This is a genomic window from Rhizobacter sp. LjRoot28 (assembly GCF_964253025.1).
Taxonomy (GTDB): domain Bacteria; phylum Pseudomonadota; class Gammaproteobacteria; order Burkholderiales; family Burkholderiaceae_C; genus Rhizobacter.
In genome coordinates this window covers 4031748-4088016 of record NZ_CAXUQC020000001.1, presented here as the reverse complement: position 1 = coordinate 4088016, position 56269 = coordinate 4031748, and the positions used below count along the sequence as shown (strand labels likewise).

Below are 56269 nucleotides of genomic sequence, written 5' to 3'. Positions count from 1 at the left end.
CCTCGAGGCCGGCGGCGCGCGCCTGCGCGGCGGCCGCCTCCAGCGACTGCTGGGGCGTGGCGATCATGTGGACGGCGTGGCCGTCGAAGCAGGCATCGCCCGGCTTCGGCGTCTCGAAGGCCCCCGAGGTGAGGCCCTCGCGCGCTGCGTCCGGCACTTCGATGCCGTAACGAGCGAGGATGGCCAGCGCGTCGGCGCAGGTCGTGGGATCGGGTACCGTCGGGCCGCTGGCGATCACTTCCGGCGCGTCGCCGGGCACGTCGCTGATGAGGAGGGTCACCACCCGCGCCGGCGCGCACAGTGCGGCCAGGCGTCCGCCCTTGATGGCCGAGAGGTGCTTGCGCACGCAGTTCATCTCGTCGATCGCCGCGCCGCTCTTGAGCAACGCCTTGTTGATCGACTGCTTGTCCTCCAGCGTGAGGCCGGGCGCGGGCAGCGACAGCAGGGCCGAGCCGCCGCCGGAGATGAGGCACAGCACCAGGTCGTCGGCGGTGAGCCCCTGGGTCAGCGCGATGATGCGCTGGGCTGCGTCGCGGCCCGCGGCATCCGGCACCGGATGGGCCGCCTCGACGACCTCGATGCGCCCCGGTCTTGCCTTGTAGGCCGGTGGCACGTGTTCGTAGCGTGTGACCACGAGGCCGGAGAGCGGTGCGTCCTGTGGCCACAGCGCATCCACCGCCTCCGCCATGGCGCCACCGGCCTTGCCGGCGCCAAGCACCAGCGTCCGGCCGCGGGGCGGCTTGGGCAGATGGGCCGCGGTGATGTCGGCGGGCAGGGCGCGTGACACGGCGGTGTCGTACAGGGCCCGCAGGAAGGCGCGTGGGTCTTGGGTCGGAGACGGCGTTTTCATGCGCGTGATTCTCCGTGTCCTTGCGCTTCTCGAACAGCGTTTTCGGTACGCTCTGCACTCGGGCATGTGGCTTGCCAGTCGCCGCCCGACCGCCTTGCACCACCACGCCTCGACATGACCTCTCGTTTCGCGCCCGTCCGATCGCTTCCTGTTCCATGCCCGGTCATCGCGCCGCGGGCCGGGGCGTCGGTCGCGTGCCCGGCCAAGGGGCACTGAGGTGCTGGACGCGCAGCGGCTCACCCTCGACCCCGCCGAGTCCCGCGACGCCTCCGCCTGCGCGTTGCGCTGCGCACTCGGCAACGGCGTCGTGTTCATGCTGTCGGTGCCGCCGGAGCAGGCGGTGCTGCATCCGGGCCCGCAACGCGCGGCCGCCTACGTGACGGGCCGCCAGCTCCTCGCCCTGCCCCAGTCGCTGGGCCTGAGTTGGCGGCACGATGGGGAAACAGACTGGTTTGCACCGTCGATGGCCGATGGTGTCGAGGTGACGCAGCGGCTGCTGATGGCCGATGGCGCGCTGGTGCGCGAGGCGGTCGTGGAAGATGCGCAGGGACGCCGCACGGCCTGGTCGGAAACCCGCTTCGTCAGCCTCGTGCATGCCAACCTCGTGATGCTGCGATGGGAAGTCACGCCGCTCAACTGGTCCGGCCCGATCCTGCTCCGTTCGCAGGTCGCGCTCGGCATGCTCGGCGAGGCGCCGGGGCACTGGGCGCACGGCCTGCCCTTGCCGCAGGTCAGCGACGTGATGACACCGGATGGTCTGGCCGTGAAGGTGACCTGCCCGGACACTGGGGCCCGCTGGCGCCTGCAGGTGCAGCTGAAGACCTCGGGTGCCCCCAGTCGCCAGGCCGGGCGGTCGCACGACAGCGAGGCCACCTACCAGCAACGCCATGTCGACCTGGAAGCGGGCGCCACGATGGTGGCCGACCTCACGCTGTCGATCACCGAGGAGACGCCCGACGCCGAGCCCGCTGCGGCGGCACCGGGCCCGGCCTTCGATCAGGAGTTGCAGCGCCAGCGTGCGGGATGGAGCAGCCTGTGGGCGCGGGTGCAGGTGTCGTTGCCCAACGATGCGGACCTCGAGCGGGCGCTGCGCTTTCATGCCTTCCAGCTCATGCAGTCCGTCTCGCCGCTCTCCGTGGGGCGCGGTGGCGGCCTGCCTCCCTGGGCGGCACGAGCGAAAGCAGGCCACCGCGCCTGGCAAGAGGCCCTGGTGCTTCCCTTCTTCAGCCTGCGCCTGCCGGCACTGGCGCGCGACCTGCTCGGGCACTGGCACGGACAACTCTCGGCAACGACCGATGTCGCCGCCGCCGCTCCGGCCCGCAGCGCAGCGGCCCTCGCCGCGTGGCGGCACCACCGGGCTGCACACGACATGGCCTTGCTCGCGGGGCCCGGCGGCGCGTTGATCGTCGGGGCGGCCCGCTGCTGGATGGCCCGCGCCACGGGCGGCGGCCTGGTCCGCGCCGGCTGCCTGAGGCACGCCGCCGGGCTGCCCGCCCACATGGACGACGCCCACTGGCAGCGCCTGGCCGAGCGACTGCAGATCGAGCCCGATGAACCCGAGCGCTGGATGGAGGCGAGTCGCTGTCTCGACATCGTGTCGGCCGACCCCGGCGTGCTGCCGGCTTCGCCCGACGCTGAAGTCGACATGCTCACGCTGCTGCACCTGCTCGGGCCGGTGGAAGCGAGCGACCTGCTGCGGCATGCCAGCGTCGCTGCACCGGCCGACTGGTATGAGCGGACCGTGCGGCACCACACCGGCCGGGCAAGCGAGGGCGACCTGGCCTCCCAGGCCATTGCCGCGGGCACCTGGGCCGCCGTGGACGCGGAGGCGTCCTGGGCGCGGTTTGCCACCGCGTTGCAAGCCCCGGCCGAAGCACCCGATCGCGGCCTGCCGCTGTGCGGCATGGCTGCCACCTGGGACGTGCTGCAACGACACTACCTCGGTGTGGAGCCCGACCTCCATGCCTTGCGCCTGCACCCGTGCCCGCCGGCGGCGCTCGACGACGTCGCCCTGCGCGTGCACCTGGCCGGGCGCTGGGCCGTCGTCGGCCTCGATGGCCGCGACATCTTCGTCCATGCCGAGACCGGCGGGCCGCCCCTCACCGTCGAGTTCGGGGGACGGCGGCATGAGGTGGCCGACGGCGCCACCTGGTCGGCGCGCTGCCGCTGAGCAGCGCGGTCCGGGCCAGCGCGCAACGCCTGGCCGCGCCGATCTCGCGCCGCTGCGCAGCTCAGTGGCTGCCGGCCGCATCCGGCTTGTCGCCGCTCTCGGGAGCGAACGACGGATCGTCCTTGGCCTTGCGCTCGGACGCCGCGGTGCCCGACTTTCCCTGACTCTTGTCCTGCACGCCGACGTCTGTGGACTGGCTGTCCGTGCCGACATGCCGACGCTGGTTGCTCTCGCTGCCCTGCCGCTGGGGATCGGGATGTGCCATGGGGTGCTCCTTGAAGTCATGAACCGGGACGGCTGCGTCACCGCCCGGGGTGAGAGCGGCAAGCGCCATGCCGTCGAGGCCGCCGAGCCGGTGCAGCGGCCGAGCGACCGGTGCGGGTGACGGCGTCGATCTCGGGGCGACGGGGGCGCGCCGAGAAGGAGCGGCCTGTGTGGTGGCCACCCGAAATGAAAAAAGCCCCGAGCAGTTGCCTGCGCGGGGCTTTTCAACGATCTGGTGGCCAAGGGCGGAATCGAACCACCGACACGCGGATTTTCAATCCGCTGCTCTACCAACTGAGCTACTTGGCCGTGAGCCTGAGAGTATAGCCTGAAATCAGAGGCCGCTGCTGCGTTTGTTGCGAGACAGATCGACGCCGAGTTGCTTGAGCTTGCGGTAGAGGTGCGTGCGCTCCAGGCCGGTCTTCTCGGCCACGCGGGTCATGCTGCCGTTTTCCTTGGTGAGGTGGAATTCGAAGTAGCTCTTCTCGAAGGCATCGCGCGCCTCGCGCAGGGGGCGATCCAGCTCGAACAGCTGCTCGCTTTGCGGCCCGAGGGGCATCGGGGCCATCGGCATGGAGCCGGACGTCACGAGTGCCGATTCCAGCGTGAGCATGCCTTCGATGCGGTTGGCCGGCATGGCCGACAAGGGCGCGGCGGGCTGGGCGCGCGGCGCGGGCTTGGCCAGTGCCTGTTCGACGGCGCGCAGCAGCTTCTGCAGGGTGATCGGTTTCTCGAGGAAGGCGACGGCGCCCACCTTGGTGGCCTCGACGGCCGTGTCGATCGTGCCGTGGCCGGACATCATGATCACCGGCATGGTGAGCAGCGACGACGAGCCCCATTCCTTGAGCAGCGTGATGCCGTCGACGTCGGGCATCCAGATGTCGAGCAGGACCAGGTCCGGACGCACCCGTTCCCGGCAGGCGCGTGCTTGTGCGGCGTTCTCCGCGAGTTCGACGCTGTGACCCTCGTCGGTCAGGATCTCCGAAAGCAGGGCACGGATGCCCAGTTCGTCGTCTACAACAAGAATGGTGGCCATGGATCCTCGATGCGCCCGGCTTCAAGCGGTTGCAGGGACAGCAGGGGGGCTGTCTGCCGGCGCCAATTTTGAAAATGATATCGAAACTTGGGCACCGGCAATACCCTGCCCTTCGGCATCTCCGGCCGGCACGTTGGCCAGGCGGATCCGCGCGCCGTGTTCGTCGGCGATCTTCTTCACCACGGCCAAGCCCAGGCCCGTGCCTTTGCTCTTGGTCGTGACGTAGGGCTCGAACGCCCGCTTCAGCACTTTCTCCGGGAAACCCGGGCCATTGTCGACGACCTGCAGGCGCACCGCGCGGAGCTCGCCTTGTTCATTGCGGGCCACGTCGGTGCGCACGCGCACATGGCCGTCCGGCTGATCATGGACCGCGTCGAGCGCGTTCTGAACGAGGTTGTGGATCACCTGGCGCAGCTGCGTGGTGTCGCCGACGATGGCCGGCAGGCCGCCGCCCAGTTCGGCCTTGAGTCGACCGGCGTCCTGCGGCGTGGCGTACAGGCCGAGCACCTCGGTGACCAGGGCGTTGAGGTCGAGCGCCTGCAGCCGCGCGGCCGGCAGGCGGGCGTAGTCGCGGAACTCGTTGACCAGCGTCTTCATGGCCTGGACCTGGTTGACGATGGTGCCGACCGAGCGCACGAGCATCGCCTGGTCGGTGCCCTCGAGCTTGGGCTCGAGCTTGTGCTGCAGTCGCTCGGCCGACAGCTGGATGGGCGTGAGCGGGTTCTTGATCTCGTGCGCCAGGCGCCGCGCCACCTCGCTCCAGGCCTCGGCGCGCTGGGCGGACACGACCTCGGTGATGTCGTCGAACACCATCAGGCGACCGGCGTGCGGCATCGAGGCGCCGCGCACGAGCAGGGTCACCCGGTCGCGCTCCATGCCGTTGACGGTGCCGGTCTGCAGGTCGAAGGCATCTTGCCAATGGTCGCGCTCGCCGGCCTCCGGGCTCGTGTGGTGCAGTTCGAAGCGCTGCTTGACCGCGGCAGCGAACTCCTGGAGGCCGGGCACATCGCCCAGGGGCCGACCTCGGTAGGCCGAGAGTGGCAGCCGCAGGATGCGCGTGGCGCCCGGGTTGACGGTGTCGATGCGGCCTTCGCGGTCGAACACGATGACGCCCGCCGTGAGGTTGTCCAGGATGGTCTGCAGGTTCGAACGGGCTGCCTCCAGTTGCGCGAGGCTCCGCTGCACCAGCGCGCGCGCGTCCGAGAGCTGGCCGGTCATGTCGGCGAAGGATCGGGTGAGGCCGCTGAGTTCGTCGGTCGCGGCGAGCACCTGCTTGGGCGTCAGGTCGCCGCGCGAGACCTGCCGCACGCCCTCGGCAAGCACCAGCAGCGGACGGGCCAGCTGGTTGCCCAGCGCCACCGCCAGCAGCAGGGCGCCGAACACGGCGAGGATGAGGGTCAGGGTCAGCGTGCCGATGTACATCCGGCGCAAGCCATCACGGGCCAGTGCCCGTGCCTGGTACTCGCGGTAGGCGGCCTGCACCGCCAGGGCGTTCGCCACCACGGCACTCGGCAGGAGTTGAGTCACCATCAGGAAGCGGTCCTGGGCGGTGAGCGAGAAGCTGCTGCTGGGCATGTAGGCCAGCGCGCGGATGCGCGGTTCCTCGCTGGAATCCGCGGCGTGTTCCTCGTCGAGGCCTTCGAGCTGGCCCACGACGCGGGAGCTCCGGGCCTGGCGCAACTGCGCCGTCGTCGGTCGTTCGGGTGCGAACCGGGCGGTGCGCCCGGAGGTGGCCAGGACCTGGCCGCCGGGCCCGAGCAGGGTGACCTCCTGGGCCGACAGCTGCTCCCGCAGGCGCTCGAGGGCCAGCGGCTGGATGCTCTGGTCAGTGTCACTCAGCCGCTCGGCGGCCAGCCGCGTCTTGGTGGCCAGGTCATTGACCTGCGTGTCGAGCGTGCCGCGACCGAGGCTGAGACCGGCTTCCAGCGCACCTTCGACCTTGAGGTCGAACCAGGTCTCGATGCTCCGCGCAACGAACTGGTATGACACCGTGTAGATGAGCACGCCGGGCAGCACGCCGACCATGGCGAAGACCGCGGCCAGGCGCAGCAGCAGGCGGCTGCCGAACTTGCCCCGGCGCACCCGTAGCGTGAGCCGCACGCCTGCGATCCCGATGACGAGCACGAGCAGACCGGCCACGACCACGTTGACCCAGAACAGCCAGACGTAGTGGTGCTCGTAGATGCCGCGGCTGTTGGTGGCCAGCGAGAGAAGGAAGACGAGCACCAGCCCGGTGCCGATGACGGCCACCAGGGAGATGATCCAGGCCCAGCGGGACGCTTTGCTCATGGTCGCAGCGGGTGCGGCGCGGGATGAGTCAATTGAGGCGGCGGACGCGATCGACATGCAGCGTCCAGTCGGCCTGGCCACCGATGCCGATCTGCATCGGCCGCGGCATCTGCGTGGTGTCGAGCTCGTACTTGAACTCGACATAGTGGCCGTCGCCGTCGAGCTGGGCGGCGTCGGCGATCTTCCAGTTCACCGAGCTGCTCAGCGCAGCCAGCGCATCCGGCACGTTGTCGAAGCTCTGGTTCAGCAGGCTGCCGAAGGTGACCCGGTACTTGCGGGTCAGCGGCTGATAGGCGAGGCGCCAGCTTCGGGTGGCGCTGGCCACCTCCTTGTCGCGCCAGTACCAGCGGTCGCGAAACACCACCGCTTCGGCCACGAAGACCAGCGGCACGCCTTTCTGCAAGGCGTCTTCCACTGGCCGGGGCAGTTCGAACCGGGCCGAGAACGTGAGCTGAAGGCCTTCCTCGCCGCGCGTCAGTTCGAAGGTGGTCAGATTCACGTCCTGGGCGCGCGCGCCGACGGGTGCCAGCAGGCCGGCCAGCAGCAGGGTCGCGGTCAGCGTCGCCACCACGACCGCCCGCAGCCCGGCCGGCGCGTGCAGGCCAGCCCGGCGGAACCATTGCAGGAAGAGGGGCCAGTCGATCCGGAGCACGCGTCGAGGAGAAGGCTAGGGTTGGGTCAGCAGGGCGTAGAAGAAGCCGTCGGGGGATGCGCGCGAACCGGTCGCGCCGTCCTGACCGCGATTGTCGGGCCGGGGCAGCAGGTGGCCGGGAGAAGGTCGGCGAGTCACAGGGCTGAGCGGCCCCTGGCGTTGCAAAAAAGCGTCGATTGCCGCTTCGCCCTCGGCCTTGAAGACCGAACAGGTGCAGTACAGCAGCCGGCCCCCGGGCGCCAGCAGCGGCCACAGGGCGTCGAGCAGCCCGGCCTGGGTGGCCGCCAGTGCGGCGATGTCGGTCGGCCGGCGCAGCCAGCGCACGTCCGGGTGGCGGCGCACGATGCCGGAGGCGCTGCAGGGGGCGTCGAGCAGGATCGCGTCGAAGGGCCGGCCGTCCCACCAGGTCGACGGCTGCCGGGCGTCGCCCGCCACAGTCCGGGCCGAGAGGCCCAGACGGGACACGGTGTCGTCCACCCGTTTCAGGCGCTCCGGCACGCTGTCGATCGCCAGCACATCGAGGTCGGCCAGCTCCAGCAGGTGGGCCGTCTTGCCGCCCGGAGCCGCGCAGGCATCCAGCACGTGGGCGCCTGGACGCAGGCCGTCGCCGATCAGCAAGGGCGCGGCGAGCTGGGCGGCGGCGTCCTGCACCGAGACGTCACCCTCATCGAAGCCGGGAAGCTCGTGCACCGGGCTCGGCCGCTCGAGCCGCACGGACCACGGCCCCACCACCTCCCCGGCCAGACCGGCTGCCTGAAGGCGGGCGACGTAGGCCTCGGGCGTGCTGCGCCGGGCGTTCACCCGCAGTGTCATGGGCGGGTGTTCGTTGGCCGCGGCGAGCACGTCGCGCCAGGCCTCCGGCCAGTCGGCGCGCAGCCGGTCGATCCACCAGGCGGGATGGTTGAAGGCCGCCACCGGATCGGACTCGACGGCGGCCACCACCTGCGCCATCTCGCGCAGGAACCGGCGCAGCACGGCGTTGACGAAGGGCGCACTTGCGCGCGCCGCCTGCTTGGTGGCTTCCACCGCCTGGTTCACCAGGGTGTGAGGCGCGTAGCGGGCGCCTGCGTCGTCACCGGGCCAGAGCAGGGCGATGGCGACGGTAAGCAGGGCGTCCACGAGGGGCGGTGGGGCCTTGGGCGCCAGGTGCCGGCGTGCCGCCTGGGCACCACCCAGGCGGCGTAGCACCTGAAAGGCCAGGGCCTGCGTGCCGGGGCGCGCCGGTGCGGGGCAGCGCGCCAGCACGTCGTTGAGTGATCGTCCGGCTCGCACCGCCTGCAGGGCCTCGGCGGTGTGGATGATCAAAGTCGAAAGGGGCAGGGAAGGCGTGTTCACCCGGGCAGTCTATCGGCGCCGGCCGGTGTCGGCCTCGGCACCAGACCCGCGGCGCACGCAAAGCGCGCGGGACGTTCACAATCCAGGACTCACAAGCCAAGGATCCAGCCATGCCCGGTGAGCCCACCGACCCCATCTTCCGCAGCGAGGCCGAACTGGCAAGCATGAGCGCCTCCGAGCGAATCCGCTACCGGCTGGTCGGCGCCAAGTGCCGCTACCACGCCAACGACAACATCGCCCGCTTCATCGAGCCCGGCGAGATCGAGCAACTGCAAGCCGAGGTCGAGGCGAAGATGCAGGGCGTGCTCGAGGCACTGGTGATCGACACGCAGAGCGATCACAACACCAACGAGACGGCGCGCCGGGTGGCCAAGATGTTCATCCATGAGGTGTTCCGCGGCCGGTACGTGCCCATGCCGCTCGTCACCGAGTTTCCCAACGTCGAGCGCCTCAACGAGCTGATGATCGTCGGGCCCGTCACCGTGCGCAGCGCCTGCTCGCACCACCTGTGCCCGATCATGGGCCGGGTCTGGATCGGCATCCTTCCGAACGAGCACTCCAACCTCATCGGCCTGTCGAAGTACGCCCGCATCTGCGACTGGATCATGAGCCGCCCGCAGATCCAGGAGGAGGCCGTCACCATGCTGGCCGCAGAACTGCAGGAGCGCGTGAAGCCCGACGGCCTGGCCATCGTCATGGAGGCGGATCACTTCTGCATGCACTGGCGCGGCGTGAAGGACAGCGAGTCGAAGATGATCAACAGCGTGATGCGGGGCGCCTTCCTGAAGGATGCCAACCTGCGGCGGGAATTCCTCTCGCTGATCGGCCAACGCCACTGAACGAAAGGACCACCATGCTCGTCCGCCTGATGTACGCGAGCCGGGCCACCGAATCCGTGGACCCGGACACGCTGCTCGCCATCCTGCGCAAGTCCAAGGCGCACAACCCCACCATCGGCGTGACGGGAGCGCTCTGCTTCTCGTCCGGCATCTTCCTGCAGGTGCTCGAAGGCGGCAGGGGCGCGGTGAGCCACCTCTACAACGCGATCGCCGCCGACCCGCGTCACCGTGACGTGGTGCTGCTGAGCTTCGAGGAGATCGACGAGCGGCGCTTCGCAGCCTGGTCCATGGGCCAGGTGAACCTGTCGCGGCTGAACCCGGCGCTGCTGATGAAGTACTCCGAGACCAGCACGCTCGACCCGTACGTCGTCTCCGGACGGGTGTCGCTGGCGCTGTTCGACGAACTGGTCGCGACCGCCTCGATCGTCGGACAGCCGTGAGCAGGTGTCGGCAGGGCGTTGCAGGCCTCAGCCTGCCGGCGGCTCGACGTAGTGGCGCGCCAGTTCAGGCGGCATCGGGCAGTCGAGGAGCAGGCCGGCCAGCCGCAGCGCGTCGGCTGCATCGGGCGCCAGCACGCGTGACGGCGACAGCGCCAGGGCGTGCATCAACCAGGCCCGCACGAGCACCGGCCGCAGCATCCAGGGCATTGCCTGCACCTCGGTGAGTGCATTCACCAGCCCGTCGGCATCCGGGGCAACGCAGGCGGGAAGGTGCGGTGGCGCAAGCCACGGCGACAGCACCGCCAGGTACCACTGCTGTCCGTCGGCGGCATCCGCCGTCGGCACCAGCCGGGACAGGAAGGCCGTGACACGGGCCGCTTCGCGCAGCGTGTGCAACGACAGGTCCGCCATGTCGTGGGCCCCGGCCGGCGTGGCGCCCGTCGCACCGCCCTCTCCGAGTCGATGCCGCATGGCCAGCCACTGCAGGCGATCGATGGGCCGCACCTGACCATCGGCGGACATCACGCGTCGCGCGGCCTCGACGAGCGACTGCCGGTCGCCGATCGGCGCCGCGGCCAGGCCTTGCAGCAGGCGTTCGAGCCAGGGCACCCGCGAGGCGCGCGTCAACCGCCCGACGGCGTCGTACACATGGCGTGCCGTGCTGAGGCCGCGCGTCTCGTCCTGCCAGGCGCGGCGCTCGCGCTGGCTGCCCGGCGTGAGCAGCAGCGCCAGCAAGGCGGCCCGCAGTTCGCCCGGGTTGTGCAAGGCGCCAAGCTGGACCGAAGCCTCACGTTCGCCGGCATCCAGGCTTGCCCGCGGCAGGTGATGGTCCGGCTCGGTCACGGCTGCCTCAGTTCGGGCGGGGGCCGCCCTCGGCGGGCGGCGGCAGCGCGGCCGCCTCGGGGAAGCCGAAGAGGCTCGACAGCACGCGCGTCGGGAACTGCTTCACCGCCGCGTTGTACTCGACCACTGCGTCATTGAACATCTGCCGCGCGAAGCCGAGCCGCCCTTCGGCGCCCAGCAGTTCGTCCCGTACCGCCTGGACGGACGGGCCGGCCCTGAGCGTCGCGTCGCCATCGATCAGTTGCTGCAAGCGGCGACAGGCATCCGACAGCACCTGCTCGGCCATGGCCAAGCTCACGGTGGGACCCGCGGCACCGGGGTGGGCCCTGGCGAGGTCGAGCGCGGCATGGGCCTGGTGGCGCGCGGCCACGGCGGCATCAAGCACATCGGCGTCCACGTCGGTGGCGTCCGGGCTGGCACGTGCGGCTTCGGCCAGCGCCGGGATCAGCTCGTGGCGGCGCCGGAGCTGGGCCTCCAGTTGACCGAAGGCCGTCCGCATCACATTGCGCAGCCCCACCAGGCGGTTGTAAGCGCCCACCGCCCAGAACAGCAGGATGGCCGCGCCGATGAGCAGGGTGGTCTGGGTGGAGCTCATGGTCCCAGCCCGAGCGGGTCGGTGTCGGCGAAGGCGGGTTCGTCGCGGCTGCGCCAGCCGCGGTAGCCGCGGCGACGCAGGGCGCAGGCGGGGCATTCGCCGCAGCCGTAGCCCCAGTCGTGCCGGTGGCTGCGGTCGCCGAGGTAGCAGGTGTGGGTGTGCTCGACGATCAGGTCGTTCAAGGCCTCGCCCCCGAGCGCGGCACTGAAGCCCCAGGTCTGCGCCTTGTCGAGCCACATGAGCGGCGTCTCGACCGTCATGCGGCTGTCCATGCCGAGGCTGATGGCCACCTGCAGGGCCTTGAGCGTGTTGTCGCGGCAGTCGGGGTAGCCGGAGAAGTCGGTCTCGCACATGCCGCCCACCAGCACGTCCAGGCCGCGGCGATAGGCCACCGCCGCGGCGAAGGTGAAGAACAGCAGGTTGCGGCCGGGAACGAAGGTGTTGGGCAGGCCGCCGCGGGTCATCTCGATCTCGCGCTCGGCGGTGAGGGCGGTGTCGGAGATCTGGCCCAGCAAGGCGAGGTCGAGCAGGTGGTCGGGACCGAGGCGGCTCGCCCAGCGAGGGAAGCCCGCCAGCAGGGCCGCGCGAACCTCCTTGCGACAGTCGAGCTCGACCGCGTGGCGTTGCCCGTAGTCGAAACCGATGGTCTCGACGTGCTCATGGTGCTCGAGCGCCCAGGCCAGACAGGCCGTGGAATCCTGGCCGCCGGAGAACAGCACCAGGGCCCGCCGCCCTGCCCTCATTGCCGCACTTCGCCCTGGCCGAGCACGATCCACTTCATGGACGTCAACCCTTCCAGACCCACGGGCCCTCGGGCGTGGAACTTGTCGGTGCTGATGCCGATCTCCGCGCCCAGCCCGTACTCGAAGCCATCGGCGAAGCGGGTGCTGGCATTCACCATCACGCTCGCGGAATCGACCTCGCGCAGGAAGCGCATCGCGCTCGGATGGTGTTCCGTCAGGATGGCATCCGTGTGGTGGGAGCCGTAGCGGTTGATGTGCGCGATGGCTTCGTCCAGCCCGGCGACCACCTTCACGCTGATCACGGGAGCAAGGTATTCCTCGGACCAGTCCTGCTCGGTCGCGGCGCTGACCCGCGCATGCGGCACCGGTGCCAGCAGCGCCTGGGCGGCGGCGTCGACCCGCATCTCCACGCCCTTGGCGGCGAACACCGCGCCGATGCGCGGCAGGAACGCGGGCGCGATCGATGCGTGCACCAGCAGCGACTCGGCGGCATTGCACGGGCTGTACTTCTGCGTCTTGGCGTTGTCGGTGACCCGCAGGGCGAGTTCGAGATCGGCCGTGGCATCGACGTACACGTGGCAGTTGCCGTCCAGGTGCTTGATGACGGGCACGCGGGCCTCGCGGCTGATGCGCTCGATGAGGCCCTTGCCGCCGCGCGGAATGATCACGTCCACGGATTCCGGCGAGGCGATGAGGAAGCCCACGGCCGCACGATCGGTGGTCTGCACCAGTTGCACGGCGTCCTGCGGGAGGCCGGCCTCGGCGAGCGCGGCCTGCACGAGCTGCCACAGCGCGAGATTGGAGTGGATGGCCTCGGAACCGCCACGCAGGATGCAGGCGTTGCCGCTCTTGATGGCCAGCGAGGCCGCCTCGATGGTGACGTTCGGGCGGCTCTCGTAGATCATGCCGAACACGCCGAGCGGCACGCGCATCTGGCCGACGCTGATGCCGGACGGGCGGCGGCGCACGTTGGTGATCTCGCCGATCGGGTCCGGCATGGCGGCGATCTGCTCGCAGCCTTCGGCCACCGTGGCGAGTACCTTCGGGGTGAGGCGCAGCCGGTCGACCATCGGGGCGGCGAGGCCCGCCGCCTCGGCGGCAGAGACATCGCGGGCGTTGGCCTCGGCCAGCGCCGCCGTGTCGCCGCGCAGTCGCCGGGCCAGCGCCAGCAGGGCCTGGTTCTTCGCGGCCGCGGAGGCGGCGGCCATCTTCGTGCTGGCGGCACGGGCCGCCGCGCCCATGTGGGCGACGGTGGCCTGGAGATCGGTGGAGGTCATCCCGGTATTGTCCCAAAAAGCAGCACCGTGCGGGGCGTTCAGCGCGCGACCGCCTCCACCTGCACGACGAGGCGAACGCGGTCGGCCACCAACGGCAGCCCGTACGTGATGCCGAAGTCGCCCCGCCGCAGTTCGCCCTCGAAATCGCCGCCACACACTTCGCGACCATGCGCCGGGTGCGGTCGGCAGGCGAAATGAAGCGCCTTCAGGCTGAGCGGCCGGGAGACATCGCGCAGTGTCAGTTCACCCTCCAGGCCGGTGACCGCATCGCCTTCGAAGCGCAGCCGCCGCGACACGAAGGTGGCGTCGGGAAAGCTGCGCGACGCGAAGAAGTGCTCACCCCGCAACATCCCGTCGAGCGGCGCGACGCCGGTGTCGACGGCAGCGGTGTCGATGCGCACCGACACTTCACCGCGTCGAGCCGCGCGATCCAGCCGAAGCACCCCGTCGATGATGTCGAAACGCCCCCGGCTGGTGGAGGTGCCGAAGTGCATGACCTCCCAATGCACGCGGGTGTGCTGCGGGTCGAGGTCGTAGACGGGCAACGCCTGGGCATGCGCGGACGGGCAGACGATGCATGCGAGCAACGCCGCGTGGCGCAACGCTTGCGGCACCGGTGGGGATTGAGGGATCGGGCACATCTTCGGCTCCTGCAAACGCGAACGTGTCGGGATAATGACGGAGACCCGCATCACGCTGGCGGGGCACCGGGCGCGAAAGGCTCTTCATGACCGAATCTTCGCTGCCGGGCGACGACACCCTGACCCAGCGGGTGACGGACGCCCAGACAGAGTTGCTGTACCGCCGCTCACAGCTCGTGAACTGGGCCGGCCTTGGCTTCGCCCTGCTGATGGCGGCCGGGCTGACGCCCCATGCGCCGGCAGCGGGGGTGTGGGCGTGGGTTGCATTGCGCGGCGCGGTGTCGGCGGGCCGCCTGGTTCTGAACCTGCGTTTTCGCGCCAGCACCGAGCGTTCGCGCCCCGTCTGGCGCGGCGCCTTCATCGCGGCGCTTTGGGTCGACGGCTTTGCCTGGTGCGCCATCGGCCTGTGGCTCGTGCCGCAGCACCTGCCCACCGTGTCGGTGATGGTGCTGACCGCGCTGGTCGGCGTGGGCTCGGTCGGCATCTTCGTGCTGCAGTCCAGCTGGCGCGCGAGCGCAGCGTTCCTGGTCAGCCTGCTGGCGCCGATCGCCGTCGTCGAGTTGTCGCACGGCGAGCGGACCGATGTGTTCATCGCCGCCGGCCTGCTGGCCTATCTCACCCTGATGATCATCGAGGCCGTGCAGGCCGAGCGCCGCATCCGCGAACTGCTCCGGCTGCGCTTCTGGACGGACCAGATCGCCGAGGAACGGGCGGAAGCGCTCAGGCTTGCGCAGCGCCAGAGCAGCGTGAAGGGCCAGTTCCTCGCCACCATGAGCCATGAGATGCGCACGCCGCTGCACGGCATCCTGGGCCTGACGCGCAGCTTGCGCGAGACGGCGCCGACCTCCAACCGGTTGGCACTCATCGAGCGTGCAGGCGAGCACCTGCTTCGCCTCATCAACGACGCGCTCGACTTCTCGAGGCTCGAAGCCGGCCGCGTGCAACTGGCGCCGCAGTGCTTCGACCTCGCGGCCCTGATCGACGAGGTGGTGTCGCTCTCGAACCGGCCGGCCGCCGAGGCGGGCCTGCTCATCAGTGCGCGTCTGCAGATGCCGCGCCCCTGCTTCGTGATCGGGGACCCGGCGAGGGTGCGCCAGATCCTGCACAACCTGGTGGGCAATGCCATCAAGTTCACGGAGCAGGGGTCGGTCACGGTCATGGCCCAGCACAACGCTCAACAGGGACGGGCGCGCATCCGGGTGTGCGATACCGGGGTAGGCATTTCCCCGGCCGACCAGGCACTCATCTTCGAGGCCTTCCACCAGGCGGATGGTTCCTTCACGCGCCGCTACGCGGGCACCGGGCTCGGATTGACCATCGCGCGCGAACTGGCGCAGGCGATGGGCGGCGACCTGACCGTCAAGAGCCACGTCGGCAAGGGTTCGTGCTTCACGGTCAAGCTGGACCTGCCGCGCGCCGCCGCACCGGAGGTGCAAGCCGCCGCGGCGGCTCCCGCGCCGCTGCCGGACCGGCTCCAAGGGCATGTGCTCCTGGCCGAAGACAACCCGGTGAACGCCATGGTCGCCGAGGCCGTGCTCATCAAGCACGGCTTGGCGGTGACGGTGGTGGCCGATGGGCAGCAGGCGCTGGAGTCCTTCTGCGGGCAGCGGCCGGACCTCGTCCTGCTCGACTGCCAGATGCCGGTGATGGACGGGCTGGAAGCCGCCCGCCGCATGCGGGCGCACGAGGCGGCTGTCGGCTGGTCGCGCACGCCGATGATCGCCCTGACGGCGAATGCATTCGCCGGGGATCGGGAGGACAGCCTGGCCGCCGGCATGGACGACCACCTGTCGAAACCCTTCCGGGACGATGACCTGATGCGCCTGCTGGCGCGGCACCTTCCGGCGGGCAATCCGCCCGCGCCCCCGTCCGCCGAGCCCGCCTGAGGCTCGGGTGGCGGAGGGGTTCGGGAGTGCTTACTGCTTGGCCGCCTCGACCTGGATCAGCAGGCGGATGTCGTCCGGAATGCCCGGCAGGCCGTAGGTGATGCCGTAGGTGCTGCGCTTGATCGTCGTCTCGAAGTCACCGCCGCACACCTCCCGCTTGAGCATCGGGTTCTGGTAGCAGTTGAAGTTCGATGCGGTCAGCGTGACCGGTTGAGTCTGCCCGGCCAGGGTCAGGGTGCCCGAGACGGACTTGACCTTGTCGCCGTCGAACACGAACGCGTCGCCGACGAACTTCGCCGTGGGATGGGCGGCGACGTTCAGGAAGTCCTTGCTCTTCAGGTGGCCGTCGAAGGGGCCCACGCCGGTGTTGATCGACGCGGCGTCGATGGTCACCTCGGCACGACCGGACTTGGCGGCGCGGTCGATGGTGATGCTGCCTTCCTTCTTGTCGAAGCGGCCGCGGTTGGTGCTGGTGCCGAAGTGCCGCGCCTCGAAGGTGACGAAGGTGTGCGTCGGGTCGATGTTGTAGGTCGTGCTCTGCGCTTGGGCGGCGCTGGCGGCAAGGACGGCGACGGTGGCGATCAGGGTCTTGGCGTGCATGGGAGATCCTCGGGTTGGGTGAACGGAAAGTGGAACTGCGGAGAGCGCCGGCGGCCGATCGGCACGGCGCGGGCGAGGCCGACGTCGAGAGAGCGGGCCAACGGCAGAAGGTTCAGTGCGCGTCGACGGTTGGCTGCGCGGTGGTCACACGGCGGCGACGCCGGTGAGCGCCAGCTTCAGTCGCACCTGCACGTCGTCGGCGACCATGGAGGTGTCCTTCCAGTCGCCGTCGCCGATGCGGTACTCGAGGCGCTTGAGGGTGAAGGCCCCGGTGGCCGTGGTGATGGCGCCCGATTGGGTCAGCGTGACCGGCACGACGATCTCCTTGGTGGCGCCCTTGATGCCGAGCTGGCCTCGCACCTCGAACTTGCCGCCGCCCAGGGCCTTGACCGAACTCGACTGGAAGGTCGCCTGGGGGAAAGCCTTGGTGTTGAACCAGTCGGCCTTGGCCACCTCGGCTTCGGTCTCGGCCGCGCCGAAGGAGACGCTCGCCAGGTCCACGGTGAAGGCGATCCGGGCCGCTTCAGCCCGCTTCGGATCGAACGCCACCTGAGCGTCGAACTTGCGGAAGCTGCCATCCACCGGCGAGCCCATCTGCTTGGTGGTGAAGGTGATGCTGCTCTGGGCGGGAACCAGTTTCTGCTGGGCCTGGACGGCCAGAGGGGCGCTGACCAGGAGGCTGGCCAGGGCAGTGAACACAAGGCGTCGGGTGGGTGACATGGGATCCTTGGGTGAAGGTGATGCAGGGAAATCGAGGGGCGGCGACGTGGCTCAGCGGCCCAGGCGCATGCGCGACAGAAGCCCGTCGCGGTCAACGAAGTGGTGCTTGAGCGCGCCAGCGACATGGAGAACGACCAGCGTCGCGAGCGCGTACGCCAGGTATGCATGCCAGGGCTTGATCAGCAGGGACAGCGCCTTGTCCTGGGGAACGAAGTCGGGCAACGGCAGCACGCCGAACAGCACGATCGGAAACCCGGCGGCCGAACTGTAGGCCCAGCCCACGAGCGGCACGGCGAAGAACAGCAGGTAGAGGGCGCGGTGGGTCCAGTGGGCTGCCGCCTGTTGCCATCCGGGCATGGCCAGGTCGGCCGGCGGGCGGTGGCCCAGGCGCCACAGCAGGCGAAGCGCCGACAGGGCAAGGATGGTGACGCCCGCCCACTTGTGCCAGTTGTACAGCTTGAGGCGTTGCGGCGAGACCGGCAGGTCGCTCATGTAGAAGCCGACGCAGAAGGAGATCACGATGGCGATCGCCAGCAGCCAGTGCAGCACGATGGCGGTCGGGGTATAGCGGCCGGGTTGGGGCTTCATCGGGTCACCTGTGGCAAGGGGCAAGGGCGGCGGCGGGCCGCCGGCGGGCAGCACGCGCCTGCAGCGCAGAACTGGAATGTAGAGGGTTCGTCGTGACGCTGCTTTCACGCGACTTGTTGTGGGCATTCAAAAAAAACGGGGGTCGGGTCCGCCCGTCGTGTCGCGCTGGCGCAGCCCATCCGGAGCCTCGCGAGGCACCGAGCGCGGCCTCGCATCAGGGGGCCGGCCAAAGGTGGCTCGGCTTTTGCATCAGCGTGCGCCATCCGTAGCAATCGGGCCATGCCCAGGAGGATCTGATGTCCAGGAAGAAGTTGTTCCCCAAACGGCTGGTCGCCGCGATGATGGCGGCCGCCGGCATTTCTGCCGCCGTGCCGGCGCAGGCTGACACGTTCGCGCTCGGCGTCATCTCTGCTTCGCAGACCATCGACATCTTCAACGATGGCCTGAGCGGCTGGTTCTACGACAAGTACACCTTCACGGTGGCAGAAGGCTCGTCGTTGAACCTCACGGGCGCGGTCAGCAACGTGTTTGGCCAGGACGTGAGCGGTGCGTCGAACCTCTGGTCCGACCTTTATGTCGGCGCTGGCCAGTTTGTACGTTTTGCTGTCGCTTCTACGTCTCCGGTCGACGGTTCCGACGGTCTGTTCGAGAAGACCGCCAGCTACAACGGCCTGCGCCTTGGCGCCGGCACCTACGGGCTCCTCGTGCAGGGGCTGGTGCAAGGCAGCGCGCCTGCACCGACCAGCAGCTACACCGGTCAGCTGCGCTTCGACGTGGCAGCGCCGGTGCCCGAACCGGCCGCGTGGGCCCTGATGGCCGTGGGTCTGGTCGGCATCGGCGCCGCCGCGCGCAAGCGCCGGTCTGCCGGCAGCGCGGCCGCCTGACCGTCCGACGCGGCACGGACCGTCGCCCCTCGATCGGCAGGGTGCTACCCGTCCGGCGTGCAGCCGCATGCCGGCACAGGTTTCATCCCGGCGCGCGATGGTGGTGACGGCCCGGGCCGCGGCCGTGGCGGCGGCTCGGAATCCGCCCTTCACGTCGTGTCATGCGGGCGGCGTGAAGGCGGTCTACCATCTCCGCCAATCCCGTCCCTCGCCCTCATCCCGCCGCATGCCGTACGCCTTGCTCGTCGCACCCGTCTCCCGCTTGAACCTGGCGGGTTGGATGTCACTTCCCGTGCAGTTGGCCCGGCGTCATCGGCCCGATTCCCCCCGCGGTTCAGCCCAGGACGCGGTCGCCCGGCCTCTCTTGCCTCGCGGCCTGCTGCTGGCCTCCATGCTTGGCCTTGCCACTGCAGCCGCTTCGGCCGAGCCACCCGATTCCCTCGAGTACTGCGCCAGCATCGGTCCGGCTGCCGATCGACTCGCCTGTTACGACCGCCTGGCGGGCCGCGCGCCTTCGGCGCCACCTCCCGTCACGCCGGACACGCCCCCATCTGCTTCGCTGCTCGCGCCCAAGGATGTGCCGGTGTCTCCCGCCACCGCGGCGCCGTCCGCCCGGGCCGGCACGGCCAGCGTCCTGTCACGCTTCTGGGAACTCGATCCCGAGGACAAGCGCGGCACCTTCAACTTCACTGGCTACCGCACTAACTACGTCATGCCGGTGCATGTGACGAGCCACATCAACCGCTCGCCCCAGTCACCCACCCAGGCGGCCGTGTCATTGCCGGCCTACCGCAAGCTGGAAGCGAAGTTCCAGCTCTCGCTGCGAACCAAGATCGCCCAGGACGTGCTGCTCGACAACGCCGACGTCTGGCTGGGCTTCACCCAGCAGGTGATGTGGCAGATCTGGAACGGCACCGATTCCAAGCCCTTCCGCAACACCGACTACGAACCCGAGGTCATCTTCATGGTGCCGGTGCCCAAGGGGCTTCGGGAACTGCCGGGCGGGCCGCAATGGCGCTATGTGCAGGCGGCGCTCGCCCACCAGTCGAACGGCCAGTCCGACCCGCTGTCGCGCAGCTGGAACCGCATCTACCTGGGTACCGGTTTCGAGTGGGGCAACTGGGCGCTCACCGGGCGCTACAACTACCGCCTCTCCGAAGACGTCTCCAGCGACAACAACCCCGACCTGCTCCACTACCGCGGGCGGGGCGAGTTGCAACTGGCGTGGAGCCGCGGGGCGGCCACCACGCTGCTCAGCTGGCGCACCTCGCTGTCCAGCGCGAAGCGCGGCGCCTGGCAACTGGAATGGACGTACCCGGTCTTCGCCGACCAGCCGAACGGCCTGCGCTGGTACGTGCAGGGCTTCTCCGGTTACGGCGAAACCCTGACCGACTACAACTTCAAGCAGAACAGCCTGGGGGCCGGCGTCAGCTTCATGCAGTTTTGAACCCGGGCTCCGGGGCCTGATGCCATTCGGCCACCAGGCGTGCCTCATGTTCCCGCGCCGCTGCCAGGTGGCGCGCCTTCACATGGCCATAGCCGCGGATCTCGTCCGGCACGCTGGCGATCCGAGTCGCCAGGGCAAGGTTGTGCGGCCGCAGCCCCGGCAGCAACGATTCGATGCGCTCGCGGTACGCCATGATGAGGGCGCGCTCGGTGCGGCGCTCCTCGGCGTACCCGAACGGATCGAACGGCGTGCCCCGCAGCCCCTTAAGCCGCGCGAGGACCGTGAACGCCTGGCGCATCCAGGGCCCGTAGGCGCGTTTCACCGGCTGCCCGTCCGGCCCGCGGCGCGCCCACAGCGGCGGCGCCAGGTGGTGCTGCAGCTTGTAGTCCCCTTCGAAGCGCTCCCGGATGTGCGCCGTGAAGGCGGGATCGGTGTGCAGCCGGGCGACTTCGTACTCATCCTTGTACGCCATCAGCTTGAAGAGGTTGCGCGCGACCGCCTGGCTGAACTGGTCGTTCGATCCGAGCGCCGACTCGGCCGCACGCACCCGGTTGACGAAGGCGAGGTAGTCGTCGGCATAGCGGCGGTTCTGGTACCCGGCGAGGAACTCCACGCGGCGGGCCACGGTGTCTTCGAGACGCGGCCGCCGGTGCAGCTGCACCACCTGGGCGGCGGGTGCCATGAGCGCCTCCACCGCCTCCGGGTGGTGTGCGATGTGGCGGCCCCATTCGAAGGCAGCCTGGTTCAACTCGGATTGCACGCCGTTCAGCTCGATCGCTCGCATCAGCGAGGCCAGCGACAGCGGCACCAGGCCCTTCTGCCAGGCGAAACCGAGCATCAGGGGGTTGGTGTAGATGGAGTTGCCCACCAGCTGCACCGCCGCGCGCTCCGCGTCGAAGGCGCCGACGTGCGACGGCCCGGCGGCTTCAACGATGGCAGCCTCGCAGCGGGCCGACGGAAACTGCCAGTTCGGGTCGCGCACGAAGCTGGCCGTCGGCGCACCGTGGGTGTTGAGGGCGACGAAGGTGCGGCCGCGGCGCATCACCGCCACCGTTTGTCGATCGGAGGCCACGATGGGGTCGCAGGCGATGACCAGATCGGCCTCGGCGGTGCCGACCTTGGTCGTGTGAATGGCCTCCGGTCGATCGGCGATCTGGATGTGGCTCCAGGTGCTGCCGCCCTTCTGGGCGAGGCCCGCCGCGTCCTGCGTCACCACGCCCTTGCCTTCCAGGTGCGCTGCCATGCCGAGGAGCTGGCCGATGGTGATGACGCCGGTGCCGCCAATGCCGGCCACGACGATGCCCCAGGCCGAATCCGCCGCAGGCAGTTGCGGCTCGGGCAGCGAGGGCAGCCCGCCCGCATCCGCCCGTGCCGCGGCCTTGGGGCGCCGAGGCTTGCCGCCCTCCACCGTCACGAAGCTCGGGCAAAAGCCGCTCAGGCAGCTGTAGTCCTTGTTGCAGGTGTTCTGGTTGATGCGGCGCTTGCGGCCGAACTCGGTTTCGACCGGCTCCACGCTCAGGCAGTTGCTTTTCACCGAACAGTCGCCGCAGCCTTCGCACACCAGTTCGTTGATCACGACGTGGCGCGCGGGATCGGCCATCGTGCCGCGCTTGCGCCGGCGACGCTTCTCGGTGGCGCAGGTCTGGTCATAGATGAGGACGGTGCAGCCCTCGAGCTCGCGCAGTTCGCGCTGCAGTGCATCGAGCTCGTCCCGGTGGTGCACCGTGACCCCGGGGGCCAGGCGGCCCCGCACCTCGTCGTACTTGTCCGGCTCGTCGGTCACCACGACGATGCGGCGCACGCCCTCGGCCTCGAGTTCGCGGGTCATCTCGGGCACGCGCAAGGTGCCGTCCACCGGCTGGCCTCCCGTCATGGCCACCGCATCGTTGAAGAGGATCTTGTAGGTGATGTTCACCCGCGCCGCGATGCTCTGCCGGACGGCCAGCAGCCCGGAGTGGAAGTAGGTGCCGTCCCCGAGGTTCGCGAACACATGCCGGTCGGTGGTGAAGGGAGCCTGTCCCACCCAGGGCACGCCTTCGCCGCCCATCTGCGTGAAGGTGCTGGTGCTGCGGTCCATCCACAGCACCATGTAGTGGCAACCGATGCCGGCCAGCGCGCGCGAACCCTCGGGCACCCGCGTGCTGGTGTTGTGCGGGCAACCGCTGCAATAGAAGGGGGTGCGTTCCCCGCTCTGCACCTGCTGCACCTGCAGGCTGCGCTCCTTGGCATCGATGAGCGCGACGCGGGCGTCCATGCGGGCAGCGGTGTCACGGTCCACGCCCAGCTTGCGCAAGCGCCGCGCGATGGCGCGCGCGATGATGGCCGGGGTGAGGTCGGCCTGGGCGCGCAGCAACCAGTTGCCGCTGGGGTTGGGTTGCGACCACTCGCCGCCGCTGCGGTCGCCCTCGGCCTCGTCGAACTTGCCCAGCACGTTCGGCCGCACGTCCGGCCGCCAGTTGTACAGCTCTTCCTTGACCTGGTACTCGATGACCTGGCGCTTTTCCTCGACCACGAGGATCTCCTGCAGGCCCTGCGCGAAGTCCCGGGTGATCGTGGCCTCGAGCGGCCACACCACCCCGACCTTGTGCAGCCGGATGCCCAGGCGAGCGCAGTCCGCGTCGTCGAGGCCGAGGTCGTGCAGCGCCTGTCGGGTGTCGTTGTAGGCCTTGCCGCTGGCGATCAGGCCGAAGCGGTCGTGGGGCGAGGAGACCGTGCTGTGGTTCAACCGGTTGGCGCGGATGTAGGCGAGTGCGGCGTACCACTTGTGGTCCATCAGCCGGGCTTCCTGCTCCAGCGGAGGGTCGGGCCAGCGGATGTGCAGGCCGCCGGGGGGCATCTCGAAATCCTCGGGCAGCACGATGCGCACCCGGTCCGGATCGACATCAACCGTGGTGGACGACTCCACCACCTCCTGGATGGTCTTGATGGCCGCCCAGACGCCCGCAAAACGGCTCAATGCGAAGGCGTGCAGGCCGAAGTCGAGGATCTCCTGCACGCTGCTCGGAAAGAAAACGGGCAGCCCGCAAGCCTTGAAGATGTGGTCGCTCTGGTGCGCCGCAGTGCTGCTCTTGGCGATGTGATCGTCGCCGGCGACGGCGACCACGCCGCCGTGGCGCGCCGTGCCCGCCATGTTGGCGTGCTTGAACACGTCGGCACAGCGGTCCACGCCCGGGCCCTTGCCGTACCAGAGCCCGAAGACGCCGTCGAAGCGGCGTGAGGCCGGGTACAGGTCCAGCTGCTGCGTGCCCCAGACGGCGGTGGCGCCTAGCTCTTCGTTGACGCCGGGTTGGAAGACGATCTGCTGCGCGGCCAGGTGCTCGCGCGCCTGCCACAGCGCCTGGTCGTACGTGCCCAGCGGCGAGCCGCGGTAGCCGCTGATGAAGCCGGCCGTATTGAGGCCCTGCATCGCGTCGCGCGTGCGTTGGAGCATCGGCAGGCGCACGAGCGCCTGCACGCCGCTCATGAAGGCACGCCCTTGGGCGAGCCGGTACTTGTCGTCGAGCGTCACATGCTCGAGCGCGCGGCGGACGGATTCGGGGAGCGGTGCGTTCATCTGGTGTCTCCTGATTTCGCGGCACCCGCGGCTTGTGGCCCGGGCGGCTGTCCGGCACCCTGCGGGACAGCGACACCAGTGTAGGGACTTCGCAATCCCGTGTGGGTCCACGTTTTCTTGGCTGCCGCCGCCTGCAACGGCAATAATTCGGGCTCCGCAGCTTCGTCCGCCTGGGCCCGATGCCATGTCGCCTGAGATCTCCGCTGGAATGGGTCAGGGCGTCCGTGCTGCGCTGCACAAGCGGTTAACGACGTGACGCGAGGTGACGTGCTGATCCGGGCGCTGCGCCAGCGACTGGTTCGCGGTCGGGTCGCGCGCTGGCTGCTCGGCACGGACGCCAAGCAGCGGCTGCGCCTGGTGCAGTGCAGCGTCGCCCTGCTGCTGGGCGCCTGCAGCGCCCTCAACATGGCGTACCTCGCTGCAACAGGCATTGCCGACCCGCTGGCCGTGAGCGCCTGGGCCACCGTGCTGATCGGCGGCTACCTCGGGTTCTTCATCATGATCCGCGGCGGCGGCAACATGGCGTTCGAAGAACCGTCGCTGACCGTGCCCCAGATGGTCTTCGGCATCGTGTGCGGTGCCGCGGCCTACGCCATCGCGGGTGCAGGACGGGGCGGTGCCTTCCCCATCCTGATGGTCATCTTCATGTTCGGCATGTACGCCCTGACCGCGCGGCAGATCTGGCGGGTCGGGGTGTTCGCCGTGCTGCTGATGGGGGCGACGATGGGCGCGATGAGCGCGTGGCGCCCGCAGGTCTTCGTGCCCGAGATCGAGATCAGCCACTTCATCATGATCGCCGTCATGGTGCCCGCGGTGGCCTTGCTCACCGGCCAGTTGAGCCGGATGCGCGAGCGGCTGCGGCGCCAGAAAAAGGACATCGCGGTGGCGCTGGCGCGCATCCAGTCGCTGGCCACCCGGGACGAACTCACCGGCCTCATCAACCGACGGCACATGCTCGAACTGATGGAGCAGGAGCGCCAGCGCGGTGTGCGCTCAGGCCAGACCTTCTGCATCGCCCTCATCAGCCTGGACGAACACGCCACCGTGGAAGCCACCCGCGGGCCCGCGGCGGCCGATCAACTGCTGCGCGGCTTCGCCCAGGAAGCCTTGCCGGTGATCCGCATCTCGGACCTGCTGGCGCGCTGGCGCGGCGCCGAGTTCCTGTTGATGCTCTCCGACACCCGCTCCTCGATGGCGCGCCTGAGCGTCGAGCGTCTGCGCGAACGGATGCGCCGCGTGACAGCCGACCCGGGGCTGCCGGGCCACGCCGGCTTTTCGGTCGGCGTCAGCGAACACCGTGCCGGCGAGACGGTCGCCCAGACCGTCGAACGGGCCGAGATCGCCTTGCAGAACGCTCAGGCGTCCACCTCAGGCCACGTCGTGCTGGGCTGAGCCGCCGCCGATCGTGCATTGCGCACGGCGAGCGACCCGCCCGGGTCGCGTCCCCTCAAGTCGGCACCTGCCGCGACGATATCGCGGGGATATGGCAACCCTCGGTATCCCCCGCCTGTCCCTGGCCTGGCTCGGTCCGCAGACCGGTGCACAGCGGCTGCGCGCGTCCCAGTCCCTGCTGGCGGTCGTCGTGTACACCGCCTTCGCGCTGGTGCAGTACGCCGAGGTGCGCGCCGGCCTGGTCGATGCGACGGCCTCGATGCTGCTCACGGCCTTCTACATGACGGGCGCCCTCGGGTTCCATCTCGTGATCCGGTCGGGCCTGAACCAGCGCTTGTCCGACGATCCGTCACTGACCCTGCCACAGATGGTGCTGGGCGTGCTGGCCGCGACCGGCTCCTATGCCATCACCGGCCCGGCACGCGGGGCGGTCATGTCGTTGATGGTGATGATCCTCGTGTTCGGGATGTTCGCGCTGCGTCCGCGCCAGGCCCGGCGCCTGGCGGTGTTTGCCTGTGCGCTGCTCGGCGCCACGATGGTCTGGAAGGGCTGGACCGAGCCGGCGCGCTACCCGCCGGAGGTGGAGGCGGTGCACCTGCTCTTTGCCGTCATCACGCTGGCCGCGGTCGCGACACTCACATCGCGCATGGCGGGTCTGCGTCAGCGCCTGCACCAGCAGAAGCGCGAACTGGAACATGCGCTCGAGCAGATCCGTCTGCTCGCCCGCCAGGACGAACTCACCGGCCTTTCCAACCGCCGCCACATGGTCGAGCTGATGGCCATCGAGAAGGCTCGCCAGCGCCGCACCGGTCAGCCCTTGTCGGTGGCGCTGCTCGACATCGACTGGTTCAAGCGCATCAACGACACCTATGGCCACGGCGGCGGTGACCTGGCGCTGAAGACCTTCGCCCAGCTCACCCGGGACAGCCTGCGCGAGGTCGACGTCATGGGCCGCTGGGGTGGCGAGGAGTTCCTCGTCATCCTGCCGGACACGACCGCCACGGAAGCCGCTGCCTGCGTGGAACGCATGCGCGGCCGCCTGGCGAGCCTGTCGGCCGACGCGATCGCCCCGGGCCTGCGGGTCACGTTCTCCGGTGGCGTCGCCGAGCTGATGCCGATCGAGGAGGTGGAGGCGGGTGTGGAGCGGGCCGACCGCGCGATGTACCGTGCCAAGGTGCAGGGACGCAACTGCACCGTCGTCGATGGTGAAGGCGAAGGTGGGGTTGACGCTGCCGCTGCCGAAGGCGCCGTCGACCACGTCGCCTAGCCGGAACTCAACGGCGGCCCGGCCAGGGCGGCGTCGCGCTGCTCACCACTCGCGCATGCGCCGCCGCAGCTTGGCCACCGTCGCCTGGTGGATCTGCGAGGCCCGCGAGGCGCTCACTCCGAGCGCCTGCCCCACCTCGCTCAGGTCGAGCTCGCGCGCGTAGATCATTTCCATCACGGCGCGCTCCTGGGGCAGCAGCTCGTCGAAGGCGCGGGTCAGGGCCTCGTGGCGCTGCTGACGTTGCAGCAGGCGCTGGGGATCGGCGTGCTCGTCGATGATGCCCAGGCTGCCCGGGGCGGCGCTGCCGCTGCCATTGAACTCGTCCGCGGGCGGTTCGAGGGCCTCGTCCTCGAGGCGTGTCGGTGCGGCGCCCGCCTCCAGCATCGCCTTGTAGAACACCTCCAGCGTCCACCCGAGTTCGTTCGCCACTTCCTTGGCGCGCGGCGCGCGGCCGAGCCGATGCTCGAGCTGTTGCACGGCAGCGCGGATCAGCCGCTGCTGGCGACGCACCTGGCGGGAGAGCTCGTCGTTGGCCCGCAGGGCGTCCAGCATCGACCCTTCGATGCGTCGGGACGCATAGGTGTCGAAGGTGGCGCCGCGGCCCTCCTCGAAGCGCGAGATGGCTTCATCGAGGCCGATCATCCCCGCCTGCATCAGCTCGTCCATCTCGACGCTCGCCGGCAGGCGCGACATCATGCGGTTGGCGATGCGGCGGACGAGGGGCTTGTGCTCGAGCAGCCGCACGGTGCGCTCGTGGGCATCGGGGGGAAGGACCTTGGGGTTCAACTGTAGGCGGGGCCGGTGGACTGCTGCGCTTTCAGCATATCGCCCGATCGACACCCTGCCCCGCTGCATGGGTTTGGTGTTTCACTACCGACGGCCCGCAACCCCGTCGGCATCGGCCTTCCAAGCCGTCAGGCGCCGTCCGTCGAGGCGGGCGCAGGCTTCGTTGCAGGGGTGGACGAGGGCTCGGTCGGCCGTGGCGCGAGCCGACGGCCCGCGCTCGTCAACACCTGCTCCGATGCACGCAGGTTGCCTTGCCACAGCACGCATGCCAGCGCTTCCTTTGCCTGCTCGAAGCCTTGTGCCTCACGCACGGCCCGCGCGGCGGCCAGCAGGCCGGGGCTGAGCTGCCAGTCGGTTACGAAGGCCGCGAAGAGCCGATGGCGTCGCTGAGCGAAAGCGGTCTTGAAGGCTTCGCTGAAGCGATGGGACTGCGGCGCCGGATGGTCGACGAAGGCGCGTTCCAGCGCCCGCAGCCCGGCCAGCCAGCCGGTGTTGTGCAGCAGGCCGCCGAGGCACGCATCGAAGCCGTCGACCTGAGCGACCTGTGCAAGCGCCACGCAGTGCTCGGACTGCGCGCTGGCATGCTGCCAGAGGCGCTCGGTGCTGGTGCGGGTGAGCGAACCGCGCTGCGGCGCGAACATCGGCTTGAGCACCACCCGGGAGATGGACTGTCGCACCCCGAGGATGCCGATGCGTTGAACCGCCTCGGTCAGGGACGACAGCGGCCGGCCGCCTTGTGCGGCCGCGCTGTTCGCACGGCTCATGACTTCGGCAACGAGATGGCTGTCGCGTGCCAGCTGGGCCGCCGTCGACTGCGCCGTCTGCAGGTCGTCTCGAAGGCTGGCCAGCAAGGGCGGAATGATGCCGGCGGCCATGGGGAGCAGGTCGCCGCGCCGAGCGTCAGAGGCGACGAGCGCATCCACGGTCGACAGCCAGGCGGCCTCATGCGGCGTCAGCGTCGATGCGACGGACCCGACCTGCGCCGCCGGAAGGTCGAGCAGCCAGTCGAAGAGCTCGCTGTCCCGGTCCTGCGGGCAGGTGTCGGCGGCCGGCGCCTGAGCGGCCAAGACCGATGGCGTGGAAAGCGGCGGGGCCGACGGGGCGTCGCTTCGGAATCGGCGGGCAACGCGGCGGACCCAGCTTGGCATGGCGGCGCGCAACGGAGTGGACAGGCCGCCAGTATCGCCGCTGGATCGGGGCTCAGGAGCGCGGCCAGAGCACCCACATGCGAAGGCCCTGCTTCATCCGTCCTGCCTGCTGCTCGGGCTGTGCGCCCCAGCCCCAGAAGTAGTCAGCGCGCACGGCACCCACGATGGCCGAGCCGGTGTCCTGGGCCATGACGAGCCGTTGCAGCGGCTGGCTCGACAGCGGCTCGGTGGTGTCCAGCCACACCGGCGTGCCATAGGGAATACTCTGCGGGTCGACGGCGATGGAGCGGCCAGGCGTCAAGGGAACCCCTTGCGCGCCGCGCGGGCCGACGCTGGGGTCGGGCAGCGGCTCTTCACGGAAGAACACCGTCCGGGGGTTGCTCCAGAGCAGCTCGTTCACCCGCTTCGGGTTGCGCTGGGCCCAGGCCTTGATGCCGGGCCAGGAGGCCTGGTCGGCCCGGATCTCGCCCTGGTCGATCAGCCAGCGCCCGACCGACTTGTAAGGCTGGTTGTTGTGCGCGGCGAACGCCGCACGCACGAGCCGCTGGCCGCCGTCGGATTCCTGCAGCTGCAGTCGGCCGGAGCCCTGGATCTGGAGCACCAGCGCGTCCAGCGGGTCGGCCACGTACGCCAGCTCCCGGCCCTGCAGCGCCGCGCGCGCGGCGGGCAGGGTGTCGAGCTGTTGCCGTGTCCAGTAGGGGTTGCGGCTGGCCAGGTCCTTCGGGGGCGCATGCAGCGGCACGCGGAACGGGCCGCGGGCGACGCGGCTGGCTTCGATGAGCGGCTCGAAGTAGCCGGTGATGAGACCTTCGGTCGCGCCCTCCAGCGTCTCGACGCGCCACGGCTGCAGCCGCTGGCGCAGCCACAGGCGGGCAGCAGCGTCGCTGAGCACGCCTGCTCCTCGGGCTTCCTCGCACACGCGGCTCCAGTCGGGCGCGGGCCGTTCGCAGCCGCGCAGCAGCGCAGGCCACAGTTCGGACGTGGCGTCGCGCTCCCAGCCCGGCAGGTCGCTCCATTGCGCGGCGGTCCACCGCGCGCGCGGCCGCACGATGGCGGCGCTGTCGCGCGCGGCGCCCGGTGCGGCGCCGACGCCGGGCGTGCCGGCGGGTGACCGTTCCTCGACCGGGGCCGGGGGTCCTTCAGGGTCGGAGGCACAGGCGGCGAGCAGCCCTAGAATGAGGGCGCCCAGTGCGGGTCGGAGTGATCGCACGCGGGGAAGGAACTGAATCATGGGTCTGATCTTGCTGGAAGCGCTGGCGGCGCTTGCCGTGTTGGTGTTGATCGTCTGGTGGACGATGTTCTCCGGCCGGCGCGGCGGAGAGCGGCGGGACGACGACGCTGCCGAATGAGTTGGCATGCCGTCAACGCGGCCGCGGCGGCGCGATGAAGCTCATCGGGCGGCGCCACAGCCGCGACCGGATCGCCTGGTAGATGCGGCTCCGGTCGCGCAGGCGGATGCCGCGCGAGCGCAGTGCGACCTTGAAGGCGAGCAGGAAGCTCACGCTCAGGTTCAGCACCGCGGTCACCGCGATGCCGGCGATGCACCACCAGAACGCCGGGTCGTGCAGGATGTCGAGCCCGAGCGCGCCCGCCGCCGCGGCCAGCTGGCCGGTGGACAGCGTGACGTGGCGCACCTCGATGGGCAGGCCGAAGAAGGCCGCGACGGCCGGCACGATGCCCAGCATCAGGCCGAGCGAGATGTTGGAGGTGAAGCCCGAGATGTTGTGCCGCCAGTACTCCGCCCAGCGCTGGGCGCGGTGGCGGCCCAGGCGCGCCACGATGCGGGGGTTCCACGCAATGGCGCTGTCGAGCCGGTGCCACACGAACCAGTTTTCCACCCAGCCGGCGATGATGGAGCTCGTGAAGAGCAGAACGCCCGTGAAGGCGGCGTAGAAGGGTGTGCCGCCCAGCAGGGTGAGCGATTCCAGCACGTGCTCGGCGTCGGCGGCACCCACCAGCGGGCGACCGAAGACCGCATTGGCAGCCAGCTGCACGCCCAGCACCACCGGCGCCACGACCGACAGGTTGCCGAGAATGCCGGCCGCCTGCGAGCGGATGAGGTGGGCCACTTCGTCGACGAAACCTTCCACCGCCTCGTCGTTCGAGACGTCGCGCAGTTTCTCGGCCATGGCCGGCGCCGTCATGGCGGGCTGCTTGGTGGCGACCGTCCAGTGGGCCAGGTGGATCAGCACGAAGCTGCCGGCGTAGTTGATCCCGGCCCAGAAGCCCGCCCAGAACGCCGTCAGGCCAAGGGCCATGACGAAGAACTTCATCAGGGTGGTGCCGGCCAGTACGGCTCCCCCGCCGGCCGCCGCCTTCAGCATGCTCACGTAGGCGCTGCGGTCGCGGGTGATGTAGTGCTCGCCGGTCTCGGCACTGCGCTCGGCCACCTTGCGGGCGAGCAGCGAGTAGTGGCGGGCGAAGAGGGCGCGCAGGCTGCGCCGCTCGTCGGCGGTGCGCACCAGCTGGGCAAGCAGGCGGGTGATCTCGGTGCCCGGGGTCGTGCTCAGCACGCAGTTGAGCAGGTCCTCGATGCGGTGGGTTCGCTGGTCGAGCTGGTCCAGCTCGAACACCAGGCCGACCGAGACGCCATGGTCCTCGAGGTGGTCGTGCACGCTGTCGGCACAGCGCCGGCAGGTGTGCAGCAACGCGCGCAGGTATTGCGCGGAGGTGAGCAGGGCCTCCGCATTCCCGGACTCCGCATGCTCGCGCACGTCTTCCGCCACGCGCGCCAGCTGGCGGAAGGGCTGGTCGACGAGCAGATCGCGGCTCATGCGTGCGCGGATCGAGGGAGAGAACCCCAGCGAGCGCACCGAGGCCGCCAGGAACATGATCGCGTCGAGGAAGGGCGCCTTCCAGTTCACCCGCGTGCCGTCCGCCGGGGTGAGCAACCCGATCAGGCGCAGCAGCGTGGCCGGGTCGATGGCCTCCAGCCACTCCGCATCGCTCGCCTCGGGGAACAGCAGGTAGAACAACTCGGCCAGGTCGCGCGTGTCCGGCGTGCCCGGCATCAGGCGCAGCCGCAGGCGCTGGCCCACCTCGCCGATCAGGTCCATGCGGGGCGCGAAGCCGAAGTCGGCCAGCAGCGCCGCGGTGTCGACTTCCTCCCAGAAGCGCTGCAGCACGAGCCGCACCTGCACCTCATGCTGCGGATTGCGTTCCAGCACATTGAGCAGGTGGCGCAGGCGCAGGATCGGTGTCGGGGTCTGCTGCTGCGGGAGGGGGGCGTGGCGCAACCATTCGAGCAGGCGAACGAGCCACAGGTGGCGCTCGGGCAGCGCGGCCTCGGCGTCCGCGCCCGTCAGGAGCGCGCTGAGATCCCATGGCCCCGGGGCGCGGGCCATCGCTTTCTTGAGGCCCAGCATCAATGGAGCGCGGAGGCCAGGGCGAGGCCGAACTCGGGCACGTCGGCCTCGAAGGGATGGGCATCCTCGGTCATGCAGAAGAAGGTGCCCCGCATGCTGCCTTGCGGGCTCGCGATCAGGGTCCAGCTGGTGTATTCGAACCGTTCGCCGGGCTGCAGCAGCGGCTGCTGCCCGACCACGGCGAGGCCACGGACCTCGTCCACGTGGCCCTGCGCATCAGTGATGATCCAGTGCCGCGCGACCAGCTGGGCGGCGATGTCGCCCGTGTTGCGGATGGTGATCGTGTACGCGAAGGCGTGCCGGCCGGCGTCGGGCTCCGACTGCTCGGGCAGGTGCTTGACCACGGCACTGCAGGTGAATTCGGGCTTGCTCATCCGGGCCATTCTAGGAGGCTGAGGAATGCGACCGCTGAAAACGCCTGCCGCCCGGGAAGGACACTTCTAAAATCGCAGGATGAGCCAAGCCCCCCAATACCGCATCGCCCCCAGCATCCTGTCCGCGGATTTCGCGCGCCTGGGCGATGAAGTCCGGCAGGTGATCGATGCCGGCGCCGACTGGATCCACTTCGACGTGATGGACAACCATTACGTGCCCAACCTCACCTTCGGCCCGATGATCTGCGAAGCGTTGCGCAAGCACGCCGTCACCGCCAGCGGCCAGCGCGTGCCCATCGACGTCCACCTCATGGTGCAGCCCGTCGACGCCCTGGCGCAGGCCTTCTGCAAGGCCGGCGCCGACCTGGTCAGCTTCCACCCGGACGCCAGCACGCACGTCGATCGCACGCTGCAGCTGATCCGCGCCGAGGGCTGCCAGGCGGGCCTGGTGTTCAATCCGGCCACGCCGCTCGATGTGCTCGAATGGGTGATCGACAAGGTCGACCTCGTCCTCATCATGAGCGTCAACCCAGGCTTCGGTGGGCAGAGCTTCATTCCCGCGGCGTTGAAGAAGGTCGAACAGGCGCGTCGCATCATCGACCAGAGCGGGCGCGACATCCGCCTGGAGGTCGATGGCGGCATCAAGGCGACGAACATCCGCGAGGTGGCCGACGCCGGCGCCGACACCTTCGTGGCCGGCAGCGCCATCTTCACCCACAAGGACTACAAGGCCGCGATCGACGCGATGCGCGCCGAGCTGGCGCGTGCCTGAGCGGCACGACGTCCGCCTTCGCCCCATGCAGGTGGCCGACCTGCCGGCCGTGATGGCCATCCAGGCGGCCTGCTACGGGCTCGAGCTGCTCGAACCGGAGGCGGTGCTGCGCGCCCGACTGGAACGTGCGGACGACACCTGCTGGGTCGCCGAACGGGGCGGACAGGTGTGCGCCTACCTGGCGGCCTACCGGTCGGCGCTGGGCGCCGTGACGCCCTTGCACGCCGTGTTCCGGCCCGCACCCGTGCCGGACACCCTCTACCTGCACGACCTGGCCGTGGACCCTGCCCATCATGGCAAGGGTGTGGGCCAGCGCCTCGTCGATGCCCTGCTGCTGAAGGCGGCGCGCGAGGGCCTTGGATGGTCGGCCCTCGTGGCGGTGCGCGGCGCGGCGGCGTTCTGGGAACGGTTGGGCTTCGTCTCGCATCCGGTGATTGCGGCCCCGCAGGACCAGCGGCTCGCGAGCTACGGGCCTTCCGCCTGCTACATGGCGCGCCCGCTGGCCGTCTGAGCGGAGGCCCCGGCGGTCGCCCCATGGCCGATGACAGCTCGATGAACCCCGAAGCGCGTCGGGTCACCGCCCTGGCCCGCCGCATTCGCCCTCATGATTCGCTGCTCGAACGGAGGTCCATTCCATGTCCAGCGAGTTCACGGCCCACGAGCGGCTCTTTGAGGTGGAGGAGCATGTCGAGATCGGCGAAACCTACCTGGCCACGCAACAGGCGCGCCTGGCCGAGTACCTGGCCCGCGGTGAAGACCCGGTGCAACTGGCGCGCATGATGCAGGTCATGCAGGATCTGCTCGATGGGCTGCGCGTCCGCCGCGCCCGCGCCGCGGCCGACGTGCTGACGCTCCGCCGTGGCGAAGCGGGCTCGCCATCGTCTTGCCCCTCGCTCCACAGCACCGTGCAACGGCCAGCGCGCCTGTCGAACCGCGACGGCTCCCTGTCATGACCTTCGGACGCAGCCATGCGGCGCTCGTCGCCGAGTACCAGAGCCTCATGGACGAGGAACGCGTCCTGTGGAACGTGATCGTGGGCGAACTGCAGGGCTTGGCCGAAGGCACGGCCAGCGAGCAGGCGGCCGAGGCCGACATGCGGCGCTGGGCCGAGGTGCGGGAGCGCCGAGCCCAACTGGACCAGGTGTTCGACGCGCTCACGCGTTCTCGCCAGTCCGCTGCCTGACAGGTCCTCGCGCGGACCGGGGCGTCCCGATCGATGCGCCGAGCCCGGGCACGGAGGCCGGCCCGGTCGGGCGCGCTACAACGGCGACGCCGTCATCAGGTGCTCAGGGGAGAGGCAGTCGGGGATCGGTCACGACATTCTGACTGGCACCGCGACTGGTGGGGATGCGCCTGTGCGTTGCAGGAGCGAACGGGCGAGAACCTCGGGCAGGCCGCTGCCGAGGCTCGCCCGCGGTGCCGCATCATTCCATGGCGATCTGCTTGTCGGTGAGTGTGGCGTTGAAGATCAGGCGCTTCGGAGCGCTTGGCGTCCACGGCGCCCAGGTGGTTCCGAGCGCTGGGTGATTGGGGTCACCCGTGCGCATGAAGGCGCCCACGCTGCGCATCATGGCCTCGGACAACGCTTCGCGCCCAGCCGCGTTGGCCAACGTGTAGTTCACCGAGAAAAGGCCTTTGCCGAAGTTGCCGAACATGAAGGGCACGTCCATGCCGTGTCCGGCCCCGTACAGAGTCTTCCACGGCTCGGGGCCTTGCGACCACAGCCAGTGGTAGGCATACACCTTCGGCTGCCGTGGCCACAGCAACGACAGCGCCTGGTTGGCGAGCGCACCGTAGGTGGCGGCCGTGGTCGCTGCGGCCGTGGCGTTGTAGCTCTCGACGGTGACCTCCGGCTTGAGGATGTCCGCAACGGAGGGCGCACCGGCCGCAGTCGGGTTTTCCGGGTCGAAGTCGAACATCATGAGGAAGCGCTGCGCGTCGTTCACCTTGTAGCTCGACTGCATGAACATCTTGCTTTCGTCGCCGGTCATCCCCGAAATCAGCGGCACGTTCGTGTAGGCACCGGAAGCAATTGCCGCTTCCACGCTTTCGGGCAGCACCGTGCCATCGGCGATGTTGTCCGCCTGGCCGGAGGAGGTCAGCACGAGAATTTCCGGCGTCGCTTCCCGCAGCGCCTGCGCGACCTGTGCAGGCGACATGCCGGCGATCACCGTGGCGACGTTGTCGGCAGTGGCCTTGTTGCCGAGCACGAGCACCTTGCTCAGGACCGACTGGGCGTAGGTTTCCGATCGCGCGAGGGTGTTCAGACGCAAGCCCCCGCTCATGGCCACGGCCTTGTGGAAGTAGCCCTTGTCCTTCGTGAGCGGCGAAACCATGAGGCTGTAGATGTCCACGGCGCCGGCCGACTGGCCCATCACCGTGACGTTCGCCGGGTCGCCGCCGAACGCGGCGATGTTGTTGTGCACGAACTCGAGGGCCTTGATCTGGTCGAGCGTTCCGAAGTTGCCCGAGTTGGCGAGCGAATCGCCGTCGACCCGCAGGGCCGGGTGGCGCAGCCAGCCGAAGACGCCGAGGCGGTAGTTCACCGACACGACGATGGCGTTGTTGATTCGCGCAAAGTTCGCCCCGTTGTAGCCCGGGTTGCTGGTATAGCCCACGGTGTTGGCGCCGCCGTGGAACCAGACGATGACGGGCAGCTGCGCCGCGTCGGAGGCGGGCCGCCAGATGTTGAGAGACAGACAGTCCTCGGCGCCCATCACCTGTCCGAAGGTGTTGGCGATGTCCCGGCTGAAGCCGTCATCGGCCTTCGGCGGGGCATAGAAGCTGCCAGGTTGCGCGCACGACCGACCGAAGGCCTTGGTGGCCAGCGGCATGGTCCAGGCGCTTGGCTCCTTCGGCGGCATCCATCGCAGCGCGCCGACCGGGGGCTGCGCGTACGGAATGCCGAGCCAGGCGTAGGTGGCGCTGGCGGTGTTGGCCAGGCCCTCCACCTTGCCGAAGGCCGTCGTGCGCACGAGCGGGTCGGCTGCCGGCACGGTTGCCGTGGCGTCGTCGTCGCCCCCACAAGCGGACAGCGTGCCGAGCGCGGCGAAGGTGAGGCAGAGGTGCGCACGTCTGCGCCAAGTGAGAGTGGCCACGAGATGTCTCCGATCGATGGATGGTTCGAGTCGATCACCATAGGGACATCGCGTCCGGCGGGCTTGGACCGGTTTGCTGTCTTGGGGCCGAAGCGACGCCGACTCGGGTTTGTCCTGAGATCAGGAACGGTGAGATTCACTGCCCAGGTGCACCTGCACGGCCTGGCTGCGCGCGAACGATGGCTTCTGTCCGTACCAGCGCTGGTAGATGCGGCTGAGGTAGGCGGAGTCGGGCAAGCCGCAATCGTGGGCGACGCAGGTGAGGGAGTCCTTGCCGATCAGCAAGGGCTTGAGCAGACGCCGCTGCTTTTCCCATGCGAGGTAGCTGCGCAGCGGGATGCCCAATGCCGAAGAGAACACGTGCGAGGCACGGTGGTAGGAAAGTCCGAGGTGCTGGGAAATCCGCTCCAGGGCGAGAGAATCGTGCCGGGCACCGACAACCGCATCGAGCATCCCCGAACGGCGGGGGTCGTCGATCGGCGGCGGGGCAAGCTGTGCCAGCGCGGTGGCGACGATGTCGTCGAACGCCTGGGAAGGCGCTCGGGCGAGTGGCGTGCCGCTGCTGAAGGCCGCGAGGTCCGCGGCGTGAGGGTGGAATGCGGAGTGATCCAGCGGCGCCACACCCAAGGGCGACAGCGCGCGAAACCCGGGGAACATCGGCGCGGCCGGGGCAACGTTCAGGCTCACCAGTCCCACGCCACGCGCAGACAGTCCCCGGCACACGTTCGGGCCGATGGCGAACGCATTGTGCGAGCACCGTTTTCCCTCGACCTCCACCGTGAACGTCGACCCGTCCACTGTGAGCAGTACGACGCCCGCCGGACGCGACGTCGCAGCGGTGACAACCCATGGGCTCGCGTAGACGAACCCGTGGGGGAGCACGTACAGCTGGTCTCGACGTTGGTGGGACAGGCGACCGTAGGCCGACACGGCACCGTTGGATGCGACAGGCGGGATCGAGGACATGCGACTCCTATCCGGGTGGAACGAGCACCGGGCCCGTCACGACACCGCTTGAACCGCCCGATCGGGGTTGACCATGCTATGCAATTGCCCGCCTGCAACCATCAGGTCAAGCACGGGGCGGCTGTTCCGCTGTGCGGGAGCCGTTTGCCTTTCTGGTGCCCGCACGGTGCGTGGTCCTGCGTCTCGTGGCCGGACGTGCGCCGCGCACGCGGGCCTCTTGCGGCGCCCCGATGCGTCTCGTGGCCGTCCCCATCCGCCAGCGGTACCGAACGTGCTTGCTCCGCACGCGCGTCAATCCACGTTCCGGGGCGTCGTCGTCGGCCTGGGAGGCCTCGGCCGCCGCAGGCTGATTGGCGTCCTGCCACACGGAGCGCTTACAGTGATGCAACCCACCATTCTTGAAATGATGAACGCCATTCAGTCCGCACAATCCCGCTTCGACGCCGCCATCATCGACCTGGACGGCACGATGGTCGACACCCTCGGCGATTTTCAGGTCGCGCTCAATGCCGCCTTGGCGGACCTGGGGCTGCCCCGGGTGGAGAAGGCCTTCATCGAGCAGACCATCGGCCGCGGCTCCGAGCATCTCGTCCAGCAGACTCTAGCCCACGTGGGTGCGGCGCCCGTCCACTTCGATGTGGCGTACGCGCGCTACCAGCATCATTACGAACGGGTGAACGGCAAGCACGCCAGCGTGTACGACGGTGTGATCGAGGGCCTGGTGCGGTTGCAGCAGCGCGGCCTGCGGTTGGCGTGCCTCACCAACAAGCCGACCGCGTTCGCCCGCGTCCTGCTCGCGCAAAAGTCACTGGCGCCATTCTTCAGCGTTTGCAACGGCGGCGACAGCTTCGAACGCAAGAAGCCGGATCCGCTGCCCCTGCGGCGGACCTGCGAGGCACTGGGCGTGGCGCCTGCGCGGGCACTCGTCATCGGGGACTCGGTGAACGACGCCCTGGCGGCCCGGGCCGCGGGTTGTCCGGTCGTGCTGGTGCGCTACGGCTACAACCACGGGCAGCCGGTGACCGAGGTGGACTGCGATGCGGTGATCGATCGGCTCGATGCGGTGGCGATCGACTGAAGCGGCGGCTACGCGCGTGGCGGCCGACCTTCAGTCGCCCATGCGCCCGAGCAGGCGTTCCTTGAGCAGCGAGTCGGCGGGCGATTTGCCGAGCCAGATCTTGATGAGGGCCGAGTAGAACTCGGGCTCCTTGATCGGTTGGCCCGCCGGCTTGCCGTTGACGGAGATGACGGTGCCCGTGCCGGGAATCCAGTCGGCCGTGAACGAGTCGCCAGCGGACAGCTTCTTGTACTGGAAGAAGATGTCGCTCATGGTGAGCACGCCGGCCACCGACTTGGAGAACTCCTCGCGTGGCGCGTTGTCTTCCATGCCGCGTGCGAAGAGCTTGCCGAGTTCGCCGGCATTGATCTCGCGCAGCATCACGACGTGCATGCGCTTGGGGCCGTCCTGGGCGAGCACCGCTTCGGTGGTGCCGGCGCGTGAGGGCAGGTAGAGCGCGGCGGTATACACCTTGAAGATCGCCTTGAGCCGCAGGCCGGCGCCGTTGAGCTGCAGGCGCGTGTTGCCCACCTGCGCGCTGTCTTCGTACTTGACGCCCGCCACGGTGAGCGGCACGGCATGGGCAGAGGCGGTGGCCAGCAGGGCGGCCAGGACGAGGAGGGTTCGGCGGATCACGCAGGTTCCTTCGATGAAGAACGATCGGCCATCACGGCGGCCGCGGCCACAAGGTGACGGATTGTGACAGCCGGAAGACGCCGCGCAGCCCCCCAGATGGATGGGGAAAACGCGGGTCACGGCGTGCCGAGCCGGGCAAAGTGCGGAGCCTGCTACACTTTTTCGATGTTCATCGCGCGCAAGCAAACCAAAGGGTCGCACGACCGGGGAGCCTGGCCCTGGCGGGGCCGGACCACGTTGGTTTGACTTTGCCGCGGGCCAGTCCGGGGTCTCTCCTGCAGAGGCTCTCGTGCCCTCCGGCGCCATCGGCGGCCCTTGCGGCCCGCCCTGCCGATCAATCACCTGCGGGCGCGCCTGGCGCCGCCTGCCGGGCCGTGGAGGGCCCTGAGACGTGATCACCCAATCCGAGTTCAATCGCCTGGCCGACGAGGGCTACAACCGCATTCCGCTGACCGCTGAAGCGTTCGCCGACCTCGAAACCCCCTTGTCGCTGTACCTGAAGCTGGCCCGTGGCACAGGCGACGGCCGCAACAGTTTCCTGCTCGAGTCCGTGGTCGGCGGCGAACGCTTCGGCCGCTATTCCTTCATCGGCCTGCCCGCGCGAACGCTGCTGAGGGCCTCGGGGTTCCGGACCGAGGTGGTAACCGATGGCCGCGTCGTCGAGACCGTCGAAGGCAACCCGCTCGACTTCATCGCTGAATACCAGAAGCGCTTCAAGGTGGCGCTTCGCCCCGGACTGCCCCGCTTCTGCGGCGGACTGGCCGGCTACTTCGGCTACGACGCCGTTCGCTACATCGAGCCGCGGCTGGCCGACAGCACGCCACCGGGCGGCCTCGACACGCCGGACATCCTGCTGCTGCAATGCGAGGAGCTGGCCGTCATCGACAACCTGTCGGGGCGCCTGTACCTGATCGTCTACGCCGACCCGGCGCAGCCCGATGCCTACGCCGTCGCGCAACGCCGGCTGGCCCAACTGGCCGACCACCTGCACGACAGCGTGGTGGCGCCCACGGTGCATCCCGCGCCGCCGCAGCCGGTGGAGCGCGGCTTCGCCAAGGACGACTACATCGCCGCGGTGCTGCAGGCCAAGGAGTACATCGCCGCTGGCGACATGATGCAGGTCCAGGTGGGCCAGCGACTCCAGAAGCGGTTCACCGCCTCGCCGCTCAGCCTGTACCGGGCGCTGCGATCCCTGAATCCGTCGCCCTACATGTACTTCTACGACTTCGGCGACTTCCAGATCGTGGGCGCCTCGCCCGAGATCCTCGTGCGCCAAGAGCACACGCCGGAGGGCGACAAGGTCATCATCCGGCCGCTCGCCGGCACCCGACCGCGCGGCGCCACGCCCGAGGAGGACAAGGCGCTCGAGGTGGAACTCAAGGCCGACCCGAAGGAGCGCGCCGAGCACGTGATGCTGATCGACCTGGCACGCAACGACATCGGCCGCATCGCCAGGACCGGCAGCGTGAAGGTGACGGAGGCCTTTGTCGTCGAGCGCTATTCGCACGTGATGCACATCGTGAGCAACGTCGAGGGGCTGCTCAAGGACGGCATGACGAGCCTGGACGTCCTGCGCGCCACTTTCCCGGCGGGCACGCTGACCGGCGCGCCCAAGGTGCGTGCGATGGAGATCATCGACGAGCTCGAGCCCGTCAAGCGCGGTATCTATGGCGGCGCCTGCGGCTACCTGAGCTTTGCGGGCAACATGGACGTGGCCATCGCCATCCGCACCGGCATCGTGAAGGACGGCATGCTGTACGTGCAGGCCGCCGCGGGTGTGGTGGCCGACTCCGTGCCGGAGCTCGAATGGAAGGAAACCGAGGCGAAGGCGCGGGCGCTGCTCAGGGCCGCCGAGCTCGTCGAGGAGGGCTTCTGACATGCTGCTGATGATCGACAACTACGACAGCTTCACCTTCAACCTCGTGCAGTACTTTGCCGAGCTGGGTGAGGACGTGCGGGTGTTCCGCAACGACGAAATCACGGTACAGGGCATCGCCGAGCTGCAACCGGACCAGCTGGTGCTGTCGCCCGGACCGTGCTCGCCGGCGGAGGCCGGTGTGTGCGTCGAGGCCATTCGCCACTTCACCGGGCGGCTGCCCATCCTGGGCGTGTGCCTGGGGCATCAGGCGATCGGTGCCGCCATGGGCGGTCGCATCGTGCGGGCCGGCCGACAGATGCATGGCAAGACCGACGTCATCACCACCGATGGCAAGGGTGTCTACCGCGACCTTCCGGAACGCTTCACGGTCATTCGCTATCACTCGCTGGTCATCGAGCGCGACAGCCTGCCGGCCGAGCTCGAGATCACCTCGACCTCGGAGGACCACGAGATCATGGGGGTGCGCCATACCGGCCTGGCCGCGACGGCCACGCCGCTGGAGGGTGTGCAGTTCCACCCCGAGTCCATCCTGACCGAGCATGGCCACGCCATGCTGAAGAACTTCCTCACCATGTCGCGGGGCGCCTGAGATGTCCATCACCGATACCGAAGCCCTCGCGCGCGTCATCGAGCACCGGGAGATCTTCCACGACGAGATGCTGGCGCTGATGCGCCGCATCATGCGTGGCGAAACGTCGCCCGTGATGATCGCGGCGCTGGCCATGGGCCTGCGCGTCAAGAAGGAAACCATCGGCGAGATCACGGCCGCGGCGCAGGTCATGCGCGAGTTCGCCACGCCGGTCGAGCTCGCTGACAAGCAGCACCTGGTCGACCTGTGCGGCACCGGCGGCGACGGCGCCCACACGTTCAACATCTCGACCGCCGCCATGTTCGTGGCCGCGGCCGCGGGTGCGCGGGTGGCCAAGCACGGTGGGCGCAGCGTCTCGTCGAGCACCGGAAGCGCCGACGTGCTGGAGGCGCTGGGCGCCTCGGTGAACCTGTTGCCCGAGCAGGTGGGACGGTGCCTGGACGAGACCGGCATCGGCTTCATGTTCGCGCCCAACCACCATGCCTCCATGAAGCATGCGGCGCCCGTGCGCAAGGAGCTCGGCGTGCGCACCTTGTTCAACATCCTCGGGCCCCTTACCAATCCCGCGCGCGCACCCAACCAGCTGATGGGCGTGTTCCACCGCGACCTGGTCGGCATCCAGGTGCGTGTGCTGCAACGGCTCGGCGCCGATCACGTCATGATCGTCCACGGGGCCGACGGCCTGGACGAGATCTCCATCTCCGGTGACACCTTCGTCGGCGAACTGCGTGACGGGCAGGTGAGGGAATACACGATCCATCCACGCGAGTTCGGCATGAAGATCGCCGACCTGGACGAACTCAAGGTGGCCGACAAGCAGGAGTCGGTCGCGTGCATCGAGCGTGCGCTCGGCAACGAGCCGGGCCCCATGCGCGACATCGTGCTGCTGAACGCGGGCGCCGCCCTCTACTGCGCCAACGTGGCCGGGTCCCTGGGTGACGGCGTGGAGCGTGCGCGCGAGGCGGTCGCCTCGGGGCGGGCGCGCGCAAAGCTTGCAAAGTTCGTCCACACCACCCGCCAGTTTCAAGCAGCCACCCCATGAGTGACATCCTCGACAAGATCGTTGCCGTCAAGCGCGACGAGATCTCTGCGGCACGGCGTCGCCGTGACGAAGCGTCAATTCGACGTGACGCCGAAGGCCGCACCGACGTGCGCGATTTCGTCGGCAGCTTGCGCGCGCGCATCGGCGCTGGCCAGGCGGCCGTGATCGCGGAGGTGAAGAAGGCGAGCCCGAGCAAGGGCGTGCTGCGCGAGCATTTCGTGCCGGCCGAGATCGCCGAGAGCTACGCGCGGCACGGCGCTGCGGCGCTCAGCGTGCTCACCGATGCCCAGTTCTTCCAAGGGGACGCGGCCTACCTCGAGCAGGCCCGGTTGAGCTGTCCGCTGCCGGTCCTGCGCAAGGACTTTATGGTCGACGCCTACCAGGTGTTCGAGGCGCGGGCGATGGGGGCTGACTGCATCCTGCTGATCGCCGCCTGCCTGGACGATGCGCTGATGGTCGACCTGGAGGCACAGGCCCACGCGCTCGGCATGGCCGTGCTGGTCGAGGTGCACGATGGGGCCGAACTCGACCGCGCCCTGCGGCTGAAGACGCCGCTCGTGGGCATCAACAACCGCAACCTGCGCACGTTCGAGGTCACGCTCGACACGACCCTCGGCCTGTTGCCCCGTGTGCCGTCCGACCGGCTGCTGGTCACGGAGAGCGGCATCCTCGGCCGTGCCGACGTGGCCCGCATGCGCGAGTCCGGCGTGCATGCCTTCCTCGTGGGTGAGGCGTTCATGCGCGCACCCGACCCCGGCCGGGCGCTCGAGGCGCTGTTCGCTTGACGCGTCAGCCGGCGCTGTTCGAGGCGGGCGGGTGCCTGGCCGCGCCGCTGTCGGCACTGCTGGACACGGTGCCGGCCGACTGGCGGCCCGTGGTCGATCGCTGGCGTGACGCGGAGGCGGGCCGCTCCCTGGCCCGCTTCGTCGACGAGCGGGTGGCCGGGGGCGCCACGGTGTACCCGGCCGCGGTGTTCCGGGCGCTCGAACTGACTCCGCTCTCGGACGTGAAGGTCGTGATGGTCGGCCAGGATCCGTACCACGGTCCAGGTCAGGCCCACGGGCTCGCGTTCAGCGTCCCGAGCGGGCAGAAGACGCCGCCCAGCTTGCGCAACATGCTGCTCGAGTTGAGGCGCGACCTCGGCATCGAACGGCCCGGCACCGATCTCTCCGGGTGGGCACGGCAAGGCGTGCTGCTGCTCAACACCAGCCTCACCGTTGAGGACGGCCAGCCCGGAAGCCATGCCCGACGCGGATGGGAGTCGCTCACCGAAGCGCTGCTGCAAGCCGTTGCCCGCAGGCCGGAACCGTGTGCGTACCTGCTGTGGGGCGCGCACGCCCAGCGCTTCGAAGCCCTCATCCGGTCGGCGGTGCCGGCCGGGGCACCCGTGCCGCTGGTGCTGATGTCGAATCATCCGTCGCCCCTCTCGGCGCGACGCCCCCCGGTGCCTTTTCTGGGCAATGGCCACTTCGGCGCGGTTCAGCGCTATCTGGCGGCGCACGGCCGACCGATCGACTGGTCGGCCTGAGCGCTGTGGGCCGGCGTGTGCCGCCGGCCGGTTCGATCAGAAGAAGTAGAACGACCCGTACACACCGCCGTGCGTGCCATCGAAGGTGCGGCCACGGTAGACGCCGCTCTTGCCCTCGAACTTCTCGCTCACGGCGCGCACCTTGACGCTGAAGCGCTCAGCGAAGAAGTACTCGCCCTCGACCACGATGCCGGTGCGTGTCTTGAAGTCGGAGTCGAAGCCGCCCACCGCGCCGCTCGAATTCACCTGGGCGTCGAAGGCGTGGCGGACGCCGCCACCCAGGCGGAAGCTGTCGGTGAGGCTGACGAAGGCGAGCAGCTCGACGGGCATGCGGGTGAACTCATAGTCGCCGTTGGAGCCGTTGGCCGAATCGGCGTGGTAACCGATGTTGGCTTGCATCGAGATCGGCCCGCCGAGCGCCACGTCGACGCCGGCCTGCAGGTGGATGATGCCGCCGGTGCGTACCGTGCTGCTCGTGCCGTTGCTGAAGTCGAACTCCTCGAGCCGGTCACCGCCGAACGTGAGCCCCATGCCGAAGAACGGGCGGACGGTTTCACCGGGACGGGACTGGGCCTGGGCGGTGCCGGCGATCAGCAGGGAGGCCAGGGCCAGGACGAGGGTTCTCTTCATGGAGTGCTTTCGTGATGACAGGGGTGGGGACTTGCGAATTATCGAGCGCCGCCTGGCGCGCCGGGTCCCACAATCGAGGGTCCTGCGGCGAAATCGCCCTTCGATCGCGCACAACGATTGTCAGCGAACTTCTGACGATGTATACTCCCGAGTTCGCTGCGGAGGGGTGGCCGAGTGGTTAATGGCAGCAGACTGTAAATCTGCCCTCTTACGAGTACGCTGGTTCGAATCCAGCCCCCTCCACCACAGCACCAGTTGCAGGCGTAGCAAAGCAAGACCTTCAAGGCGCGGCCGGAACGGCGGGCGGCGAGGGGCTCCCGGGCGGGAGTAGTTCAATGGTAGAACCCTAGCCTTCCAAGCTAATGACGCGGGTTCGATTCCCGTCTCCCGCTCCACTCCGCTGTCGATTGCGGTGCCCGGCTCGCCGGGGTGCGCCGGGAAGTGTGGTGGCGAGTTGATGAAGAGTGTGCAGTCGTGCCCTCACAGGTCTGTCCGTCGCGGCGGACAGACCTGTGCAGGTATCGGTGGTAGTGATACTTCGGCCCATATGGCTCAGTGGTAGAGCACTCCCTTGGTAAGGGAGAGGTCGCGCGTTCGATCCGCGCTATGGGCACCAGTTTTGTAGACCCTGTGGACCTGTTTGTGACTGAGGCGCCCTACCCGGGTGTTGGTCTACGTCGACGGCAAGGAGCAGAAAATGGCAAAAGGCAAATTCGAACGGACCAAGCCCCACGTGAACGTGGGCACGATCGGTCACGTGGACCATGGCAAGACGACGCTGACGGCAGCGATCACGACGGTGCTGTCGACCAAGTTCGGCGGCGAAGCCAAGGCGTACGACCAGATCGACGCGGCACCTGAAGAGAAGGCCCGCGGCATCACGATCAACACCGCGCACGTCGAGTACGAGACGGCCAACCGCCACTACGCACACGTCGACTGCCCGGGGCACGCCGACTATGTGAAGAACATGATCACGGGTGCTGCGCAGATGGACGGCGCGATCCTGGTGTGCTCGGCCGCTGACGGCCCGATGCCCCAGACCCGCGAGCACATCCTGCTGGCCCGCCAGGTGGGCGTGCCTTACATCATCGTGTTCCTGAACAAGTGCGACATGGTCGACGACGCCGAGCTGCTCGAGCTGGTCGAAATGGAAGTGCGCGAGCTGCTGGACAAGTACGACTTCCCCGGCGACGACACCCCGATCATCAAGGGTTCGGCCAAGCTGGCGATGGAAGGCGACAAGGGCGAGCTGGGCGAAGGCGCGATCCTGAAGCTGGCCGAAGCCCTGGACAGCTACATCCCGACGCCTGAGCGTGCCGTTGACGGCGCGTTCCTGATGCCGGTGGAAGACGTGTTCTCGATCTCGGGTCGTGGCACGGTGGTGACCGGTCGCGTCGAGCGCGGCATCATCAAGGTCGGCGAGGAAATCGAGATCGTCGGTATCCGCGACACCCAGAAGACGACCTGCACGGGCGTGGAGATGTTCCGCAAGCTGCTGGACCAGGGCCAGGCTGGCGACAACGTCGGCATTCTGCTGCGCGGCACCAAGCGTGAAGACGTCGAGCGCGGCCAAGTGCTGTGCAAGCCGGGCAGCGTGAAGCCGCACACCCACTTCACGGCCGAGATCTACGTGCTGAGCAAGGAAGAGGGTGGCCGTCACACGCCGTTCTTCAACAACTACCGTCCGCAGTTCTACTTCCGCACGACCGACGTGACGGGCGCAGTGGAGCTGCCGGCCGACAAGGAAATGGTCATGCCTGGCGACAACGTCAGCATCACCGTGAAGCTGATCAACCCGATCGCGATGGAAGAAGGCCTGCGCTTCGCCATCCGTGAAGGTGGCCGCACCGTCGGCGCCGGCGTGGTTGCCAAGATCCTCGCCTGATCTGATATTCGTTGCTGTTCCACAGGGGTGTAGCTCAATTGGCAGAGCGCTGGTCTCCAAAACCAGAGGTTGTGGGTTCGATTCCCCCCGCCCCTGCCAGGCCCGGGCCCTGAAGCCCTCGACTTGGTGATCACGGCAGCCCGCAAGGAGGTTCATCCCCTGCGGGCTTTGCTGCTGAAGGGCAGTCCGTGTTTTCCAACGAGGCGCCTGGCATGGGTCGTGGGCCTGTAACCATCTGACGAAGCGAAATGTCGAATCCGCAAATTGAAACGGTCTCTACCGGGGCCGACAAGGCCAAGCTCGCTGCCGCGGGCGTGCTGGTTGTCGCCGCCGTGGCCGTGTTCTACGTGCTGGGCAAGCAGGACCTGTGGCTGCGCGTTGCCGCGCTGCTCGTGCTGCTGGCTGCTGCGGTGGGCACGTTCTTCGTGTCCGAGAGCGGCAAGCAGCTGATCGCCTTCGGTCGCGACTCGGTCAAGGAAGTGAAGAAGGTTGTCTGGCCCACCCGCAAGGAAGCCGGGCAGATGACCCTCTACGTGTTTGCGTTCGTGGTCGTCATGGCCTTGTTCCTGTTTCTGACCGACAAAACGCTGGAATGGGTGCTGTACGACCTGATTCTCGGTTGGAAGCACTGAGGAAAGACTGATGAGCGAAGACATCGCAAGCACCGAAGCCGCAGCTCCGGCCCCCGCGCCTTCCAACAAGCGCTGGTACGTGGTTCATGCCTATTCGGGCATGGAGAAAGCCGTCGAGCGCAACCTGCGCGAGCGCATCGACCGCGCCGGCATGCAGGACAAGTTCGGCCGCATCCTCGTGCCGATGGAAGAAGTCGTCGAGCTCAAGAACGGCAAGAAGGCCGTGACCGAGCGCCGCTTCTACCCGGGTTACGTGCTGGTCGAAATGGAAATGGCCGACGACACCTGGCACCTGGTGAAGCACACCAGCAAGGTGACCGGTTTCGTGGGTGGCGCGAAAAACCGCCCCTCGCCCATCTCGGAGGCCGAGGTCGCCAAGATCGTCACCCAGATGCAAGAGGGTGTCGAGAAGCCGCGTCCGAAGGTCGAGTGGGAAGTGGGCGAGACCGTCCGGGTCAAGGAAGGCCCGTTCACGGACTTCAACGGCGCGGTCGAGGACGTCAACTACGACAAGTCCAAGGTGCGCGTCTCGGTCACCATCTTCGGCCGTGCCACGCCGGTCGAGCTCGACTTCTCGCAAGTCGAGAAGGTCTGACCCGCTGATCGAACACGAGCCCCGGTGGGAGGCTCGCCGGGCCCGCGAGGGCCTTGCCTTTCCCGCCCGTAGCCAGCCGTCGACGAGATGACGGCAAGAGGAGCAAAGGTAACCAGCCCTTTGCGTTAGCACTCAGGGGCCCGCGACATGTCGGGCCTTCACTGGAGTTAGAGCATGGCCAAGAAAGTTGTCGGCTACATCAAGCTGCAAATCCCGGCGGGCAAAGCAAACCCGTCGCCCCCGGTCGGTCCGGCGCTGGGTCAGCGCGGTCTGAACATCATGGAGTTCTGCAAGGCGTTCAACGCCCAGACGCAGGGCATGGAACCGGGCCTGATGTTGCCCGTGGTGATCACCGCGTTCGCGGACAAGTCGTTCACCTTCATCCTCAAGTCGCCCCCGGCGACCGTGCTGATCAAGAAGGCACTCAAGCTGGACAAGGGTTCGCCCACGCCGCACAGCGCCAAGGTCGGCAAGCTGACCCGCGCGCAGGCTGAGGAAATCGTGAAGACGAAGCAGAAGGACCTGACGGCCGCCGATCTCGACGCCGGGGTTCGCACGATCGCAGGTACCGCCCGCTCGATGGGCGTGACGGTGGAAGGGCTCTGATCATGGCAAAACTGACCAAACGTCAAAAGTCCCTCGTGGGCAAGGTCGACTCGACCAAGCTGTATCCCCTCGACAATGCGCTCGCGCTGGTCAAGGAATACGCCACCGCCAAGTTCGATGAGTCCATCGACGTGGCCGTGCAGCTCGGCATCGACGCGAAGAAGTCGGACCAGGTCGTTCGTGGCGCCGTCGTGCTGCCCAACGGCACCGGCAAGACCAAGCGCGTCGCCGTGTTCGCCCAAGGCGCCAAGGCTGATGAAGCCCGCGCCGCTGGCGCCGACGTCGTCGGCATGGAAGACCTGGCCGAACAGGTCAAGGCCGGCAAGATGGATTTCGACGTCGTGATCGCTTCGCCGGACACGATGCGGATCGTCGGTACGCTCGGCCAGATCCTCGGCCCGCGCGGCCTGATGCCGAACCCGAAGGTCGGCACCGTGACGCCCGACGTCGCCCAGGCCGTTCGCAACGCCAAGGCGGGTCAGGTGCAGTTCCGTGTCGACAAGGCCGGCATCGTGCACTCGACCATCGGTCGTCGTTCGTTCGACTCCGACAAGCTGGTTGCCAACCTGCGCGCGCTGGTCGAGGCCCTGAACAAGGCCAAGCCGGCATCGAGCAAGGGCGTGTACCTGCGCAAGGTCGCCGTGTCGTCGACGATGGGCGTGGGCGCCCGCGTCGATGTCTCGTCGATCAACGCTGCAGCCGCCGGCTGATTTTGAATTGACGGTTCGCGCGAGTCTGGCGCGAACCCGAGGAGTTTGGTGGGCCGGGCCCGAACGCATTGCGTCCGGGCCCGGGTCATCCAAGACCGCAGGTGCGGCTCACGCCGCTTAATCGACGAATCGCATCCCTCGGGGAGTGTTTCCGACGCCCGCGCAGATGGCGGTCCCGCTGAAAAGGAATGAATCTCTGGATGGATTCCTGGACAGAAGGTCGCTGAACTTGAGTGTGCCGGAGGGTGCCCCGCAAGAGGCATCCGAAGGCACGAGATGTGAGGAGTAGACCTTGAGTCTCAATCGCAACGAGAAACAGACCGTGGTGACGGATGTGGCGGCCCAGGCGGCCAAGTCGCAGACGCTCGCGCTGGCTGAGTACCGTGGCCTCACCGTCGCTCACCTCGACGCACTGCGCAAGCAGGCTCGCGAAAAGGGCGTGTACCTTCACGTGCTGAAGAACACCCTGGCTCGTCGCGCTGTTGCTGGCACGCCGTTCGAAGTGGCCTCGGATGCCATGGTCGGTCCGCTGATCTACGGTTTTTCGGAAGACGCTGTCGCCGCGGCCAAAGTCATTGCTGACTTTGCCAAGGGCAACGACAAGCTCGTCATCAAGGCTGGCGCGCTCAACGGCAAGTCGCTCGACGCCGATGGCGTGAAGGCACTGGCCGCCGTGCCGTCGAAGGAAGTGCTGCTGACGCAGATCGCCGGGCTGCTGCAGTCCCCGATCGCGCGTTTCGCTCGCGCCCTCGTCGCCGTGGCGGACAAGAAGGGTGGCGGCGCCGAAGCGCCTGCTGCCGAAGCCGCTGCTGCCTGATCTGTTCAAACATTCATCTATCTAGGAATCCAAAATGGCATTCGATAAAGACGCTTTCCTGTCCTCCCTGGACGCAATGTCGGTCCTCGAGCTCAACGAGCTGGTGAAGGCCATCGAAGAGAAGTTCGGCGTGTCGGCTGCCGCCGTCGCTGCTCCGGCTGCTGGCGGTGGCGCTGCCGCCCCGGCCGCTGAAGAAAAGACCGAATTCAACGTCGTGCTGCTCGAAGCCGGCGCGAACAAGGTCTCGGTCATCAAGGCCGTGCGCGAACTGACGGGCCTGGGCCTGAAGGAAGCCAAGGACCTGGTCGACGGCGCTCCGAAGAACGTCAAGGAAGCCATCGCCAAGGCCGACGCAGAAGCTGCGGTCAAGAAGCTGGTGGAAGCCGGCGCCAAGGCCGAACTCAAGTAATTGCGTTTCCCGCAAGGGGCTGGGTGCCGATGAGGCCCCCAGCCTTTTGTGCTTCCTGGGGGTAGGGTCTTGTCAAGGCCTAATCCCCTTGGAGACCACCTGTAAAAGCCATTCGGTTGACAATCGAGGGCTTTTTCAAGTGTTCTCTGATCCGACTGCAGAGAACGGGTTTGGTCGGGCCCCGGTGCAACGCCGGGGTTGTCCGCCAGCGGTTGGTAGTGGCCAACCACCAAGCTTCGAACGCAAGGTTCGAAAGACAGTCGCCTTCGGGGACGAAGCCCTAGGCCCGGGCATCGTTCCCTGAGACGGAGTGAGAAATCACATATGGCGCAGCAAACAACCCCCTACAGCTATACCGAGCGCAAGCGGATCCGCAAGAGCTTCGGTAAACGCGAGAACGTCCTGAACGTCCCCTATCTGCTCACGATGCAGAAGGAGTCGTACGTTGCCTTCCTGCAAAAGGACGTCCCGCCGCAAAAGCGCAAGCCCGAGGGCCTGCAGGCCGCGTTCATTTCCGCGTTCCCCATTGTTTCGCACAATGGTTTCGTCGAGATGAAATTCATCGAGTACAACATGGCCAAGCCTGCGTTCGACACGCGGGAGTGCCAGCTGCGGGGGCTCACCTACGCGGCCGCCGTGCGCGCCAAGCTGCAGATGATCATCTATGACCGTGAGTCGCCGCAAGCGAAGACGGTCAAGGAAATCAAGGAGCAGGAAGTCTACATGGGTGAAGTGCCCCTGATGACCGACTACGGCTCCTTCATCGTGAACGGCACCGAGCGCGTCATCGTGTCGCAGCTGCACCGTTCGCCTGGCGTGTTCTTCGAGCACGACAAGGGCAAGACCCACTCGAGCGGCAAGCTGCTGTTCTCGGCCCGGATCATTCCGTACCGCGGCTCCTGGCTCGACTTCGAATTCGACCCGAAGGACATCCTGTACTTCCGTGTCGACCGCCGCCGCAAGATGCCGGTGACGATCCTGCTGAAGGCCATCGGCCTGAACCCGGAATCGATCCTCGCGCACTTCTTCGTGTTCGACAACTTCCGCCTGATGGACTCCGGGGCCCAGATGGAGTTCGTGGCGGACCGCCTGCGCGGGGAGATCGCCCGCTTCGACATCACCGACAAGAACGGTACCGTCGTCGTCGAGAAGGACAAGCGGATCACGGCGCGCCACACGCGCCAGATCGAGCAGTCCGAGACCCAGTTCATCAGCGTGCCCGAGGACTTCCTCGTGGGCCGTGTGGTGGCACGCAACATGGTCGACCCGGACACCGGCGAGATCATCGCGAAGGCCAACGACGAGCTGACCGAGACGCTGCTGAAGAAGTTGCGCCAGGCCGGCGTCAAGGACCTGCAGTGCCTGTACACCAACGAGCTCGACGAAGGCGCCTACATCTCGCAGACGCTCTCGACCGACGAGACCGCTGACCAGCTGGCCGCGCGCGTGGCCATCTACCGCATGATGCGCCCTGGCGAGCCGCCGACCGAAGACGCGGTGGAAGCCCTCTTCAACCGGCTGTTCTACAACGCCGACACGTACGACCTGTCGCGCGTGGGCCGCATGAAGTTCAACGCCCGCGTGGGGCGTGACTCCGCCGAGGGTCCGATGACCCTCAGCAACGACGACATCCTCGACGTGGTGAAGATCCTCGTCGAGCTGCGCAACGGCCGTGGCGAAGTGGACGACATCGACCACCTCGGCAACCGTCGCGTGCGCTGCGTGGGCGAGCTGGCCGAGAACCAGTACCGCTCGGGCCTCGCCCGCATCGAGAAGGCCGTCAAGGAGCGTCTGGGCCAGGCCGAGACCGAAGCCCTGATGCCGCACGACCTGATCAACTCCAAGCCGATCTCCGCGGCGCTCAAGGAGTTCTTCGGTGCGTCGCAGCTGTCGCAGTTCATGGACCAGACCAACCCGCTCTCCGAGATCACGCACAAGCGCCGCGTCTCGGCCCTGGGCCCGGGCGGTCTGACCCGCGAGCGCGCCGGCTTCGAAGTCCGTGACGTGCACCCGACCCACTACGGCCGCGTGTGCCCGATCGAGACCCCGGAAGGCCCGAACATCGGCCTGATCAACTCGCTCGCGCTGTACGCCCAGCTGAACGAATACGGCTTCCTCGAGACGCCGTACCGTCGGGTGACGGAAGGCAAGGTCACCAACCAGATCGACTACCTGTCGGCCATCGAGGAAGGCAAGTACGTCATCGCCCAGGCGAGCGCGACGCTCGACGCCGAAGGCCGCCTGATCGACGAACTGGTGAGCGCCCGTGACAACGGCGAATCGGTGCTGACCTCGGCCGAGCGCATCCAGTACATGGACGTCGCCCCGACCCAGATCGTGTCGGTCGCTGCCTCGCTCGTGCCGTTCCTCGAGCATGACGACGCGAACCGCGCGCTGATGGGCGCCAACATGCAGCGCCAGGCCGTGCCGACGCTGCGCCCCGAGAAGGCCCTGGTGGGTACCGGCGTCGAGCGCGTCGCCGCCAAGGACTCCGGCACCGTCGTGGCTGCGCGCCGCGGTGGCGTGGTGGACTACGTCGACACCAACCGCATCGTGATCCGCGTCAACGACAAGGAAACCGTGGCGGGCGAGGTCGGCGTCGACATCTACAACCTCATCAAGTACCAGCGTTCCAACCAGAACACGAACATCCACCAGCGCCCGATCGTCAAGCGTGGTGACGTGGTCGCCGCCGAGGACATCATTGCCGACGGCGCTTCCACCGACATCGGTGAACTGGCCCTGGGCCAGAACATGCTGGTCGCGTTCATGCCCTGGAACGGCTACAACTTCGAAGACTCGATCCTGATCAGCGAACGGGTCATCGCCGAAGACCGCTACACCTCGATCCACATCGAGGAACTGGTCGTCATGGCGCGTGACACCAAGCTCGGCTCCGAGGAAATCACGCGCGACATCCCGAACCTGAGCGAGCAGCAACTGGCCCGTCTGGACGAGTCGGGCATCGTGTACGTGGGTGCCGAAGTGAACCCGGGCGACACGCTGGTGGGCAAGGTCACGCCGAAGGGCGAGACCACGCTCACGCCGGAAGAGAAGCTGCTGCGCGCCATCTTCGGCGAGAAGGCTTCCGACGTGAAGGACACGTCGCTGCGCGTCGACCAGGGCACGAGCGGCACCGTCATCGACGTCCAGGTCTTCACCCGTGAAGGCATCGTGCGCGACAAGCGCGCCCAGCAGATCATCGACGATGAACTCAAGCGCTACCGCCTCGACCTGAACGACCAGCTGCGCATCGTGGAGGCCGACGCCTTCGACCGGATCGAGAAGCTCCTGGTCGGTCGCATCGCCAACGGCGGCCCGCAGAAGATCGCCAAGGGCACGGCCATCGACAAGGCGTACCTCGCCAGCGTCGAGAAGTACCACTGGTTCGACATCCGCCCGGCGGAAGACGACGTGGCGAACCAGCTCGAGTCGATCAAGAACTCGCTCGAGCAAACCCGCCACAGCTTCGACCTCGCCTTCGAAGAGAAGCGCAAGAAGCTGACGCAAGGCGACGAGCTGCCCGCGGGCGTGCTCAAGATGGTCAAGGTGTACCTGGCCGTCAAGCGTCGCCTGCAGCCTGGCGACAAGATGGCCGGCCGTCACGGCAACAAGGGTGTGGTCTCCAAGATCAACCCGGTCGAGGACATGCCTTACATGGCCGATGGCACCCCGTGCGACATCGTGCTGAACCCGCTCGGCGTGCCGTCGCGGATGAACGTCGGCCAGGTTCTCGAGGTTCACCTCGGCTGGGCCGGCAAGGGCATCGGCCAGCGCATCGGCGACATGCTGCAGCAACAGGCCAAGGTGGTCGAGCTGCGCAAGTTCCTCGACGAGCTGTACAACAAGTCGGGCGGCAAGACCGAGCGCCTGGACCACCTGACGGACGAGGAGATCCTCGAGATGTCGCGCAATCTCAGCAAGGGCGTGCCGTTCGCGACGCCCGTGTTCGACGGCGCGAAGGAAGAGGAGATCCGCGGCATGCTCAAGCTGGCCTACCCGGACGACATCGCCAAGGCCAAGGGCCTGACCGATACCCGCACGCAGGCCCAGCTGTACGACGGCCGCACCGGCGATCCGTTCGAGCGGCCCGTCACGGTCGGCTACATGCACGTGCTGAAGCTGCACCACCTGGTCGACGACAAGATGCACGCCCGTTCCACCGGCCCGTACTCGCTCGTCACCCAGCAGCCGCTGGGCGGCAAGGCGCAGTTCGGTGGCCAGCGCTTCGGCGAGATGGAAGTGTGGGCGCTGGAAGCCTACGGCGCGTCCTACGTGCTGCAGGAAATGCTGACCGTGAAGTCCGACGACGTGAATGGCCGTACGAAGGTGTACGAGAGCATCGTCAAGGGTGAGCACGCGATCGAGGCCGGCATGCCGGAGTCGTTCAACGTGCTGGTCAAAGAGATCCGTTCGCTCGGTATCGACATTGAACTCGAGCGCAACTAAAGGAGAGATGTATGAAGGGTTTGCTTGATCTCTTCCGCCAGTTCACCCCTGATGAGCATTTCGATGCCATCAAGATCGGACTGGCTTCCCCCGAGAAAATTCGGTCGTGGTCCTTCGGCGAAGTCAAGAAGCCGGAGACCATCAACTACCGTACGTTCAAGCCGGAGCGTGATGGCCTGTTCTGCGCCAAGATCTTCGGCCCGATCAAGGACTACGAGTGCCTGTGCGGCAAGTACAAGCGCCTGAAGCACCGTGGCGTGATCTGCGAGAAGTGCGGCGTCGAAGTCACCCAGACCAAGGTTCGTCGCGAGCGCATGGGTCACATCGACCTGGCCGCGCCCTGCGCGCACATCTGGTTCCTGAAGTCGCTGCCGTCGCGCCTGGGCCTCGTGCTCGACATGACGCTGCGCGACATCGAGCGCGTGCTCTACTTCGAGGCGTATGTGGTCGTGGACCCGGGCATGACCCCGCTGAAGAAGTTCAGCATCATGTCCGAGGACGACTACGACGCGAAGCGCCAGGAGTTCGGTGACGAGTTCATCGCACTGATGGGCGCCGAGGGCGTGCAGAAGCTGCTCGCCGAGATCGACCTCGACGTCGAGATCGAGCGCCTGCGTGGCGACATGACCGGCTCCGAGCTCAAGGTCAAGAAGAACTCCAAGCGCCTCAAGGTGATGGAGGCCTTCAAGAAGTCGGGCATCAAGCCGCAGTGGATGGTCATGAACGTGCTGCCGGTGCTGCCGCCGGACCTGCGCCCGCTCGTGCCCCTGGACGGCGGCCGCTTCGCGACCTCCGACCTGAACGACCTGTACCGCCGCGTCATCAACCGCAACAACCGCCTGGCCCGCCTGCTCGAACTGAAGGCGCCGGAGATCATCGTGCGCAACGAGAAGCGCATGCTGCAGGAAGCGGTCGACTCGCTGCTGGACAACGGCCGTCGTGGCAAGGCCATGACGGGCGCGAACAAGCGCGCCCTGAAGTCGCTGGCCGACATGATCAAGGGCAAGAGCGGCCGGTTCCGTCAGAACCTGCTGGGCAAGCGCGTGGACTACTCGGGCCGTTCGGTCATCGTGGTGGGCCCGACGCTCAAGCTGCACCAGTGCGGCCTGCCCAAGCTGATGGCGCTCGAGCTGTTCAAGCCGTTCATCTTCTCGCGCCTGGAAGCCATGGGCATCGCCACCACCATCAAGGCGGCGAAGAAGGAAGTGGAATCCGGCACGCCGGTGGTCTGGGACATCCTTGAAGAAGTCATCAAGGAGCACCCGGTCATGCTGAACCGCGCGCCGACGCTGCACCGCCTGGGCATCCAGGCGTTCGAGCCGGTGCTGATCGAAGGCAAGGCGATCCAGCTGCACCCGCTCGTCTGCGCGGCGTTCAACGCCGACTTCGACGGTGACCAGATGGCCGTCCACGTGCCGCTGTCGATCGAAGCGCAGATGGAAGCCCGCACGCTGATGCTGGCCTCCAACAACGTGCTGTTCCCGGCCAACGGCGAACCGTCGATCGTGCCGTCGCAAGACGTGGTGCTGGGTCTGTACTACGCGACCCGCGAACGCATCAACGGCAAGGGCGAAGGCATCATCTTCTCCGACGTCATCGAAGTGCAGCGTGCGCTGGACAACCAGCAAGTCGAGATCACCGCCAAGATCAGCGTGCGCCTGACCGAGTGGACGAAGAACAAGGAAACCGGCGAGTTCACGCCGGAGACCAAGCTCGTCGACACGACCGTCGGCCGTGCCCTGCTGAGCGAGATCCTGCCGAAGGGCCTGCCGTTCTCGAACATCAACAAGGCGCTGAAGAAGAAGGAGATCTCTCGGCTGATCAACACCTCGTTCCGCAAGTGCGGTCTGAAGGAAACGGTCGTGTTCGCCGACAAGCTGCTGCAGTCGGGCTTCCGCCTGGCCACGCGCGCCGGCATCTCCATCGCCATCGACGACATGTTGGTGCCGAAGGAGAAGCACGTCCTGATCGAGCGCGCCGAG

The 56269-nt window shown here is 68.1% G+C and carries 51 protein-coding genes and 5 tRNA genes (2 of these 56 only partly in view); 31 read left to right on the top strand and 25 right to left on the bottom strand.

Going from position 1 to position 56269, the window contains the following annotated elements; genetic code table 11:
- A protein-coding gene (locus ACSQ2F_RS18725) for a glycerate kinase type-2 family protein (protein ID WP_436025570.1) crosses the window boundary here: on the bottom strand, positions 1-850 show its 5' portion. 452 nt of this gene lie to the left of the window's left edge; the window shows 850 of its 1302 coding nt (coding positions 1-850); the start codon lies at positions 848-850; its stop codon lies beyond the left edge, outside the window.
- A 217-nt stretch (positions 851-1067) separates the two neighbouring features.
- Between ACSQ2F_RS18725 and ACSQ2F_RS18720 the strand changes: the two genes are divergently transcribed.
- Entirely contained in the window at positions 1068-3020 is a 1953-nt protein-coding gene (locus tag ACSQ2F_RS18720) for a glycosyl hydrolase family 65 protein (protein ID WP_436025568.1), read from the top strand.
- Positions 3021-3081: 61 nt separating this feature from the next.
- Here the strand turns inward: ACSQ2F_RS18720 and ACSQ2F_RS18715 are convergent, their stop codons facing one another.
- From ACSQ2F_RS18715 to rsmB, 6 genes are all read right to left on the bottom strand, one after another.
- Positions 3082-3285: a hypothetical protein gene (locus ACSQ2F_RS18715; RefSeq protein ID WP_436025566.1), complete on the bottom strand. Its 204-nt coding sequence runs from the start codon at positions 3283-3285 to the stop codon at positions 3082-3084.
- 232 nt (positions 3286-3517) lie between these two features.
- A tRNA-Phe gene (locus tag ACSQ2F_RS18710) sits at positions 3518-3593 on the bottom strand.
- Between the two features lie 25 nt (positions 3594-3618).
- Positions 3619-4320 carry a response regulator gene (locus ACSQ2F_RS18705; RefSeq protein ID WP_436025564.1) on the bottom strand — a complete coding sequence of 234 codons (702 nt, stop codon included), beginning with the start codon at positions 4318-4320 and terminating at the stop codon, positions 3619-3621.
- Positions 4321-4341: 21 nt separating this feature from the next.
- Positions 4342-6609, bottom strand: a complete 2268-nt coding sequence (locus ACSQ2F_RS18700; RefSeq protein WP_436025562.1) for an ATP-binding protein — start codon at positions 6607-6609, stop codon at positions 4342-4344.
- A gap of 28 nt (positions 6610-6637) precedes the next feature.
- Positions 6638-7261, bottom strand: coding sequence for a DUF4390 domain-containing protein (locus tag ACSQ2F_RS18695; protein ID WP_436025560.1), 624 nt, complete (start codon positions 7259-7261; stop codon positions 6638-6640).
- A gap of 15 nt (positions 7262-7276) precedes the next feature.
- Positions 7277-8596, bottom strand: coding sequence for a 16S rRNA (cytosine(967)-C(5))-methyltransferase RsmB (gene rsmB / locus ACSQ2F_RS18690; RefSeq protein ID WP_436025558.1), 1320 nt, complete (start codon positions 8594-8596; stop codon positions 7277-7279).
- Between the two features lie 164 nt (positions 8597-8760).
- Here rsmB and folE point away from each other — a divergent pair, with 164 nt between their 5' ends.
- Entirely contained in the window at positions 8761-9435 is a 675-nt protein-coding gene (gene folE / locus ACSQ2F_RS18685; RefSeq protein ID WP_436026876.1) for a GTP cyclohydrolase I, read from the top strand.
- Between the two features lie 14 nt (positions 9436-9449).
- A complete protein-coding gene (locus ACSQ2F_RS18680) occupies positions 9450-9875 on the top strand; it encodes a BLUF domain-containing protein (RefSeq protein ID WP_436025556.1) in 426 nt (141 codons plus the stop codon).
- Positions 9876-9902: 27 nt separating this feature from the next.
- On the opposite strand, the gene ACSQ2F_RS18675 is transcribed toward ACSQ2F_RS18680, so the two are convergent.
- Genes ACSQ2F_RS18675 through ACSQ2F_RS18655 form a run of 5 tightly spaced genes read right to left on the bottom strand, consistent with a single transcriptional unit; the run spans position 9903 to position 13974 of the window.
- Positions 9903-10718 (bottom strand): hypothetical protein, encoded by an 816-nt coding sequence (locus ACSQ2F_RS18675; protein WP_436025554.1) that lies wholly within the window; start codon positions 10716-10718, stop codon positions 9903-9905.
- Positions 10719-10725: 7 nt separating this feature from the next.
- On the bottom strand, positions 10726-11313 hold the full coding sequence (locus ACSQ2F_RS18670; RefSeq protein WP_436025552.1) for a LemA family protein: 588 nt from the start codon (positions 11311-11313) through the stop codon (positions 10726-10728).
- Positions 11310-12056 carry a 7-cyano-7-deazaguanine synthase QueC gene (queC, locus tag ACSQ2F_RS18665; protein ID WP_436025550.1) on the bottom strand — a complete coding sequence of 249 codons (747 nt, stop codon included), beginning with the start codon at positions 12054-12056 and terminating at the stop codon, positions 11310-11312. Before queC ends, ACSQ2F_RS18670 begins: the two co-directional genes overlap by 4 nt.
- Complete coding sequence (locus ACSQ2F_RS18660; RefSeq protein ID WP_436025548.1) at positions 12053-13333, bottom strand: glutamate-5-semialdehyde dehydrogenase; 1281 nt, start codon at positions 13331-13333, stop codon at positions 12053-12055. Before ACSQ2F_RS18660 ends, queC begins: the two co-directional genes overlap by 4 nt.
- Before the next feature lie 38 nt (positions 13334-13371).
- Complete coding sequence (locus ACSQ2F_RS18655; protein WP_436025546.1) at positions 13372-13974, bottom strand: YceI family protein; 603 nt, start codon at positions 13972-13974, stop codon at positions 13372-13374.
- Between the two features lie 86 nt (positions 13975-14060).
- Here ACSQ2F_RS18655 and ACSQ2F_RS18650 point away from each other — a divergent pair, with 86 nt between their 5' ends.
- Complete coding sequence (locus tag ACSQ2F_RS18650; RefSeq protein ID WP_436025544.1) at positions 14061-15860, top strand: ATP-binding protein; 1800 nt, start codon at positions 14061-14063, stop codon at positions 15858-15860.
- 30 nt (positions 15861-15890) lie between these two features.
- On the opposite strand, the gene ACSQ2F_RS18645 is transcribed toward ACSQ2F_RS18650, so the two are convergent.
- The 3 genes from ACSQ2F_RS18645 to ACSQ2F_RS18635 form a co-directional block, all read right to left on the bottom strand.
- Positions 15891-16460 carry a YceI family protein gene (locus tag ACSQ2F_RS18645; protein WP_436025542.1) on the bottom strand — a complete coding sequence of 190 codons (570 nt, stop codon included), beginning with the start codon at positions 16458-16460 and terminating at the stop codon, positions 15891-15893.
- 144 nt (positions 16461-16604) lie between these two features.
- Positions 16605-17180, bottom strand: coding sequence for a YceI family protein (locus ACSQ2F_RS18640; RefSeq protein WP_436025540.1), 576 nt, complete (start codon positions 17178-17180; stop codon positions 16605-16607).
- Between the two features lie 51 nt (positions 17181-17231).
- Positions 17232-17768 (bottom strand): cytochrome b, encoded by a 537-nt coding sequence (locus ACSQ2F_RS18635; protein WP_436025538.1) that lies wholly within the window; start codon positions 17766-17768, stop codon positions 17232-17234.
- A 296-nt stretch (positions 17769-18064) separates the two neighbouring features.
- Here ACSQ2F_RS18635 and ACSQ2F_RS18630 point away from each other — a divergent pair, with 296 nt between their 5' ends.
- Positions 18065-18652 carry an FxDxF family PEP-CTERM protein gene (locus tag ACSQ2F_RS18630; RefSeq protein ID WP_436025536.1) on the top strand — a complete coding sequence of 196 codons (588 nt, stop codon included), beginning with the start codon at positions 18065-18067 and terminating at the stop codon, positions 18650-18652.
- A gap of 226 nt (positions 18653-18878) precedes the next feature.
- Positions 18879-20099 carry a phospholipase A gene (locus ACSQ2F_RS18625; protein ID WP_436025534.1) on the top strand — a complete coding sequence of 407 codons (1221 nt, stop codon included), beginning with the start codon at positions 18879-18881 and terminating at the stop codon, positions 20097-20099.
- Here the strand turns inward: ACSQ2F_RS18625 and ACSQ2F_RS18620 are convergent.
- Positions 20086-23652, bottom strand: a complete 3567-nt coding sequence (locus tag ACSQ2F_RS18620) for an indolepyruvate ferredoxin oxidoreductase family protein (protein WP_436025532.1) — start codon at positions 23650-23652, stop codon at positions 20086-20088. The two genes, ACSQ2F_RS18625 and ACSQ2F_RS18620, sit on opposite strands and share 14 nt — an antisense overlap.
- A gap of 252 nt (positions 23653-23904) precedes the next feature.
- Here ACSQ2F_RS18620 and ACSQ2F_RS18615 point away from each other — a divergent pair, with 252 nt between their 5' ends.
- Positions 23905-25044 (top strand): diguanylate cyclase domain-containing protein, encoded by a 1140-nt coding sequence (locus tag ACSQ2F_RS18615; RefSeq protein ID WP_436025530.1) that lies wholly within the window; start codon positions 23905-23907, stop codon positions 25042-25044.
- Between the two features lie 91 nt (positions 25045-25135).
- The gene (locus ACSQ2F_RS18610; protein WP_436025528.1) at positions 25136-26311 is read left to right on the top strand and encodes a GGDEF domain-containing protein; all 1176 of its coding nucleotides are present in this window, start codon (positions 25136-25138) and stop codon (positions 26309-26311) included.
- Positions 26312-26353: 42 nt separating this feature from the next.
- Here the strand turns inward: ACSQ2F_RS18610 and ACSQ2F_RS18605 are convergent, their stop codons facing one another.
- The 5 genes from ACSQ2F_RS18605 to apaG all read right to left on the bottom strand — a co-directional run bounded on the left by ACSQ2F_RS18605 (position 26354) and on the right by apaG (position 31984).
- Complete coding sequence (locus ACSQ2F_RS18605) at positions 26354-27097, bottom strand: sigma-70 family RNA polymerase sigma factor (RefSeq protein ID WP_436025526.1); 744 nt, start codon at positions 27095-27097, stop codon at positions 26354-26356.
- 128 nt (positions 27098-27225) lie between these two features.
- Entirely contained in the window at positions 27226-28164 is a 939-nt protein-coding gene (locus tag ACSQ2F_RS18600) for an HDOD domain-containing protein (RefSeq protein ID WP_436025524.1), read from the bottom strand.
- Between the two features lie 133 nt (positions 28165-28297).
- Positions 28298-29476: a murein transglycosylase A gene (mltA, locus tag ACSQ2F_RS18595; protein WP_436025522.1), complete on the bottom strand. Its 1179-nt coding sequence runs from the start codon at positions 29474-29476 to the stop codon at positions 28298-28300.
- A 130-nt stretch (positions 29477-29606) separates the two neighbouring features.
- Positions 29607-31610 (bottom strand): site-specific recombinase, encoded by a 2004-nt coding sequence (locus ACSQ2F_RS18590; protein ID WP_436025520.1) that lies wholly within the window; start codon positions 31608-31610, stop codon positions 29607-29609.
- Positions 31610-31984: a Co2+/Mg2+ efflux protein ApaG gene (apaG, locus tag ACSQ2F_RS18585; protein WP_436025518.1), complete on the bottom strand. Its 375-nt coding sequence runs from the start codon at positions 31982-31984 to the stop codon at positions 31610-31612. The genes ACSQ2F_RS18590 and apaG overlap by 1 nt, the downstream gene beginning before the upstream one ends.
- A gap of 79 nt (positions 31985-32063) precedes the next feature.
- Here apaG and rpe point away from each other — a divergent pair, with 79 nt between their 5' ends.
- The 4 genes from rpe (at position 32064) to ACSQ2F_RS18565 (ending at position 33939) form a co-directional block, all read left to right on the top strand.
- A complete protein-coding gene (gene rpe / locus ACSQ2F_RS18580) occupies positions 32064-32756 on the top strand; it encodes a ribulose-phosphate 3-epimerase (RefSeq protein WP_436025516.1) in 693 nt (230 codons plus the stop codon).
- Positions 32757-32781: 25 nt separating this feature from the next.
- Positions 32782-33267 carry a GNAT family N-acetyltransferase gene (locus ACSQ2F_RS18575; protein WP_436025514.1) on the top strand — a complete coding sequence of 162 codons (486 nt, stop codon included), beginning with the start codon at positions 32782-32784 and terminating at the stop codon, positions 33265-33267.
- Positions 33268-33391: 124 nt separating this feature from the next.
- A complete protein-coding gene (locus tag ACSQ2F_RS18570; RefSeq protein WP_436025512.1) occupies positions 33392-33709 on the top strand; it encodes a hypothetical protein in 318 nt (105 codons plus the stop codon).
- Positions 33706-33939: a hypothetical protein gene (locus tag ACSQ2F_RS18565; RefSeq protein WP_436025510.1), complete on the top strand. Its 234-nt coding sequence runs from the start codon at positions 33706-33708 to the stop codon at positions 33937-33939. The genes ACSQ2F_RS18570 and ACSQ2F_RS18565 overlap by 4 nt, the downstream gene beginning before the upstream one ends.
- A 241-nt stretch (positions 33940-34180) precedes the next feature.
- On the opposite strand, the gene ACSQ2F_RS18560 is transcribed toward ACSQ2F_RS18565, so the two are convergent.
- Entirely contained in the window at positions 34181-35854 is a 1674-nt protein-coding gene (locus ACSQ2F_RS18560) for a carboxylesterase/lipase family protein (RefSeq protein WP_436025508.1), read from the bottom strand.
- A gap of 120 nt (positions 35855-35974) precedes the next feature.
- On the bottom strand, positions 35975-36820 hold the full coding sequence (locus tag ACSQ2F_RS18555) for a helix-turn-helix domain-containing protein (protein WP_436025506.1): 846 nt from the start codon (positions 36818-36820) through the stop codon (positions 35975-35977).
- A gap of 382 nt (positions 36821-37202) precedes the next feature.
- On the opposite strand from ACSQ2F_RS18555, the gene gph reads away from it, so the two are divergent.
- Positions 37203-37898, top strand: a complete 696-nt coding sequence (gene gph, locus ACSQ2F_RS18550; RefSeq protein ID WP_436025504.1) for a phosphoglycolate phosphatase — start codon at positions 37203-37205, stop codon at positions 37896-37898.
- A 30-nt stretch (positions 37899-37928) separates the two neighbouring features.
- On the opposite strand, the gene ACSQ2F_RS18545 is transcribed toward gph, so the two are convergent.
- The gene (locus ACSQ2F_RS18545; protein ID WP_436025502.1) at positions 37929-38513 is read right to left on the bottom strand and encodes a chalcone isomerase family protein; all 585 of its coding nucleotides are present in this window, start codon (positions 38511-38513) and stop codon (positions 37929-37931) included.
- A 391-nt stretch (positions 38514-38904) separates the two neighbouring features.
- Here ACSQ2F_RS18545 and trpE point away from each other — a divergent pair, with 391 nt between their 5' ends.
- Genes trpE through ACSQ2F_RS18520 form a run of 5 tightly spaced genes read left to right on the top strand, consistent with a single transcriptional unit; the run spans position 38905 to position 43551 of the window.
- A complete protein-coding gene (gene trpE / locus ACSQ2F_RS18540) occupies positions 38905-40389 on the top strand; it encodes an anthranilate synthase component I (protein WP_436025500.1) in 1485 nt (494 codons plus the stop codon).
- 1 nt (position 40390) lies between these two features.
- The gene (locus ACSQ2F_RS18535) at positions 40391-40981 is read left to right on the top strand and encodes an anthranilate synthase component II (RefSeq protein ID WP_436025498.1); all 591 of its coding nucleotides are present in this window, start codon (positions 40391-40393) and stop codon (positions 40979-40981) included.
- A 1-nt stretch (position 40982) separates the two neighbouring features.
- On the top strand, positions 40983-42023 hold the full coding sequence (trpD, locus tag ACSQ2F_RS18530) for an anthranilate phosphoribosyltransferase (protein WP_436025496.1): 1041 nt from the start codon (positions 40983-40985) through the stop codon (positions 42021-42023).
- A complete protein-coding gene (gene trpC / locus ACSQ2F_RS18525) occupies positions 42020-42808 on the top strand; it encodes an indole-3-glycerol phosphate synthase TrpC (RefSeq protein WP_436025494.1) in 789 nt (262 codons plus the stop codon). The genes trpD and trpC overlap by 4 nt, the downstream gene beginning before the upstream one ends.
- Positions 42805-43551, top strand: a complete 747-nt coding sequence (locus ACSQ2F_RS18520) for a uracil-DNA glycosylase (protein WP_436025492.1) — start codon at positions 42805-42807, stop codon at positions 43549-43551. The genes trpC and ACSQ2F_RS18520 overlap by 4 nt, the downstream gene beginning before the upstream one ends.
- A gap of 36 nt (positions 43552-43587) precedes the next feature.
- Here ACSQ2F_RS18520 and ACSQ2F_RS18515 read toward each other — a convergent pair whose 3' ends face one another.
- Entirely contained in the window at positions 43588-44181 is a 594-nt protein-coding gene (locus ACSQ2F_RS18515) for an outer membrane beta-barrel protein (RefSeq protein WP_436025490.1), read from the bottom strand.
- A 160-nt stretch (positions 44182-44341) separates the two neighbouring features.
- Here ACSQ2F_RS18515 and ACSQ2F_RS18510 point away from each other — a divergent pair.
- From ACSQ2F_RS18510 to rpoC, 13 genes are all read left to right on the top strand, one after another.
- Positions 44342-44427 (top strand) — tRNA-Tyr (locus ACSQ2F_RS18510).
- Between the two features lie 75 nt (positions 44428-44502).
- A tRNA-Gly gene (locus ACSQ2F_RS18505) sits at positions 44503-44576 on the top strand.
- 146 nt (positions 44577-44722) lie between these two features.
- Positions 44723-44797 (top strand) — tRNA-Thr (locus ACSQ2F_RS18500).
- Positions 44798-44878: 81 nt separating this feature from the next.
- Positions 44879-46069: an elongation factor Tu gene (gene tuf / locus ACSQ2F_RS18495; RefSeq protein WP_436025465.1), complete on the top strand. Its 1191-nt coding sequence runs from the start codon at positions 44879-44881 to the stop codon at positions 46067-46069.
- A gap of 23 nt (positions 46070-46092) precedes the next feature.
- Positions 46093-46168, top strand: a tRNA-Trp gene (locus ACSQ2F_RS18490).
- 149 nt (positions 46169-46317) lie between these two features.
- On the top strand, positions 46318-46701 hold the full coding sequence (secE, locus tag ACSQ2F_RS18485; RefSeq protein WP_436025488.1) for a preprotein translocase subunit SecE: 384 nt from the start codon (positions 46318-46320) through the stop codon (positions 46699-46701).
- Between the two features lie 10 nt (positions 46702-46711).
- Positions 46712-47296 carry a transcription termination/antitermination protein NusG gene (gene nusG / locus ACSQ2F_RS18480; protein WP_436025486.1) on the top strand — a complete coding sequence of 195 codons (585 nt, stop codon included), beginning with the start codon at positions 46712-46714 and terminating at the stop codon, positions 47294-47296.
- Between the two features lie 174 nt (positions 47297-47470).
- Positions 47471-47902, top strand: a complete 432-nt coding sequence (gene rplK, locus ACSQ2F_RS18475; protein WP_436025484.1) for a 50S ribosomal protein L11 — start codon at positions 47471-47473, stop codon at positions 47900-47902.
- Between the two features lie 2 nt (positions 47903-47904).
- Positions 47905-48612, top strand: a complete 708-nt coding sequence (rplA, locus tag ACSQ2F_RS18470; protein ID WP_436025482.1) for a 50S ribosomal protein L1 — start codon at positions 47905-47907, stop codon at positions 48610-48612.
- Between the two features lie 292 nt (positions 48613-48904).
- Positions 48905-49429 (top strand): 50S ribosomal protein L10, encoded by a 525-nt coding sequence (gene rplJ, locus ACSQ2F_RS18465; RefSeq protein ID WP_436025480.1) that lies wholly within the window; start codon positions 48905-48907, stop codon positions 49427-49429.
- A gap of 34 nt (positions 49430-49463) precedes the next feature.
- The gene (gene rplL, locus ACSQ2F_RS18460; protein ID WP_436025478.1) at positions 49464-49838 is read left to right on the top strand and encodes a 50S ribosomal protein L7/L12; all 375 of its coding nucleotides are present in this window, start codon (positions 49464-49466) and stop codon (positions 49836-49838) included.
- Positions 49839-50162: 324 nt separating this feature from the next.
- Complete coding sequence (gene rpoB, locus ACSQ2F_RS18455) at positions 50163-54287, top strand: DNA-directed RNA polymerase subunit beta (RefSeq protein WP_436025476.1); 4125 nt, start codon at positions 50163-50165, stop codon at positions 54285-54287.
- Positions 54288-54298: 11 nt separating this feature from the next.
- A protein-coding gene (gene rpoC / locus ACSQ2F_RS18450; RefSeq protein ID WP_436025474.1) for a DNA-directed RNA polymerase subunit beta' crosses the window boundary here: on the top strand, positions 54299-56269 show its 5' portion. Its footprint extends 2262 nt past the window's final position; the window shows 1971 of its 4233 coding nt (coding positions 1-1971); it begins with the start codon at positions 54299-54301; its stop codon lies off the right edge, out of view.

Excerpts from the sequence above, each read along its gene's own strand:
- ACSQ2F_RS18575 (WP_436025514.1), top strand. The coding sequence starts at position 32,782 with ATGCAGGTGGCCGACCTGCCGGCCGTGATGGCCATCCAGGCGGCCTGC.
- ACSQ2F_RS18650 (WP_436025544.1), top strand. The coding sequence starts at position 14,061 with ATGACCGAATCTTCGCTGCCGGGCGACGACACCCTGACCCAGCGGGTG.
- ACSQ2F_RS18645 (WP_436025542.1), bottom strand. The coding sequence starts at position 16,460 with ATGCACGCCAAGACCCTGATCGCCACCGTCGCCGTCCTTGCCGCCAGC.
- rpoB (WP_436025476.1), top strand. The coding sequence starts at position 50,163 with ATGGCGCAGCAAACAACCCCCTACAGCTATACCGAGCGCAAGCGGATC.
- rplL (WP_436025478.1), top strand. The coding sequence starts at position 49,464 with ATGGCATTCGATAAAGACGCTTTCCTGTCCTCCCTGGACGCAATGTCG.
- ACSQ2F_RS18670 (WP_436025552.1), bottom strand. The coding sequence starts at position 11,313 with ATGAGCTCCACCCAGACCACCCTGCTCATCGGCGCGGCCATCCTGCTG.
- ACSQ2F_RS18625 (WP_436025534.1), top strand. The coding sequence starts at position 18,879 with ATGCCGTACGCCTTGCTCGTCGCACCCGTCTCCCGCTTGAACCTGGCG.
- ACSQ2F_RS18680 (WP_436025556.1), top strand. The coding sequence starts at position 9,450 with ATGCTCGTCCGCCTGATGTACGCGAGCCGGGCCACCGAATCCGTGGAC.
- ACSQ2F_RS18655 (WP_436025546.1), bottom strand. The coding sequence starts at position 13,974 with ATGTGCCCGATCCCTCAATCCCCACCGGTGCCGCAAGCGTTGCGCCAC.
- ACSQ2F_RS18620 (WP_436025532.1), bottom strand. The coding sequence starts at position 23,652 with ATGAACGCACCGCTCCCCGAATCCGTCCGCCGCGCGCTCGAGCATGTG.
- ACSQ2F_RS18700 (WP_436025562.1), bottom strand. The coding sequence starts at position 6,609 with ATGAGCAAAGCGTCCCGCTGGGCCTGGATCATCTCCCTGGTGGCCGTC.
- ACSQ2F_RS18535 (WP_436025498.1), top strand. The coding sequence starts at position 40,391 with ATGCTGCTGATGATCGACAACTACGACAGCTTCACCTTCAACCTCGTG.
- ACSQ2F_RS18590 (WP_436025520.1), bottom strand. The coding sequence starts at position 31,610 with ATGCTGGGCCTCAAGAAAGCGATGGCCCGCGCCCCGGGGCCATGGGAT.
- ACSQ2F_RS18660 (WP_436025548.1), bottom strand. The coding sequence starts at position 13,333 with ATGACCTCCACCGATCTCCAGGCCACCGTCGCCCACATGGGCGCGGCG.
- ACSQ2F_RS18635 (WP_436025538.1), bottom strand. The coding sequence starts at position 17,768 with ATGAAGCCCCAACCCGGCCGCTATACCCCGACCGCCATCGTGCTGCAC.
- ACSQ2F_RS18570 (WP_436025512.1), top strand. The coding sequence starts at position 33,392 with ATGTCCAGCGAGTTCACGGCCCACGAGCGGCTCTTTGAGGTGGAGGAG.
- nusG (WP_436025486.1), top strand. The coding sequence starts at position 46,712 with ATGAGCGAAGACATCGCAAGCACCGAAGCCGCAGCTCCGGCCCCCGCG.
- rplK (WP_436025484.1), top strand. The coding sequence starts at position 47,471 with ATGGCCAAGAAAGTTGTCGGCTACATCAAGCTGCAAATCCCGGCGGGC.
- ACSQ2F_RS18630 (WP_436025536.1), top strand. The coding sequence starts at position 18,065 with ATGTCCAGGAAGAAGTTGTTCCCCAAACGGCTGGTCGCCGCGATGATG.
- ACSQ2F_RS18565 (WP_436025510.1), top strand. The coding sequence starts at position 33,706 with ATGACCTTCGGACGCAGCCATGCGGCGCTCGTCGCCGAGTACCAGAGC.
- ACSQ2F_RS18705 (WP_436025564.1), bottom strand. The coding sequence starts at position 4,320 with ATGGCCACCATTCTTGTTGTAGACGACGAACTGGGCATCCGTGCCCTG.
- tuf (WP_436025465.1), top strand. The coding sequence starts at position 44,879 with ATGGCAAAAGGCAAATTCGAACGGACCAAGCCCCACGTGAACGTGGGC.
- mltA (WP_436025522.1), bottom strand. The coding sequence starts at position 29,476 with ATGATTCAGTTCCTTCCCCGCGTGCGATCACTCCGACCCGCACTGGGC.
- gph (WP_436025504.1), top strand. The coding sequence starts at position 37,203 with ATGCAACCCACCATTCTTGAAATGATGAACGCCATTCAGTCCGCACAA.
- ACSQ2F_RS18715 (WP_436025566.1), bottom strand. The coding sequence starts at position 3,285 with ATGGCACATCCCGATCCCCAGCGGCAGGGCAGCGAGAGCAACCAGCGT.
- secE (WP_436025488.1), top strand. The coding sequence starts at position 46,318 with ATGTCGAATCCGCAAATTGAAACGGTCTCTACCGGGGCCGACAAGGCC.
- folE (WP_436026876.1), top strand. The coding sequence starts at position 8,761 with ATGAGCGCCTCCGAGCGAATCCGCTACCGGCTGGTCGGCGCCAAGTGC.
- trpD (WP_436025496.1), top strand. The coding sequence starts at position 40,983 with ATGTCCATCACCGATACCGAAGCCCTCGCGCGCGTCATCGAGCACCGG.
- trpC (WP_436025494.1), top strand. The coding sequence starts at position 42,020 with ATGAGTGACATCCTCGACAAGATCGTTGCCGTCAAGCGCGACGAGATC.
- rpe (WP_436025516.1), top strand. The coding sequence starts at position 32,064 with ATGAGCCAAGCCCCCCAATACCGCATCGCCCCCAGCATCCTGTCCGCG.
- ACSQ2F_RS18610 (WP_436025528.1), top strand. The coding sequence starts at position 25,136 with ATGGCAACCCTCGGTATCCCCCGCCTGTCCCTGGCCTGGCTCGGTCCG.
- apaG (WP_436025518.1), bottom strand. The coding sequence starts at position 31,984 with ATGAGCAAGCCCGAATTCACCTGCAGTGCCGTGGTCAAGCACCTGCCC.
- queC (WP_436025550.1), bottom strand. The coding sequence starts at position 12,056 with ATGAGGGCAGGGCGGCGGGCCCTGGTGCTGTTCTCCGGCGGCCAGGAT.
- ACSQ2F_RS18640 (WP_436025540.1), bottom strand. The coding sequence starts at position 17,180 with ATGTCACCCACCCGACGCCTTGTGTTCACTGCCCTGGCCAGCCTCCTG.
- ACSQ2F_RS18555 (WP_436025506.1), bottom strand. The coding sequence starts at position 36,820 with ATGTCCTCGATCCCGCCTGTCGCATCCAACGGTGCCGTGTCGGCCTAC.
- rplA (WP_436025482.1), top strand. The coding sequence starts at position 47,905 with ATGGCAAAACTGACCAAACGTCAAAAGTCCCTCGTGGGCAAGGTCGAC.
- ACSQ2F_RS18515 (WP_436025490.1), bottom strand. The coding sequence starts at position 44,181 with ATGAAGAGAACCCTCGTCCTGGCCCTGGCCTCCCTGCTGATCGCCGGC.